The sequence below is a fragment of the Paracoccaceae bacterium genome (assembly GCA_033344815.1).
Classification (GTDB): domain Bacteria; phylum Pseudomonadota; class Alphaproteobacteria; order Rhodobacterales; family Rhodobacteraceae; genus Roseobacter.
The window spans coordinates 4,257,600-4,313,490 of the sequence record JAWPMR010000001.1; the positions used below are offsets into that span (position 1 = coordinate 4,257,600).

The 55,891-nt window shown below is 56.9% G+C and carries 61 protein-coding genes (2 of these 61 only partly in view); 31 read left to right on the forward strand and 30 right to left on the reverse strand.

What is annotated here, in order from left to right; translation table 11 throughout:
• Nucleotides 1-330 carry the 5' portion of a TlpA disulfide reductase family protein gene (locus tag R8G34_19740; protein ID MDW3225088.1) on the reverse strand. Its footprint begins 240 nt before the window's first position, so 330 of the gene's 570 nt are visible here — the first part of the coding sequence; it begins with the start codon at nt 328-330; the stop codon falls past the left edge of the window.
• Between the two features lie 24 nt (nt 331-354).
• Here R8G34_19740 and argH point away from each other — a divergent pair, with 24 nt between their 5' ends.
• From argH to R8G34_19770, 6 genes are all read left to right on the forward strand, one after another.
• The gene (argH, locus tag R8G34_19745; GenBank protein ID MDW3225089.1) at nt 355-1,767 is read left to right on the forward strand and encodes an argininosuccinate lyase; all 1,413 of its coding nucleotides are present in this window, start codon (nt 355-357) and stop codon (nt 1,765-1,767) included.
• Entirely contained in the window at nt 1,764-1,937 is a 174-nt protein-coding gene (locus tag R8G34_19750) for a hypothetical protein (protein MDW3225090.1), read from the forward strand. Before argH ends, R8G34_19750 begins: the two co-directional genes overlap by 4 nt.
• A 162-nt stretch (nt 1,938-2,099) precedes the next feature.
• Complete coding sequence (locus R8G34_19755) at nt 2,100-2,414, forward strand: DUF2834 domain-containing protein (protein MDW3225091.1); 315 nt, start codon at nt 2,100-2,102, stop codon at nt 2,412-2,414.
• 166 nt (nt 2,415-2,580) lie between these two features.
• Complete coding sequence (locus R8G34_19760) at nt 2,581-3,273, forward strand: VPLPA-CTERM sorting domain-containing protein (protein MDW3225092.1); 693 nt, start codon at nt 2,581-2,583, stop codon at nt 3,271-3,273.
• Nucleotides 3,274-3,417: 144 nt separating this feature from the next.
• Entirely contained in the window at nt 3,418-4,683 is a 1,266-nt protein-coding gene (gene lysA, locus R8G34_19765) for a diaminopimelate decarboxylase (GenBank protein MDW3225093.1), read from the forward strand.
• 39 nt (nt 4,684-4,722) lie between these two features.
• A complete protein-coding gene (locus tag R8G34_19770; GenBank protein ID MDW3225094.1) occupies nt 4,723-7,329 on the forward strand; it encodes a TIGR02302 family protein in 2,607 nt (868 codons plus the stop codon).
• On the opposite strand, the gene R8G34_19775 is transcribed toward R8G34_19770, so the two are convergent.
• Entirely contained in the window at nt 7,330-8,199 is an 870-nt protein-coding gene (locus R8G34_19775) for a zinc-ribbon domain-containing protein (GenBank protein ID MDW3225095.1), read from the reverse strand.
• Nucleotides 8,200-8,367: 168 nt separating this feature from the next.
• Here R8G34_19775 and R8G34_19780 point away from each other — a divergent pair, with 168 nt between their 5' ends.
• Genes R8G34_19780 through R8G34_19795 form a run of 4 tightly spaced genes read left to right on the forward strand, consistent with a single transcriptional unit; the run spans nt 8,368 to nt 11,279 of the window.
• Nucleotides 8,368-9,045, forward strand: a complete 678-nt coding sequence (locus R8G34_19780) for an ATP-binding cassette domain-containing protein (protein MDW3225096.1) — start codon at nt 8,368-8,370, stop codon at nt 9,043-9,045.
• Nucleotides 9,042-9,947 carry an FtsX-like permease family protein gene (locus R8G34_19785; protein ID MDW3225097.1) on the forward strand — a complete coding sequence of 302 codons (906 nt, stop codon included), beginning with the start codon at nt 9,042-9,044 and terminating at the stop codon, nt 9,945-9,947. The genes R8G34_19780 and R8G34_19785 overlap by 4 nt, the downstream gene beginning before the upstream one ends.
• The gene (locus tag R8G34_19790) at nt 9,947-10,678 is read left to right on the forward strand and encodes a lysophospholipid acyltransferase family protein (GenBank protein MDW3225098.1); all 732 of its coding nucleotides are present in this window, start codon (nt 9,947-9,949) and stop codon (nt 10,676-10,678) included. The genes R8G34_19785 and R8G34_19790 overlap by 1 nt, the downstream gene beginning before the upstream one ends.
• On the forward strand, nt 10,671-11,279 hold the full coding sequence (locus tag R8G34_19795; GenBank protein MDW3225099.1) for a pyridoxamine 5'-phosphate oxidase family protein: 609 nt from the start codon (nt 10,671-10,673) through the stop codon (nt 11,277-11,279). The genes R8G34_19790 and R8G34_19795 overlap by 8 nt, the downstream gene beginning before the upstream one ends.
• Nucleotides 11,280-11,344: 65 nt before the next feature.
• Here the strand turns inward: R8G34_19795 and lpdA are convergent, their stop codons facing one another.
• The 18 genes from lpdA to mdh form a co-directional block, all read right to left on the reverse strand.
• Entirely contained in the window at nt 11,345-12,733 is a 1,389-nt protein-coding gene (gene lpdA / locus R8G34_19800; protein MDW3225100.1) for a dihydrolipoyl dehydrogenase, read from the reverse strand.
• Between the two features lie 120 nt (nt 12,734-12,853).
• Nucleotides 12,854-13,264 (reverse strand): MAPEG family protein, encoded by a 411-nt coding sequence (locus R8G34_19805; GenBank protein MDW3225101.1) that lies wholly within the window; start codon nt 13,262-13,264, stop codon nt 12,854-12,856.
• A 277-nt stretch (nt 13,265-13,541) separates the two neighbouring features.
• Nucleotides 13,542-13,925, reverse strand: coding sequence for an MAPEG family protein (locus tag R8G34_19810; protein MDW3225102.1), 384 nt, complete (start codon nt 13,923-13,925; stop codon nt 13,542-13,544).
• A 24-nt stretch (nt 13,926-13,949) separates the two neighbouring features.
• Entirely contained in the window at nt 13,950-14,525 is a 576-nt protein-coding gene (locus R8G34_19815; protein ID MDW3225103.1) for a hypothetical protein, read from the reverse strand.
• Nucleotides 14,526-14,749: 224 nt separating this feature from the next.
• Entirely contained in the window at nt 14,750-15,184 is a 435-nt protein-coding gene (locus R8G34_19820; GenBank protein MDW3225104.1) for a trypco2 family protein, read from the reverse strand.
• A 125-nt stretch (nt 15,185-15,309) separates the two neighbouring features.
• Complete coding sequence (odhB, locus tag R8G34_19825) at nt 15,310-16,812, reverse strand: 2-oxoglutarate dehydrogenase complex dihydrolipoyllysine-residue succinyltransferase (GenBank protein ID MDW3225105.1); 1,503 nt, start codon at nt 16,810-16,812, stop codon at nt 15,310-15,312.
• A gap of 19 nt (nt 16,813-16,831) precedes the next feature.
• Nucleotides 16,832-19,789 (reverse strand): 2-oxoglutarate dehydrogenase E1 component, encoded by a 2,958-nt coding sequence (locus tag R8G34_19830; GenBank protein ID MDW3225106.1) that lies wholly within the window; start codon nt 19,787-19,789, stop codon nt 16,832-16,834.
• Nucleotides 19,786-20,307, reverse strand: a complete 522-nt coding sequence (locus R8G34_19835; GenBank protein ID MDW3225107.1) for a hypothetical protein — start codon at nt 20,305-20,307, stop codon at nt 19,786-19,788. The genes R8G34_19830 and R8G34_19835 overlap by 4 nt, the downstream gene beginning before the upstream one ends.
• 20 nt (nt 20,308-20,327) lie before the next feature.
• Nucleotides 20,328-20,690: a hypothetical protein gene (locus tag R8G34_19840; GenBank protein MDW3225108.1), complete on the reverse strand. Its 363-nt coding sequence runs from the start codon at nt 20,688-20,690 to the stop codon at nt 20,328-20,330.
• A complete protein-coding gene (locus R8G34_19845) occupies nt 20,687-21,412 on the reverse strand; it encodes a hypothetical protein (protein ID MDW3225109.1) in 726 nt (241 codons plus the stop codon). Before R8G34_19845 ends, R8G34_19840 begins: the two co-directional genes overlap by 4 nt.
• Nucleotides 21,413-21,447: 35 nt before the next feature.
• Complete coding sequence (gene sucD / locus R8G34_19850; protein MDW3225110.1) at nt 21,448-22,335, reverse strand: succinate--CoA ligase subunit alpha; 888 nt, start codon at nt 22,333-22,335, stop codon at nt 21,448-21,450.
• Between the two features lie 16 nt (nt 22,336-22,351).
• Nucleotides 22,352-22,897, reverse strand: a complete 546-nt coding sequence (locus R8G34_19855; GenBank protein ID MDW3225111.1) for a hypothetical protein — start codon at nt 22,895-22,897, stop codon at nt 22,352-22,354.
• Nucleotides 22,897-23,691 (reverse strand): class I SAM-dependent methyltransferase, encoded by a 795-nt coding sequence (locus tag R8G34_19860; GenBank protein ID MDW3225112.1) that lies wholly within the window; start codon nt 23,689-23,691, stop codon nt 22,897-22,899. Before R8G34_19860 ends, R8G34_19855 begins: the two co-directional genes overlap by 1 nt.
• A gap of 1 nt (nt 23,692) precedes the next feature.
• Nucleotides 23,693-24,175, reverse strand: coding sequence for a hypothetical protein (locus R8G34_19865; GenBank protein MDW3225113.1), 483 nt, complete (start codon nt 24,173-24,175; stop codon nt 23,693-23,695).
• Complete coding sequence (locus R8G34_19870) at nt 24,172-24,711, reverse strand: hypothetical protein (protein MDW3225114.1); 540 nt, start codon at nt 24,709-24,711, stop codon at nt 24,172-24,174. Before R8G34_19870 ends, R8G34_19865 begins: the two co-directional genes overlap by 4 nt.
• Entirely contained in the window at nt 24,708-25,295 is a 588-nt protein-coding gene (locus tag R8G34_19875; GenBank protein MDW3225115.1) for a hypothetical protein, read from the reverse strand. The genes R8G34_19870 and R8G34_19875 overlap by 4 nt, the downstream gene beginning before the upstream one ends.
• A 217-nt stretch (nt 25,296-25,512) precedes the next feature.
• Nucleotides 25,513-26,706, reverse strand: a complete 1,194-nt coding sequence (sucC, locus tag R8G34_19880; protein ID MDW3225116.1) for an ADP-forming succinate--CoA ligase subunit beta — start codon at nt 26,704-26,706, stop codon at nt 25,513-25,515.
• A 1,002-nt stretch (nt 26,707-27,708) separates the two neighbouring features.
• Nucleotides 27,709-28,671: a malate dehydrogenase gene (gene mdh, locus R8G34_19885; GenBank protein ID MDW3225117.1), complete on the reverse strand. Its 963-nt coding sequence runs from the start codon at nt 28,669-28,671 to the stop codon at nt 27,709-27,711.
• 183 nt (nt 28,672-28,854) lie between these two features.
• On the opposite strand from mdh, the gene R8G34_19890 reads away from it, so the two are divergent.
• On the forward strand, nt 28,855-29,610 hold the full coding sequence (locus R8G34_19890; GenBank protein ID MDW3225118.1) for a sulfite exporter TauE/SafE family protein: 756 nt from the start codon (nt 28,855-28,857) through the stop codon (nt 29,608-29,610).
• Nucleotides 29,611-29,696: 86 nt separating this feature from the next.
• Here the strand turns inward: R8G34_19890 and R8G34_19895 are convergent, their stop codons facing one another.
• Together R8G34_19895 and R8G34_19900 are read right to left on the reverse strand one after the other, a co-directional pair.
• Nucleotides 29,697-30,029 (reverse strand): hypothetical protein, encoded by a 333-nt coding sequence (locus tag R8G34_19895; GenBank protein ID MDW3225119.1) that lies wholly within the window; start codon nt 30,027-30,029, stop codon nt 29,697-29,699.
• Nucleotides 30,030-30,066: 37 nt separating this feature from the next.
• Nucleotides 30,067-30,402, reverse strand: coding sequence for a hypothetical protein (locus R8G34_19900; GenBank protein MDW3225120.1), 336 nt, complete (start codon nt 30,400-30,402; stop codon nt 30,067-30,069).
• Here R8G34_19900 and R8G34_19905 point away from each other — a divergent pair.
• The 13 genes from R8G34_19905 to R8G34_19965 all read left to right on the forward strand — a co-directional run bounded on the left by R8G34_19905 (nt 30,362) and on the right by R8G34_19965 (nt 40,074).
• Nucleotides 30,362-31,219, forward strand: coding sequence for a CoA ester lyase (locus R8G34_19905; GenBank protein MDW3225121.1), 858 nt, complete (start codon nt 30,362-30,364; stop codon nt 31,217-31,219). The two genes, R8G34_19900 and R8G34_19905, sit on opposite strands and share 41 nt — an antisense overlap.
• A 4-nt stretch (nt 31,220-31,223) precedes the next feature.
• Nucleotides 31,224-31,781 carry an NnrU family protein gene (locus R8G34_19910; GenBank protein MDW3225122.1) on the forward strand — a complete coding sequence of 186 codons (558 nt, stop codon included), beginning with the start codon at nt 31,224-31,226 and terminating at the stop codon, nt 31,779-31,781.
• 18 nt (nt 31,782-31,799) lie between these two features.
• Nucleotides 31,800-32,003, forward strand: a complete 204-nt coding sequence (locus R8G34_19915; GenBank protein ID MDW3225123.1) for a DUF1737 domain-containing protein — start codon at nt 31,800-31,802, stop codon at nt 32,001-32,003.
• Nucleotides 32,000-33,037: a MaoC family dehydratase gene (locus R8G34_19920; GenBank protein MDW3225124.1), complete on the forward strand. Its 1,038-nt coding sequence runs from the start codon at nt 32,000-32,002 to the stop codon at nt 33,035-33,037. Before R8G34_19915 ends, R8G34_19920 begins: the two co-directional genes overlap by 4 nt.
• A complete protein-coding gene (locus R8G34_19925) occupies nt 33,034-33,615 on the forward strand; it encodes a histidine phosphatase family protein (GenBank protein ID MDW3225125.1) in 582 nt (193 codons plus the stop codon). The genes R8G34_19920 and R8G34_19925 overlap by 4 nt, the downstream gene beginning before the upstream one ends.
• A gap of 62 nt (nt 33,616-33,677) precedes the next feature.
• Nucleotides 33,678-34,319: a DUF1194 domain-containing protein gene (locus R8G34_19930; GenBank protein ID MDW3225126.1), complete on the forward strand. Its 642-nt coding sequence runs from the start codon at nt 33,678-33,680 to the stop codon at nt 34,317-34,319.
• A 155-nt stretch (nt 34,320-34,474) separates the two neighbouring features.
• A complete protein-coding gene (gene sdhC / locus R8G34_19935; protein MDW3225127.1) occupies nt 34,475-34,858 on the forward strand; it encodes a succinate dehydrogenase, cytochrome b556 subunit in 384 nt (127 codons plus the stop codon).
• An 11-nt stretch (nt 34,859-34,869) separates the two neighbouring features.
• Nucleotides 34,870-35,241 carry a succinate dehydrogenase, hydrophobic membrane anchor protein gene (gene sdhD, locus R8G34_19940; GenBank protein ID MDW3225128.1) on the forward strand — a complete coding sequence of 124 codons (372 nt, stop codon included), beginning with the start codon at nt 34,870-34,872 and terminating at the stop codon, nt 35,239-35,241.
• Between the two features lie 56 nt (nt 35,242-35,297).
• Nucleotides 35,298-37,103, forward strand: coding sequence for a succinate dehydrogenase flavoprotein subunit (gene sdhA / locus R8G34_19945; GenBank protein MDW3225129.1), 1,806 nt, complete (start codon nt 35,298-35,300; stop codon nt 37,101-37,103).
• Nucleotides 37,104-37,263: 160 nt separating this feature from the next.
• A complete protein-coding gene (locus R8G34_19950) occupies nt 37,264-37,593 on the forward strand; it encodes a hypothetical protein (protein MDW3225130.1) in 330 nt (109 codons plus the stop codon).
• A gap of 19 nt (nt 37,594-37,612) precedes the next feature.
• Nucleotides 37,613-38,392: a succinate dehydrogenase iron-sulfur subunit gene (locus tag R8G34_19955; protein ID MDW3225131.1), complete on the forward strand. Its 780-nt coding sequence runs from the start codon at nt 37,613-37,615 to the stop codon at nt 38,390-38,392.
• 23 nt (nt 38,393-38,415) lie between these two features.
• Entirely contained in the window at nt 38,416-38,973 is a 558-nt protein-coding gene (locus R8G34_19960; GenBank protein ID MDW3225132.1) for a hypothetical protein, read from the forward strand.
• 255 nt (nt 38,974-39,228) lie between these two features.
• Entirely contained in the window at nt 39,229-40,074 is an 846-nt protein-coding gene (locus R8G34_19965) for a DUF1989 domain-containing protein (protein ID MDW3225133.1), read from the forward strand.
• 3 nt (nt 40,075-40,077) lie between these two features.
• Here the strand turns inward: R8G34_19965 and deoD are convergent, their stop codons facing one another.
• The 3 genes from deoD to R8G34_19980 form a co-directional block, all read right to left on the reverse strand.
• Nucleotides 40,078-40,782 (reverse strand): purine-nucleoside phosphorylase, encoded by a 705-nt coding sequence (deoD, locus tag R8G34_19970; protein ID MDW3225134.1) that lies wholly within the window; start codon nt 40,780-40,782, stop codon nt 40,078-40,080.
• Nucleotides 40,783-40,868: 86 nt separating this feature from the next.
• Nucleotides 40,869-42,836 (reverse strand): protein meaA, encoded by a 1,968-nt coding sequence (locus tag R8G34_19975; GenBank protein MDW3225135.1) that lies wholly within the window; start codon nt 42,834-42,836, stop codon nt 40,869-40,871.
• A gap of 98 nt (nt 42,837-42,934) precedes the next feature.
• The gene (locus R8G34_19980; protein ID MDW3225136.1) at nt 42,935-43,528 is read right to left on the reverse strand and encodes a GNAT family N-acetyltransferase; all 594 of its coding nucleotides are present in this window, start codon (nt 43,526-43,528) and stop codon (nt 42,935-42,937) included.
• 45 nt (nt 43,529-43,573) lie between these two features.
• Here R8G34_19980 and R8G34_19985 point away from each other — a divergent pair, with 45 nt between their 5' ends.
• The 7 genes from R8G34_19985 (at nt 43,574) to R8G34_20015 (ending at nt 50,588) form a co-directional block, all read left to right on the forward strand.
• Nucleotides 43,574-44,941, forward strand: coding sequence for a 1-acyl-sn-glycerol-3-phosphate acyltransferase (locus R8G34_19985; GenBank protein MDW3225137.1), 1,368 nt, complete (start codon nt 43,574-43,576; stop codon nt 44,939-44,941).
• A 149-nt stretch (nt 44,942-45,090) separates the two neighbouring features.
• The gene (gene ccrA, locus R8G34_19990) at nt 45,091-46,371 is read left to right on the forward strand and encodes a crotonyl-CoA carboxylase/reductase (GenBank protein ID MDW3225138.1); all 1,281 of its coding nucleotides are present in this window, start codon (nt 45,091-45,093) and stop codon (nt 46,369-46,371) included.
• Between the two features lie 217 nt (nt 46,372-46,588).
• Nucleotides 46,589-46,804 carry a hypothetical protein gene (locus tag R8G34_19995; GenBank protein ID MDW3225139.1) on the forward strand — a complete coding sequence of 72 codons (216 nt, stop codon included), beginning with the start codon at nt 46,589-46,591 and terminating at the stop codon, nt 46,802-46,804.
• A complete protein-coding gene (locus tag R8G34_20000; protein MDW3225140.1) occupies nt 46,743-47,462 on the forward strand; it encodes an autoinducer binding domain-containing protein in 720 nt (239 codons plus the stop codon). Before R8G34_19995 ends, R8G34_20000 begins: the two co-directional genes overlap by 62 nt.
• Nucleotides 47,463-47,590: 128 nt before the next feature.
• The gene (locus R8G34_20005; protein MDW3225141.1) at nt 47,591-48,256 is read left to right on the forward strand and encodes an acyl-homoserine-lactone synthase; all 666 of its coding nucleotides are present in this window, start codon (nt 47,591-47,593) and stop codon (nt 48,254-48,256) included.
• Nucleotides 48,257-48,345: 89 nt separating this feature from the next.
• On the forward strand, nt 48,346-49,890 hold the full coding sequence (locus R8G34_20010) for an AAA family ATPase (protein ID MDW3225142.1): 1,545 nt from the start codon (nt 48,346-48,348) through the stop codon (nt 49,888-49,890).
• Nucleotides 49,887-50,588 (forward strand): SDR family oxidoreductase, encoded by a 702-nt coding sequence (locus R8G34_20015; GenBank protein MDW3225143.1) that lies wholly within the window; start codon nt 49,887-49,889, stop codon nt 50,586-50,588. The genes R8G34_20010 and R8G34_20015 overlap by 4 nt, the downstream gene beginning before the upstream one ends.
• 39 nt (nt 50,589-50,627) lie before the next feature.
• On the opposite strand, the gene R8G34_20020 is transcribed toward R8G34_20015, so the two are convergent.
• The 5 genes from R8G34_20020 to R8G34_20040 all read right to left on the reverse strand — a co-directional run.
• Nucleotides 50,628-51,398 carry a TIGR02186 family protein gene (locus R8G34_20020; protein MDW3225144.1) on the reverse strand — a complete coding sequence of 257 codons (771 nt, stop codon included), beginning with the start codon at nt 51,396-51,398 and terminating at the stop codon, nt 50,628-50,630.
• A 2-nt stretch (nt 51,399-51,400) separates the two neighbouring features.
• Nucleotides 51,401-52,315: a sulfite exporter TauE/SafE family protein gene (locus tag R8G34_20025; GenBank protein ID MDW3225145.1), complete on the reverse strand. Its 915-nt coding sequence runs from the start codon at nt 52,313-52,315 to the stop codon at nt 51,401-51,403.
• Between the two features lie 97 nt (nt 52,316-52,412).
• Nucleotides 52,413-53,381: an ABC transporter permease gene (locus R8G34_20030; GenBank protein ID MDW3225146.1), complete on the reverse strand. Its 969-nt coding sequence runs from the start codon at nt 53,379-53,381 to the stop codon at nt 52,413-52,415.
• Nucleotides 53,381-54,475, reverse strand: a complete 1,095-nt coding sequence (locus R8G34_20035; GenBank protein MDW3225147.1) for an ABC transporter permease — start codon at nt 54,473-54,475, stop codon at nt 53,381-53,383. Before R8G34_20035 ends, R8G34_20030 begins: the two co-directional genes overlap by 1 nt.
• 3 nt (nt 54,476-54,478) lie before the next feature.
• Nucleotides 54,479-55,891, reverse strand: the 3' portion of a protein-coding gene (locus R8G34_20040; GenBank protein MDW3225148.1) for an ABC transporter ATP-binding protein. 153 nt of this gene lie beyond the right edge of the window; only the last 1,413 of its 1,566 coding nucleotides appear in the window; its start codon lies off the right edge, out of view; it ends in the stop codon at nt 54,479-54,481.

Consider the following 55,891-nt stretch of genomic DNA (forward strand, 5'->3'; position numbering starts at 1 on the left):
CGTAACCACCTCAAAATTGTCGCCGCCAAATTCAGCCTGCAATTCGGAGAGTTGAGGCATTTCTTTGCGGCAGGGCGCGCACCATGTGGCCCAGAAATTCAAGAGGATGTATTTTCCTTCATAAGCCTTGAGAGATTGCTTGCCGGCACCATCCGCCAGGTCAAAATTTGCTGCTGAAACCGCTTCAGGGACGTCGTGAAAAACCAGTTTTTTCATATCGCCTTCGCGCAACAAGGCCGCTTGGGTCAAATCGGCTTCAGCCCCCGTCGGAGCCAAGATTGCGCCCGCGCCAAGGGCCGTATAAACGAGCGCTGCAAGTATTCTTTTCATTTCCCCTCCGAAGGGTTCAAGACCATGACCGACACGCCCGACCCCAAATCCAACAATGCCTCCAACCAGATGTGGGGCGGCCGCTTTGCTGCCGGTCCTGATGCGATCATGGAGGCGATCAACGCCTCCATCGGCTTCGACAAAAGGATGGCAGCGCAGGATATTGCAGGGTCGCGCGCGCACGCCGCGATGCTGAGAGCAACCGGCATTTTGGAAGCTAGCGATGTTGATGCCATTCGGGAAGGCCTCCTCACAGTCTTGTCAGAAATAGAGGACGGCACATTCGTATTCTCCGCAGCGCTCGAAGACATCCACATGAACGTCGAAGCGCGCCTGAAAGAAATCATCGGGGAACCGGCAGGGCGTTTGCATACTGGGCGCAGTCGAAACGATCAGGTCGCGACGGATTTCAAACTTTGGGTGCGTGATCAACTGGATGCCGCTGAGAGCGGCTTGCTGGCTTTGATCCGGGCGCTGCTGGCGCAGGCTGAGGCCGGGTCGGATTGGGTGATGCCGGGCTTTACCCATCTGCAAACGGCTCAGCCGGTGACATGGGGCCACCACATGATGGCCTATGTGGAGATGTTTGGCCGTGATCTGAGCCGCGTGCGCGATGCCCGCGCGCGTATGAATACCTCACCATTGGGGGCTGCGGCACTGGCGGGCACGTCCTTTCCAATTGACCGGGATATGACAGCACAGGAGCTGGGTTTTGATGGCCCGGCCGCGAATTCCTTGGATGCGGTAAGTGACAGGGATTTCGCGTTGGAATTTCTGGGTGCGGCCAGCATTTGTGCGATGCATCTGAGCCGTTTCGCCGAGGAATTGGTGATCTGGTCCTCCGCGCAATTCCGCTTTGTAAGCTTGAGTGACCGGTTTTCGACCGGGTCGTCCATTATGCCGCAGAAGAAAAACCCGGACGCTGCGGAATTGATCCGCGCGAAGGTGGGTCGGATTTTCGGAGCCAATACGGCCCTGATGATGGTGATGAAAGGATTGCCGCTGACCTATTCCAAAGACATGCAGGAGGACAAGGAACAAGTCTTTGATGCGGCCGATAACCTGATGCTGGCCTTGGCGGCGATGTCAGGCATGGTCGCGGATATGACTGCAAATCGCGACAGTCTTGCAGCGGCCGCCGGTTCCGGGTTTTCCACAGCCACGGATTTGGCGGATTGGCTGGTGCGCAAGTTGAACCTGCCGTTTCGCGATGCTCATCACATCACCGGCAGTCTAGTCGCGCTCGCCGAAAGCCGTGGTTGTGATCTGCCGGATCTGACACTGGAAGATATGAAATCAGCACATCAAGACATCACGTCCGACGTATTTCATGTGCTTGGGGTGGAAAATTCGGTAAACAGTCGTACGTCTTATGGTGGAACTGCACCGGCTCAAGTCCGGATCCAGATTGCGCGATGGAAGGAGACTGTTGGATGAAACGGCTCATGGCTCTGGCATTATGTACTGGTCTTGGCGCTTGTGGCGCGGACGGCGAACCTGTCACACCCAGCATAAACGGCGGCGTGACGATCAATAAGAACGGCATATACCCAAGCGCCTCTGTGGGGGTTGGTCGCGGGCCGTTGTCCGTTTGGTTAGGACTTTGATGCGTTTAGCGCTTTTTGGCATATTCGTTGTGATGCTGGCCAACTGCACGGGCCCATCACCGCAAAGGTCTGAAAACCCGCCGGCATCTGAGCGTGCGAGTGAGGCTGGCGGCGTGAGTGTTTCAGGATATGCAACCGTCGGTTACCAAAAGGGCACTTAAGATGAAACATCTGCGCTTTTTATGGCTGGGGCTTGCGATTTGGGGCGCGATCCATCCGATGAGCTATTTCCTTCAGTGGTTTAATGAAAACGGCTACGATTTGATGGCCATGGTGGATGCGTGGCATGTAAACGCAGCAACCAGCGGTCTGGTCTGGGACCTTACGATTGCAGCGGTAACACTGACGCTTTGGGTGATTTACGACGCGTATACGCAGCGAAAGTGGCACTACCTGATCGTGATTCCCGCAACTTTCATGATTGGTGTCAGCTGTGGGTTACCCCTCTTTGTCTACTTGAGATGGAAACATTCGTAACAAGTCGGGCAATCACCCGCTGATGCGATAACGCGTGATCAAAACAGCGTTATTTTTGGAGCGTCTGTTAAGCTTTAACTGTTTTTTCTATGTCTCGCCCATCGCGTGGATGGTATCAGATCGCCCGTACTTGCCGGCATTCCGGCACAGCTGATGGGAAATTGTAATGAATAGACTTGTTAAACTGGTAGGCACGGTGCTTGCTCTGGCTACGGCCCCGTTGGGGGCATCGGCATTGACGATTGATTTCGATGCGCTGCAGTCTGGCAGCCTTCAACCCGTGCCCCTGACCACATTTACCGAAGATGGCTATGAGTTTCTGGTGAGTTTTTCACGTACGTCCGGCAGGCGCATCGCCGGGGCTGCGATTTTTGACTCAGCAAACCCGGTAAATGGTGACACCGACCTGTCGCCAGTTGCGCAGGGAGACAATGGCGTTTTTGGAAACATCCTGATTTTGCAGGAATTCGGCTCAGCCGTCCCCGATGACGCGGCGGCAGCGGGCACAATCACTTTGACGCTGCTGAGCGGCCCTGCATTTCGCTTCCTTGGAGCTTCGGCAATTGATGATACCGACTTCAAGTTTTCCTCGATCATTGACGGGACGACGCAAGCCCTTGGAACCATTGATATTGGTGACGTCGAAGGCAACCTGCCCGGTGGTACACGGATGCTCACTTTCGGCACACCTTCGCAACGTATTGGTGTAAACGATTCCATCTTCATTGAAATCGGGGGCTCTGGTGGCGTGGACTCCTTGCAAATCGCTCCGGTTCCAGTGCCTGCTGCTTTGCCAATGCTGGTGGCGGGTCTGGGTGCCCTCACCCTGGTCGCGCGGCGCCGCAAACAACACGTCTGATCAAAACCTGCATGTCGTTTTGGAAGGGCGGCTCAGGCCGCCCATTCTTTTTTCGAAGCGTCACTATAGCAGCTAAATCCAAATTGAACCTGCTGCAGGTTCCCGGTACACACGCCAGGAGCAGACAGACAGGCAAGAGTTCTCATGGATCATTTTCTATATCGCGATGGCGAACTCTTTGCTGAGGACGTTTCCGTTTCCGCGATCGCACAGGCTGTCGGTACTCCCTGTTACATCTATTCGACGGCGACGCTTTTGCGGCATTTTCGTCTTTTTGACGAAGCGCTCGAGGGGCTGGATCACCTCGTGTGTTACGCGATGAAAGCGGCCAGCAATCAAGCGATCCTAAAGACGTTGGCGCAGGCCGGGGCGGGCATGGATGTGGTCTCGGGAGGCGAATACATGCGCGCCAAAGCCGCTGGTGTTCCGGGCGAGCGCATTGTTTTTTCCGGTGTCGGTAAAACAGCCGCGGAAATTCGTTTGGCGCTGGAGGGCGGCATCCGCCAGTTCAACGTCGAATCTGAACCCGAGATGGAAGTTCTGAACGCCACAGCGCGTGCCATGGGGGAAACGGCACCTATCACCATCCGCGTGAACCCGGATGTGGATGCAAAGACCCATGCCAAAATTGCCACCGGCAAGTCGGAAAATAAGTTTGGCATTCCCATTTCGCGGGCCCGCGACGTTTATGCGTTGGCCGCGACGATGGAAGGTTTGGATGTGATTGGAATTGACGTCCACATCGGCAGCCAGCTGACCGAACTTGCGCCTTATGAACTGGCCTATCAGAAAGTTGCCGAGCTGACCGAACAACTGCGCGCGGATGGGCATGTAATTCGGCGGCTGGATCTGGGTGGCGGTTTGGGCATTCCTTATGCGCGCGACAATCAAGCCCCGCCGTTGCCGTCCGACTATGGCGCCTTGATCAAACGTACGTTGGGGCATCTTGGTTGCGAAATCGAGATTGAGCCGGGGCGCTTGATCGCCGGTAATGCGGGCATCATGGTCAGCGAAGTTATTTATGTGAAATCCGGTGAAGACCGCGATTTTCTGATCATTGACGGCGCAATGAACGATCTGATCCGTCCTGCGATGTATGATGCCTATCATGACATCATCCCCGTGCAGGAACCTGAACCGGGGATTGAGCAGGCCAAATTTGATATTGTGGGGCCAGTTTGCGAATCTGGTGACACATTCGCAAAACAGCGCGTGATGCCTCCAGTGGCCGCCGGGGCGTTGGTCGCCTTCCGCTCAGCGGGCGCATATGGCGCGGTAATGAGCAGCGAATACAACTCGCGTCCGCTTATTCCCGAGGTTTTGGTGCATAAAGATCAATTTGCGGTTATTCGCCGACGTCCGACCTTTGACGAAATGATAAATCGCGATACCATACCGGAATGGCTTTGAACGCGTATTCCCGCACCTCAAAGCGAGCGGAGAAAAACGATGGCGTCATTTTCCGAGGCTGATGTGAAACGGACACTGCACGATGTGCGCTGGCCGTTGCGACTGACATACATTGGTATGACCGCAGAAGCGTTTGTGCAAAGCCTCTGGCCCCTTCTGAGCGTCTGCCTGTTTGTGCTCGCGGCGCTGATGTTGGGCGTTCAGGACATGGTCGCCGTTGAGGCGGTGTGGGCCATCGCCGTCGTTGCAGCGTTGGGCGGGATAGCGACGCTGGGATATGCATTCCTGAAATTCAGATTACCCACATGGTCACAGGCGATTGCGCGGCTGGATGCAAGCTTGCCGGGCAGACCGCTGCAGGCGATGACGGATACGCAAACCATTGGTGCGACCGATGACGCATCTTCGGCGGTTTGGCGCGCGCATCAGGCACGTATGGCGGAGCGCGCCGCCACAGCCCAGCCGGTCCCGGCAGATTTGCGCGTTTCAAAGCGTGATCCTTATGCTTTGCGGTATCTCGCCGTACTGGTGTTCGGGATTGCTCTGCTTTTCGGGTCCATTTGGCGCGTGGGGTCAGTTTCCGATATGACCCCCGGTGCTGGTGGGCTGGCCTCTGGACCTGTATGGGAAGGTTGGGCGGAAAGCCCGCGGTATACCGGCAGGCCGACGATTTATCTCAACGATATCCCCGAAGGCGTGCTCAAAGTGCCAGTGGGCAGCCTGATCACCTTACGTCTTTACGGCGAAGTGGGTGCGTTGACCCTGTCGGAAACGGTTTCCGGCCGCACTGAGGTGCCGCCCGCCTCTGATCCAGCGCAGGATTTCACAGTTGTGCAAAATGGCACGGTCGAAATCAGCGGGCCGGGTGGGCGCGTCTGGCAGATCGAAATCATTCCGGATGCCCCGCCGCAAATTGCCGTATTGGATGACCCATCTGCCTCGGCAATGGGGGAGATGACCCTGCCGTTTGAAGCCAGCGATGATTACGGTGTTGAAGCGGGCGAGGCACGTTTCACACTTGACCTTGCTTCTGTCGAGCGGCGCCATGGTTTGAGTATTGATCCCGAAAATCGGCCCGATCTGATTGTGCCACTGCCGACGCCGATTGCGGGCGACCGACATGCGTTTGAGGAAAATCTGATTGAGGATTTCTCTGAACACCCCTGGGCAAACCTGCCGGTGATGGTGCGCCTCTCTGCGCTCGATGGGGCGGAACAGGAGTTTGAGACCGAACCGCGCGAGATGGTTTTGCCGGGACGGCGGTTCTTTGATCCGGTGGCTGCCGCGGTGATCGAACAGCGCCGCGATCTGCTCTGGTCACGTGAAAACAACGGCCGGATCAGCCAGATTTTGCGCGCAACATCTTACATTCCGGAAGATTTGTTCCGCAAGCAGGTGGATGCGTTGCGCCTGCGCAAAGTGATCCGACAGTTGGAAACATTTGCCAAATATGGCTTGAGCGATCAGATGCAAGAAGATCTGAGCGCAGAGATGTGGGACCTCGCGATTATCCTCGAAGAGGGTGATCTGGCGGATGCCGCCGAACGGATGCGCCGCGCGCAGGAACGTTTGAACGAAGCGATCAAGAACGGTGCATCAGACGAAGAAATTGCTGAACTAATGCAGGAACTGCGCCGCGCAACGGAAGATTATTTGCAACAATTGTCCCGTCAAGCGCAGCGTCAGCAGCAAGAGAACGATGAAAACCAGTCCGGCGGCAATGAAAACGGAATGCAGATGACGCAGGACGATCTGCAACGCATGATGGACCGCATTCAGGAGTTGATGGAGCAAGGGCGCATGGCCGAAGCGCAGCAAGCGCTTCAAGAACTTCAGGAAATGATGGAGAATATGCGCGTCACCCAAGGCCAGCAGGGTCAGGGCGGGCAGAGCCCGGGCGAGCAGGCCATGGAAGGGCTTTCCGAGACCTTGCGCGAACAGCAGGGTCTTTCGGATCAAGCCTTTCGGGACCTGCAGGAGCAGTTCAATCCCAACGCACAAGCCGGCGAAAACGAAGGGAATGAAGGTCGCAACGGCGGACAGGGCCGCGGACAGAGCCACGAGGGCCAACAGGGTCAAGGCCAGGGCGGCGGTGAACAACAAGGCGCACAGTCAGGTGATCCATCACAAGGTGAGCAGGGCGGTGATACGCAGGGCTCCATCGCGGATCGTCAACAAGCATTGCGGGATGAATTGCAACGCCAACAAGGCAATTTACCCGGAGCAGGAACGCCTGAAGGTGATGCCGCGCGCGACGCGCTGGACCGGGCAGGACGGGCGATGGATGGCGCCGAGGACGCGCTGCGGGAAAATGATCTGGCCGAAGCCATCGACAATCAGGGGCAAGCCATGGAGGCGCTGCGCGAGGGCATGCGGGCTCTGGGCGAGATGATGGCGGAACAGCAACGCAACCAGCAACCCGGGCAGGGCACGCAACCCTCTGACCAACGTGCGGAGAACCGCGACCCACTGGGGCGCGAGTCGGGTAACTCCGGTGTGGACGGGGATAACAGCCCGCTGGCCCTGAACGATGACGCCTATGGACGCGCGCGCGAACTGCTTGATGAAATCCGTCGCCGTTCGGGTGAAGTCGCGCGCCCCGAGGTGGAACGCGACTACCTGAAACGCCTGCTAGATCGCTTTTAATCAAGAACCACTTGGTGCGATGACCGTGTCAAGCCAGGTGAGGATCGCTTCGATCTGACCGTTGAGCCATGCACGCCCCTGATCGACTGTTGCAACATAAGCGTTGATCCCTGCTTCCGCTTGCGGCAGGGCTTTCGCCACTTGTGGCGACATCACATAGAGCAGTGTCAACACAGCCGCCAGAACGACCATCAGTGTAAAACCGCGGGCAAAACCACGTCGTTCGCGCGCTTCTATTTGTGCAGTTTGTCCCGGATCCTCGTTTGGTGAACGGTCGTTGTTGGACCGCATGGTCGAGTTGATCTCCTGAATATCAGGCAAAAGTGCGCGGCGCGTGCTTGCTACGGCGACGGCCGTTTCATCTGCCGAAGCCCCGGTATTTTCCGGAGCCGGACGGATCATTCTTGCCCGGGCTTTGTCTGCGCGCTTTTTTGTCTCGTCGTCTCTGCTTGTCTCATTCAAGCCAAGGTCAGGTTGCGTCTCCACCGGGCCGGCATTTTCGCTCCTGCGTGCCCGTGCTTCAAGCTGAGCCTCCTCCTGCAAAACACTGGCCACACTGGGATCAAGTGGTTTCCGGCTGGGTATTGGCGGCGTCAAAGCGCTCTCAGAAGTTTGTGAGACTGTCTGTGTCGTCCCTTCAGATGGGTCGACCTTGATGCGACTTGCGTCAGATTCCGACGGTTGCGGGATTTTATCCTGACGTGGCACGGCCAATTCAGGCGGCGATCCCTCACTATCCGCATTGTCTTCCGGAAAGTCCTGATACCAGGTGTGTTCGCAATTCGAACACTGGACGTCCCGTCCGCCCGGCAACATGGCATTGTCAGGTACATCGTATTGCGCATTACAGTTGGGACAAATCAAACGCATATTACGTGGTGCTCCATCGCCAAATCCTCATCCATGGCCCGCTTTGTGGACCATATTGGCACGAAGGTCCTGCGAAAAGCGTTAACTGCGCACAAAGCTGCTAAGTGATGCATTGAAACCAGACGGGCACTCAGGCACAACTGCGCGACGATCAAATCGGGGGCTTTTGTGATTGAGCTGGAAAATGTCGCTTACAGCTATGGCGGCGGCGCGCTTCTGTCTGAAATTTCTTTAAAACTGGCTCCCGGTTCGTTCCATTTTTTGACCGGGCCGTCCGGTGCAGGCAAGACGACCCTGCTCAAGCTGTGTTACGGCGCGCTCTTGCCAACATCGGGTGAGGTCGTGCTTTTTGGCGATGACCTGCGCAGCCTGGAACGCGACGGTATCGCTATGCTCAGGCGGCGGATCGGTGTGGTGCATCAGGACTGTCGTTTTCTGGACCACTTGTCCGTCTCTGAAAACATCGCCTTGCCGCTGAACGTGTCAGGGCGTCAGGATGAGGCCGAAGGCGGTGATCTGAGCGAGCTGATGGCGTGGGTCGGATTGACACATCGCGCGAATGCCTTACCACCCGAGTTGTCCGGGGGGGAGCGCCAGCGCGCCGCTCTGGCGCGTGCCGTGATCATGTCACCAGACGCTGTTTTGGCGGATGAACCGACCGGTAACGTGGATTGGGAAATGTCGCAGCGCCTGCTACGCTTGCTGGTTGAACTGAACAAAATGGGCAAGACCGTTTTGATTGCGACCCATGATCTGAGCCTGATCCGCGCCGCGAAAACCCAAGTGCAGGCACGCGTGCTCAGAATAGCCAATCAGCGGGTTCAACTGGCGGGTGCGGATCTATGAAAATCCAACTCCTCGATTTCAGGCAATTGATGTTTGGTAACCCCCAGAATGACCGCGTTGTGCCGCCATCCGGGTTTACCGCGCAGTTGACCCTATTTACGGCCGGTGCCATGGCTTTTCTGGCGGTGTTTGCCATGGCCTTGTCGCTCGCTTCCGGCAGGTTGGCGGCGCGCTGGGGCGATGAATTGGCGCTCTCCTCAACGATCCGCATTGTCGCGCCGCAAGACCAAAGAGCAGCGCAGACAACCGCGACGCTTCAGATATTGGAGAGCACAGCGGGCGTGGCATTCGCGCGGGCGTTGGACAATGAGGAACAACAGGCCCTGTTGGCACCGTGGTTTGGATCAGAACTGGATCTGAATGCTTTGCCGATCCCGCAATTGATTGAGGTCATCGAAGAAGACCGGGGATTCGACGCGGCCGGATTGCGCCTGCGCCTGGCAGCTGAAGTTCCCGGTGCGGTGCTTGATGATCATACGAGATGGCGCGAACCGTTGATAAATGCGGCCACCAGATTGCGCTTGTTGGGCTGGGTTTCTGCGGTTCTTTTGGCATTGACCACGGCGGCTTTGGTAACGCTGGCGGCCCATGCTGCCTTGGCGGCAAATGCACAGGTCATTGCTGTGCTACGACTTGTCGGGGCAACAGATCACCTCATCGCACAGGCTTTTATCCGCCGGTTCACATTGCGCGCTTTGGGCGGTGCCGCCGTGGGAACAATCCTTGGGTTGGGGGCGGTGCTCTTGATGCCTGCTGCATCCGATCAGGGCGGCTTCCTGACAGGCCTTGGCTTTCAGGGGTGGCACTGGATCTTGCCGATGTTCATTCCCTTGCTCGCCGGCGTCGTTGCATTTCTGGCAACGGGCGCTGCCGCAAACCGCGCACTTAAAAGGCTCGCCTGATGCTTCAATATATTCGTTCTTTTGTCTTCATCGTTCAGATGTATATCGCGATGCCGATCATCGGTCTTGGCTTTGCACCTTGGGCCATGTTCAGCCGCAAAGGCGCTTATGCCGCCTGTAAGACCTATTCACGTTATGTCTTTTGGACGGCACGCTGGATGGTTGGCATAAGGTGCGAAGTGCGCGGCACAATTCCTTCTGGTGATGCGCTGATCGCTGCGAAACACCAATCCTTTCTGGACATCATGATGATTTTTACGGCGCTGCCCGCTGCGAAGTTCATCATGAAGAAAGAGATATTGATGACACCGATCATTGGTCAATACGCCAAACGCCTAGGCTGTGTCGCGGTGGATCGCGGAAAGCGAGGCGCGGCCATTGACAAGATGGTGTCTGATGTGGACGCCGGGCGCGCAGAACCGGGGCAATTGATCATCTATTCCCAAGGCACTCGCGTGGCGCCGGGCGTTAAAATGCCCTATAAGGTGGGAACGGGCGTGCTTTATGAACAACTCGGCCAGCCTTGCATTCCCGTGGCCACGAATGTGGGCGTGTTGTGGCCCAAGCGGGGCATGCTGCGAAAACCGGGCGTGGCCGTAGTGGAATTTTTGCCGACCATGGAACCCGGTATGGGACGCAACGACTTTATGAAAACTCTCGAGGCGTCGGTGGAAGACCGATCGGACGCATTGATGCGCGAGGCTGGTTTTAGAGGTGTGCCGGATGAATGATCGAGTTGAAACGATTGACGCGCTGTTGGAACTCTATGGCACGCCGGGCGCGCCCGCATTGCGCAAAGTTGTCCCGCGTCTGACGCCGCTTTACCGGCAGTGGATTTTGGCGTCTAAATTCTGTGTCCTGAGTACGGTTGGCCCCGCGGGGACAGATGCCAGCCCACGCGGCGATGATGGACCGGTTGTGCAGGAAATGAATCCGGAAACGCTTTTGATGCCTGATTGGCGTGGGAATAACCGATTGGATTCCTTGCGTAATATTGTTGAGGATGGTCGCGTTTCCGTGTTGTTCATGGTGCCAGGCTCGAACACTGTGGTCCGCGTGAACGGAAAAGCATGGCTTTCTGCAAGCGCCGATATGCGCCAACACTTTGGTGATAAAGGCAGGTTGCCTGCCACGGTCATTGTGATTGAGATTGCTGAGATTTACACGCAATGCGCCCGCGCTCTGATACGCTCAGGGATGTGGCGGGACGGAGATCAGTCGGCTCAATTGCCCACCGCCGGTGAGATATTGGCTGAGGCCAGTAACGGCGAAGAAGGCGGCGCTTCTTACGATGCGGGATGGTACGCACGCGCAGAAAAAACCATGTGGTAAGTAGCCGGTGGCCTGAAGCCCACCCTACGGCGCGCACCGTAGGGTGGGCTTCAGGCCACCATGTGTCACATGTGAATTGCGCCGTCGCCACAGGCAAGTGCCGCTTCGCGCACGGCTTCGGAATATGTCGGATGGGCATGACAGGTCATGGCCAGATCCTCAGCGGATGCGCCAAATTCCATTGCCACACATATCTCGTGGATCAGATCGCCTGCCGCCGGGCCGATGATATGTGCGCCCAAAATGCGGTCCGTTGCTTTGTCCGCGAGTATTTTCACAAAACCGTCGCCTGCGAAGTTGGCTTTCGCGCGACCGTTCCCCATGAAGCTGAACTTGCCAACTTTATATGCGCGTCCTTCGTCTTTCAGGGTCTCTTCCGTTGCACCGACGTTGGCAACTTCGGGATGCGTGTAGATGACACCTGGGATGACGCCATAATTGACGTGGCCATGCTTGCCCGCAACCTGTTCGGCGGCTGCCATGCCTTCGTCTTCTGCTTTATGCGCCAGCATCGGGCCTTCGATCACGTCGCCAATGGCATATATGCCTGGCACGTTGGTTTCCCACTTCGCGTTCACCGCAATCTGACCCCGCTGCGTCATGGACACACCCAATGCTTCCAGACCCAGCCCGTCCACATAGGGTTTACGCCCCGTCGCCAGCAAAACCACATCCGCATCAATGGTGTGTTCGCTGTCATCTTTACGCAGCTTATAGGTCACTTTTGCCTTGGTTTTGGTCGCTTCGCTTTTCTGTACAGCCGCCCCCATGACAAATGTAAGGCCCTGTTTTTTCAAAGTTCTCTGGAATGTCTTTTGAATTTCCGCATCCATTCCAGGTGTGATCGCATCAAGGAATTCAACCACAGTGACCTCTGATCCTAAACGCGCATAGACCGACCCCAGTTCCAACCCGATCACGCCTGCGCCGATGACCACCATTTTCTTGGGCACTTTGCCCAATTCCAAAGCGCCAGTGGACGTCACAACGACCTTTTCATCAACCTCAACACCGGGCAAGGAAGACGGCTCCGAGCCAGAAGCAATGATGATGTTCTTGGCGCCGTGCACCTCATCACCAACCTTGACCTTACCCGCCTCAGGAATGGAACCCCACCCTTTCAGCCAGTCCACCTTGTTCTTTTTGAACAGAAATTCGATGCCCTTGGTGTTTTGCTCGATGGTCGTCTGCTTATAAGTAAGCATCTGTTTCCAATCGACGGTTGGGGTTTTACCCTTCAGACCCATGGCCGCAAAATTGTGCTCCGCTTCATGCAGCATGTGGCTGGCATGCAGCAGCGCCTTGGAGGGGATGCAGCCCACATTCAGGCAGGTCCCGCCCAGTGTTTCGCGCCCCTCGACACAGGCGACCTTCAGCCCCAGTTGCGCGCAACGAATGGCGCAGACATAGCCGCCGGGGCCGGAGCCGATGATGATCACGTCATAGTTTGCCATGGGGTTCTCCTTGGTCGTCATTGGGTCGTTTTGTGGTGTACACAAGCTGTGCACCATGCGTACACAGCCTGTACACCGGAAATGTGCATCTTCTCTGAATGTTTTCCCATTCTCACCCCCTCAGACCAGCGCCGCAAGCAACTTTGCGAAGGTCGCGCCAAAGCCGGTGGCCCAGATCAGGGAACGCCACGGCGTCCACCCAAATGCATAGGCCGGGATATAGGCCACGCGCGCAGCCAAATAGACCCAGGCACAGGTCGACGTAAACCGGGTGGATTGATCCGATAGCGTCACCACGAGCACGGCAATGGTAAACAGGATCAGCGCCTCGAAATGGTTGTTCAAGGCTCGGATCAACCGTCCGGTGCGGGATGAGACGAGGTCTTGCAAGTTGCCGCCCAAACGCTCGGGATCGCGCGGGCTGAGTGTTTTGGCGGTGCCGAGTTCCAGATTGGCAGGGATCGCCATCAGCGCAAACTGCACGCCCTGCAACAAGGCTGCCAGCGTCAGGACGATGAGTTCAGGTGTCATCGCGAAAGCTCTTCTGTTTGATCCATGCAGTCGTCCGTAAGCGCCACCCCGGAGTGGTACGCAGGAACAACCGATGTTGTCGCACCGGTTTCTCGGCCATACGAATCCGGCGTGCGAAACACTCCAGAACGGCGATCAAGACAGAAAACCCTGACAGGCGTCGCCCGCCGGTGTCTGAGCGTTGATCGTGACATCATCTGATGGCGTGACTTGCACCGGAAACCGTAAGGATGGTGCATCAGACGACGGGGCAGCGGTGCAAGACATCAGATCAGGATCAAAGTGCGAGCAGATACAGCGTGATCGTGGCGACGATGCCGATCGTCCACGCCAGGCTGCGGACGCCGGTAATGCCAAAGGCATAGGCAGGCAGGTAGATGATCCGCGCGATAAGAAAGGCCTGCGCAGCCAGCAGGGTCTGATTGCTGGTGGTACCCGCGATGATGTGCAGCAGAACAGCAGGCGCAAAAAGCACCATCGCCGTGACAGAATTGTTCAGCGCGCGTTCCAGACGCGAGGCGATGCCGGACACGGTGCGCCCCTCGTCGCGGCTGCCCAGCAAATAGCCCATGCCCAATTGCGTGAGCGCGCCGGTGGCTTGCAAAATGAGGGTCGCGATGACGAGGAGGCCATAAAGGGCCAGGATTTGGATTTCGGTCATGCGCTGCTCCTATTGGGGGTTGGTCTAGGGGGTCGTTGTTTCCTGGGGTGGTTTCTGTGCGGCAATGAGCAACCGGATGTCGCGCACAGCCATCTCCCTTGAATAGTGAAAGAATACCAGACTGAGCGCAATGCCGGGCAGTTGATAAAGCGCGCCGCCATAGGCCCCCAACCACGTCAGCACGATCATTTTGGCGATCCAGGACAGCATTGTGATGGTGAAAAGACCGCAGAAAAATTCGACCTTGTTATCCGTCTTGCGCAGGACCTCGCGCACAAACCCCGTGTCATCATCGCGTGCGGCCAACAGCATTTGCAAACGGCGGGCTTTTTGCGCTTTGGTGACATAGATCGGCGCAATGGTGGTGATCAATTCGCCCATCGCATAGGCGGCAAAGACCGACAGAAACAGGATGATGCCTGCGGCCACATTGGGCAGCGGGTCAACGACATCCTGCGCCCAGCCAGTGATTGAAAAACTGTCGCGGTTGTTGAGATCACCCGCGACCTCGATGCCCGCATAAATCCCGATGAACCCGATGGAAATGACCGAGAAAACTCGGGGCCATTCCTTTGGGATTGAATCGAGAAGCTGGGACATCTGAGTGGGTCCGGTTGGAGAGACGGAAGGGTTAAAGGGGAGTTTGCACGACCTGCGGCGCTGTGGCTAGGGAACAATTATGCGGCGTTCGGTACGTGACTCAAATGATGCGGATTCTCGGGAGTTGCAAAGATATGGCCAGAAGAGTTAGGAGACGATTGCGGGCGAGGGTTTCGAATTCGGTTACTGTTGGCCTCTTTGGGTTTCTTTTCAGCGTTGTGAGGTCAAGCGATGCTGCTCCGGGAGCTTTTGCGGTTCACTAAAGCGTCTGTATTCTGGATTAGTCTTTCTCTTGCCTCTCTACTGCGCCCCTCTGCCGAACTCGGAGCTAGAGCGATTGGAATCGAAAATTTGACCCTGCTTATTTCTTCGTTTGATCGTAGATGATCTCCGCGGGCGCCGGCTTCCATAGATAGTATTTTTAGGCCCGCTTTACCTCCGCCCGAGGTCTCATTTGTCGCAGTGACCGCTACATCGAATTCTACCGATTCAACACGGCGATATGTGTGGTCAATACTGCCTTCTTCGAACAAATCGCGTTCACTGTTGGAAACGGGGGGATTAATCAGGATACCCATTTCGTCGTATTCTGATTGTAATTCCGCAGTGGCGTCGACAATGCCGCTAATCGTTTCTTTTATAAACTCTTTTAGGTCCATGCAGTGCTCACAATTCGATAGTTTTGACTCGGCAGCACCGGGCAGCAACCGGCTCTCTTCGCGGGAGTGCACTTTGTACCGACCCAGGGTCGGGCGCTGCCCTATGTTGTTTTCGTGACAACGGACTACAAATCCATCAGCAACCGGCGCGGATCCTCCAGGGCTTCCTTGATGCGCACGAGGAACGTCACCGCCCCTTTGCCGTCCACAATCCGGTGGTCATAGGAGAGTGCCAGATACATCATCGGGCGGATCACGACCTGACCCTTGATCGCCATCGGGCGGTCCTGAATTTTATGCATGCCCAGAATGCCCGATTGCGGGGGGTTCAGGATGGGTGAGGACATCAGCGAGCCATAAACCCCGCCATTGGAAATCGTAAACGTCCCGCCCTGCATTTCGGCCATCGACAGCTTGCCATCCCGCGCGCGCGCGCCTTTTTCGGCAATCGCCTTTTCGATATCGGCAAACCCCATCGCATCCGCATCCCGGATGACCGGCACCACGAGGCCCGTGGGGGTGCCGGCGGCAATGCCCATATGCACGAAGTTTTTATAGACGATATCGGTGCCGTCGATCTCCGCGTTCACCTCTGGCACCTCACGCAGCGCATGTACGCAGGCCTTGGTGAAGAAGGACATAAAGCCCAGTTTCACGCCGTGTTTTTTCAGGAACAGGTCTTTGTATTCATTCCGCAGGGCCATCACCTCGGTCATGTCGACCTCATTGTAGGTGGTGAGCATGGCGGCGGTGTTCTGGCTGTCCTTGAGGCGCTTGGCGATGGTCTGGCGCAGACGGGTCATCTTGACCCGCTCCTCACGGCTGGCATCATCCGCAGCCACAGGCGCGCGCGGCGCGGCAGCGGGGGCCGCCGGGGTCGCGGCAGCCGCAGCAATAGCGCTGGCGACATCCTCTTTCATGGCGCGCCCGTCGCGACCGGTGCCGGTGACCTGATCGCGGCTGATCCCGGCCTCGGCCATGGCCTTTTTGGCTGACGGGGCGTCTTCAACGTCCGATCCACCGCTGGCGGCGGCAGGGGCGGGTGCCGGTACGGCCGGGGCCGTCGCAGCAGCAGCGCCCGCACCCGCGCTCAGGGTCGCAAGTTTGCCGCCCGCATCCACGGTGCTGCCTTCCGGTGCGAGGATTTCGGTGATCGTGCCCGCAGCCGGGGCGGGTACCTCGACGCTGACCTTATCCGTCTCCAATTCACACAGCATTTCGTCCTGTGCGACGCTGTCACCCACGGCTTTGAACCACGTGCTGACCGTCGCCTCGGTGACGCTTTCGCCCAGAGTTGGAACCATGACATCAACCGATCCGCCAGCAGCGGCCGGAGCCGGGGCTGCGTCTGCGGGTTCTGCCGCAGCAGGCGCTGGTTTTGCCCCGGCGCCCCCCTCGGCGATATTTGCCAAAAGCGCGTCAACGCCCACGGTGTCGCCTTCGCCTGCCACGATTTCATCCAAGGTACCTGCCACCGGGCTTGGAACCTCCACGGTCACCTTGTCGGTTTCCAATTCACACAGCATTTCATCAACGCTCACGGTATCGCCCGGTTTCTTGAACCAAGTGGCGACGGTCGCCTCTGTCACGGATTCGCCCAACGTGGGGACGCGCACTTCGGTGGTCATGTCTCTGTTCCTTCGCCGATTATTTCGAGATCGTCAGCGCGTCATTCACGAGCGCTGCTTGTTGTGCTTTGTGCTGAGAGGCCAACCCCGTTGCGGGGGAGGCGGAAGTGGGGCGGCCCACATAAAGGGGGCGCGGGTGTTTCGCACTGATCCGTCCCAGAACCCATTCGATATTGGGTTCAATGAAAGTCCAGGCCCCTTGGTTTTTGGGTTCTTCCTGACACCAGACGACTTCGGCCTGCTTGAAACGTTCCAATTCCTTGACGGCTGATTGCGCCGGGAAGGGATAGAATTGCTCCACCCGCAGCAGATAAACATCGTCGATGCCGCGCGCGTCACGTTCCTCAAGCAGGTCGTAATAGACCTTGCCCGAACACATGACCACGCGTTTGATTTTCTTGTCAGCGACCAGTTTCGTATCAGAATTGCCCTGTTGCGCATCATCCCACATCAGACGGTGGAAGGAGGAACCGGTGGTGAATTCCTCGGCCTTGCTGACCGCAAGCTTGTGGCGCAGTAGCGATTTCGGCGTCATCAGGATTAGCGGTTTGCGGAACGACCTATGGATCTGGCGGCGCAGGATGTGGAAGTAATTGGCCGGCGTCGTGCAATTGGCCACAATCCAGTTATCCTGGCCACACATCTGCAAGAACCGCTCCAACCGCGCAGAGGAGTGCTCCGGTCCCTGACCTTCAAACCCATGCGGCAACAGGCACACAAGTCCGGACATGCGCAGCCATTTGCTTTCACCCGAACTGATGAACTGGTCAAACATGATCTGCGCGCCATTGGCAAAATCACCAAACTGGGCCTCCCAAAGGGTCAGCGCATTGGGTTCGGCCAGCGAATAGCCATATTCAAACCCCAGAACCGCATATTCAGAAAGCATCGAGTCAATGACTTCATAATGCGCCTGACCCGGTTTGATGTTGTTGAGCGGGTAATAGCGTTCTTCGGTTTCCTGATTGACCAGCCCGGAGTGGCGCTGGCTGAAGGTCCCGCGTGTTGAATCCTGCCCGGCCAGTCGCACCGGAAACCCTTCGGTCAGCAACGAACCAAAAGCCATGGCCTCGGCAGTGGCCCAGTCAATGCCATCACCTGCATCAAACATCGCCTTCTTGGTTTCCAGCAACCGACCCACGGTCTTATGCAGGGGGAAGCCCTCAGGCAAGGTCGACAAAGCCTTGCCGACTTCCTTGAACGTCCCCTTGGCAATCGCCGTCTTGCCGCGTTGATACTTGGCCTCTTGTTTGTCCAGATGGGACCACTTGCCATCCAGCCAATCCGCTTTGTTGGGACGGTATTCCTTGCCGGCTTCAAATTCCTCGCTCAGATGCGCCTGAAACGCGGCTTTCATGTCCTCGATCTCGCCCTCGGGGATCAAACCATCGCGCACGAGGCGTTCGGTATAAAGGCTGAGAGTTGTTTTCTGGCCCTTGATCTTTTTGTACATCACAGGGTTGGTGAACATCGGCTCGTCGCCTTCGTTGTGACCAAACCGGCGATAGCAGAAGATATCAATCACCACGTCCTTGTTGAACTTCTGGCGGAACTCGGTGGCGACCTTGGCCGCATGCACAACCGCCTCCGGATCATCCCCGTTCACGTGGAAAATCGGTGCCTCAACGACCAGAGCGTTGTCCGTCGGGTAGGGCGAGGAGCGCGAAAAATGCGGCGCGGTGGTGAAACCGATCTGGTTATTGACCACGATATGCATCGTGCCGCCCGCCTTGTGGCCGCGCAATCCCGAGAGCGCAAAACACTCCGCCACGACACCCTGTCCGGCAAAGGCCGCATCGCCGTGCAGCAGGATCGGCATGGCGCTGGTGCGCGCATCATCGTTGTTTTGATCCTGCTTGGCACGGACCTTGCCGATCACGACGGGGTTTACCGCCTCAAGGTGGCTGGGGTTGGCGGTGAGGCTGAGGTGCACGGAATTGCCGTCAAATTCGCGGTCACTGGAAGCCCCGAGGTGGTATTTCACATCGCCCGATCCATCCACATCCTCGGGTTTGAACGAACCGCCCTGGAATTCGTTGAAGATCGCCTTGTAGGGTTTCATCATGACATTTGCCAGCACCGACAGACGCCCGCGGTGGGGCATGCCGATCACGATGTCGCGCACCCCCAAGGCACCGCCGCGCTTGATGATCTGCTCCATCGCCGGGACGAGGCTTTCGCCACCATCCAGGCCAAAGCGTTTGGTGCCCATGTATTTCACATGCAGGAATTTCTCAAAGCCCTCGGCTTCGACCAGCTTGCTCAGGATCGCCTTGCGGCCCTCGCGGCTGAACTGGATTTCCTTGCCAAAGCCCTCAATGCGTTCCTTGAGCCACCCGGCCTCTTCGGGGTTGGAAATATGCATGTATTGTAGCGCAAAGGTGCCGCAATAGGTGCGTTTCACAATGGAGAGGATCTCGCGCATTGAGGCGGTTTCCAGCCCAAGCACCTTGTCGATGAAAATGGGGCGGTCCATGTCGGCCTCGGTAAACCCGTAGGATTTCGGGTCCAGTTCCGGGTGCGGCGTCATCTCGCGCATGCCCAGCGGATCCAGATCCGCCACCAGATGGCCCCGGATGCGGTAGGCGCGGATGATCATCAACGCGCGGATAGAATCCAGCACGGCGCGTTTGATCTGATCATCGGATACCTCGACGCCCTGTTCGGCGGCCTTGGCTTTGATCTTTTGGCCCGCGCCTTTGACTTCGGCCTCGGGCGCCCATTCCCCTGTCAGGGCCTGCGTCATTTCATCGGCGGGCTGGGGGGGCCAATCATTGCGCGCCCAGCTGGGTCCTTCAGCCTCGCGTTTGACCGAGACCTCATCATCGCCCATGGCTTTGAAAAACGCTTGCCATGCCTCGTCAACTGCATGGGGATCACTGGCATAGCGCGCATACATCTGTTCGAGGTATTCCGCATTGTGCCCCTGCATGAAGGAAGAGGCGTGGAACTGGTCGTTTTGGGGATGGTCGGTCATTGAGGTACCTCATGTGGGTTGGGACCGTATTGATTGGTGCGGGGATATGATGGGGCCACCCAGAGAAATCGTGTGGCAAGAGTGGCGACGCTGCCGAAAATGAAACAGACGGCGCAGCCTTGCAGGGCAACTTTGCCGAGTTCAAAATGGAGCAGCATAAATGGTGAAAATGACATAAAAACGAAGCCGACGCCGCACAAACTACCCGGCGTACTTTGGTCGGCGTACGGATTGGACGGTAAAATGCGGAAAGGATTTTTCGGCGCAATGTGTAACGGAAGAGTATCACGGTGCCTTTTTGTCGCGACATTGTAGACAGAAAAAAAGGTCAAGCCCATGCATAAAAAGTACAGGTTGGATGAGATCAATGGTGGAACAAGGAATGGTAGCGCACTGGCTACGACAAGAATGGCCACATTGGCAAAATAAGCCGTCCTGAATCTTTCTGCGGACATCCGCCCGCGTCTTGAAAACAGGTCTGCCAGCAAGGCATTCGCTCTACTCATAATGAAATTCATTTTGGAATAGCTTGTAAGGGTCATTTGCAAAGACCCCCCGTCCGTCTGCGAGGCAGGGCAGCGCCCGAACCGCTTCGTTTTGCCAAAGGCGAACCTACCGATTGAAGGGGTGAGCGCATTGCTTTCCTCCCCTCGGGGTGGGCCTGCGTCATCTCATCGCCCGGTTGGGACGGCCAATCCGCGCGCGCCCAGTTGCGTCCGTCAGCCTCGCGTTTGACCGAGATCTCATCCTCCCCCATGGCTCTGAAAAACACCTGCCACGCGACATCCACCGCATAGGGGGCATTCGCAGAGCGCGCAAACATCTGATCGAGGTTTTCCGCGTTGTGCCCTTGCACGCAAGAGGAGGCGTGGAACCGGTCAATTTGGGGATGGTCGGTCATTGGGGCACCACATTTTTCATCGACTGCCCCGTACTTACGTGGGCGATGTAGGGGAAGTCGGTTTCGGTCAATTGCGAGATTTCATCATTCTTAAGAAGGCTCATATTGAGCTGACGCTTGATTCCGGCCGTATCGAATTGTTGTGGTTTCAAAAATACGACTGGTGGCATGCTGTCATTCAGGAGGTTTTGGTGCAGCGGTTGGAGCGACTTCTCAGCAAGTACTGGAAGAACAACAAACTCACAGGAAAGATGCGCGCCTGCCGGGTAAGTTTGCACGCCCGCTTCTAGAAAGCCGTTCATTTCGGCATGCTCGAAGAAAAACTGCAATGATTGGGAGTCTTCGATGGGTACCAGACGTCGCACTCCGCCTGCACCCTTTAATGCAAGTTCCCAAGCCGCTTGCCATCTGACTGCCGAAGCTTTTCCAAACGCCATGCTTTGGATCAGACGGATAGCGGCCCAGTTGTGCAAATGTTCTTCAGTGAGATCGGCGTTCGCAACACGCTGCCATCCGAGTAAAGATAGGCTACTTGAAAGAGAGTCGGCGCTGAACTCGCTTGTCAGACAGGTTTGGATTGTCTGCTCGGCCTTATCCGGCGTGCTTTGAGCCTGAACAATAGAGCCAAACGCGATCAATGCCGCCGCCATGCTAAATTTCTTGGCTACGTTGCGAAAATGGACACCCCGTGGCTCCGCCCGTTCGCCGTTCGAAAGCGCCATTGGCGCTTTCGCCTCGCTTATGCTCGGGTCGCGGCTCACCCCTTCTCAATCGCCTCTTTTACGGCTTCGCCCAGGGTCGCGGGGCTGTCAGCGACCACGATGCCAGCGGCGCGCATGGCGTCGATCTTATCCTCGGCACCACCTTTGCCGCCCGCAACAATCGCGCCCGCGTGGCCCATGCGGCGGCCCGGAGGGGCCGTGCGACCGGCGATAAAACCAGCGGTCGGCTTCCAGCGCCCCTTTTTCTTTTCATCTGCCAAGAACTGTGCCGCGTCTTCCTCGGCGGAGCCGCCGATTTCACCAATCATGATAATGCTTTGCGTCTCATCATCGGCCAAAAACATTTCCAACACGTCAATGTGTTCGGTGCCCTTGATCGGATCCCCGCCAATGCCCACAGCCGTCGATTGGCCATAGCCCAGATCGGTCGTCTGTTTCACCGCCTCATAGGTCAGCGTGCCGGAGCGCGAGACCACACCGCAGGAGCCGCGTTTGTGAATGTGACCGGGCATGATGCCGATTTTACACGCATCGGGCGTGATCACACCGGGGCAGTTCGGCCCGACCAGACGGGATTTGGACCCTTCAAGCGCGCGCTGCACCTTCATCATGTCCAGCACCGGGATGCCTTCGGTGATGCAGACGATCAGTTCCATTTCCGCGTCAATCGCCTCCAGGATCGAATCCGCCGCAAAAGGGGGCGGCACATAGATCACGGAGGCATTGGCCTCTGTCACGTGCTTGGCTTCATGCACAGAGTTGAACACCGGCAGGTCCAGATGGGTTTGCCCGCCCTTGCCGGGGGTCACGCCGCCAACCATTTTGGTGCCATAGGCAATCGCCTGCTCGGTGTGGAAGGTTCCCTGCGAGCCGGTGAGCCCCTGACAGATGACTTTGGTGTTTTCGTCGATGAGGACGGCCATGATAGATCCTTTTTATTTATACGCGGTATGAACTGTAGAGAGAGCTGGTGCCATTATCGACACAGCCTGTTTGGTTGGGCGTGGGGTCGAGCGTTGCCGCCCCGACCACATGCCCGATAGGGTTTGCAGGGTCTTCGTAACGCACGCAGAGCGCCGGTTGACCGGTTGCAGGATCAACTGCACCCTGATCTGCGATGCGCACATAGGAGGGGAAAAGACGCGGGATGATCGCATCCAGCATCTGTGACATACCCGTGACGCCAAGATGCCGGGTTTCAACAAAACAATGCTGCGGCATTTCACCATAGTAAAGTTCCGCGGTGACAGTTTGGGCGGGGGCCGTGAAGACATGGGTCGTGTCAGCATTGGTTGTGCTGCGCTCGACGGTTTCAGCAAAACCGGAGGCGCGAAAGGCACCCGCCCGCGCGGCGCCGCTCGGATGCTCCTGCAGGCAGAGCTGCACGGCAATGCTGGTGTTGGTCCAGACGGCCTCGTCAAAGCTTTGCGCGGTGAGAGGCGCGGGGATCAGACATGCGGCCATGAGCGCGGGTCGGACGTTCATCATACGGCCTCCTTGCGCAGAAGCACGGTGATGTTGTCATCCACGGGAAGCGCGATCTTGTTGACCAGTTCGGATGTGAACCCAGCGCGGCGACAGATATCTTTGAGTGTGTTCAGCGTGAAATAATTGACGTGATCGGGATAGCGAAAGCCGCACCATTTGGGCCCGATGAAGCGGCGATTAAGCGAGCCGAAATTGGGCACGCGGATGTAGACAGCACCACTGTCCTTGAGCGCCCGATGCGCGCCTTTCAGCACGGTCATGGCGTCGGTTTCATGCTCCAGATAGGAGTTCATGACGATGCCGTCGAAGTGCTGTTCCGGGAATTCCCAGATCGCTTCGGCCCCCGCGCCATGTTGGCAATACCCCCCCTGCGCGCGCATGAAGCTATCCGCCTGTGCATGCAATTGCGTTGAAAGTTCAATACCATAGGGCGTCATTGGTGGCTGGATCCGGTGGCCCAGACCGCAGCCCACATCCAGCACATGACCGTCGTTGAACCACTGACGGTATTTGTCATGCTTGCTGCGATGGGTCAGGCCCAGTTTCTTGCGTAACGACCTAATGGCAGGGCTGAGCGAGGTCGATCCTTTGGTGGTCGTTTTCTTGACCTCATAGGTTTTTTCCCAAGCGAAATCTTCTTCCAGCGCTTCGTAAGCAACGGGATTTTGCAGATAGGTCATGTCACATGCGGTGCAGCGCACCACGTCCCAGTTTGCCGGCGAATACTGCGGCCAAGGTGCGGTTCCCGTGGCGGTGCAGCAAGGGCAGGCGCGCAGCGTTGTATCCAACATTTCAGCGCTCCTCCCAACCCACAGGCAGTCGGTCAACCGCCATAAAAGTCTGTTCGTCCCGGATGCCAACATGCACCACAGCGACACGCTTGCGCAGCAGTTCACGCCCCTCGATCAAGGCCGTGCCTATTTCAGGCACATGAGTTGCGGGCAGATCAATGGCCTGTCCAAAAACCGGCGGCGTGGCCATTTGTTTGCGCAGCGCGGTGATGGCGTCGCGCGTGTGATCACCTTTGAACGCAACCTCGCAGCGGCGTTCGATTGTGGCGGGCGCGCTGGGCGCAGGTTCCAATGTGAAATCCCAAAAGGTCAGATCAAAGGGCAGCGGTGATCCGGCTTGCGCCTCCATACGCGTCCGCGCTTGCGCCGCGGTTTGACCAGCTTTGAAACAGACTGAATTGAACGCGGTGATGGCGGCATCCGACGCGGTCTGGGCCAGCGCAGGCCATGCCATGACACACCATATGAATGCCGCGCGGATCATGTATTTGGCCGATAGAGAATGATGGCATAGCGATACCAGCCAAAGCTTTCGGTGCGTTCGGTGGCAATCAGGGCAGGGGGATCAGAAGGGACCGACCAGGCCTGTTCGATGTCATCGCCCAGAGCTTTGGGGTCAATGGCGCGGGCCGTTGGATAGGTTTTGGCCACGTAGTTCTGAAACCGCGTGGTCTGGCCTGTGCGCGAGTCCGCCTGCACCAGACACATTTTGGAGGATATGGCCACCGCCGGTCTTTCGTTATCGATCACATAGGCCTTGATGCCGGGCACTTCCTGCGGCAGCGGCACATAACCCGCCGCGCGTATCTTGGCCTCAGAGGCTTTGGCATCACGCGGCCCGTTTGTGCAATAGCGATCAAAGGCTTGCGTCATCTGGTATGGCTCGCTCTTGGGCACCAGATTGACCCGCCACATGTTGCGCAGTTCTGCTGTGTCAGGGGAGACGTTTTGGGAGGAGCAGGCGGTGAGGGTGAGCGCTGCAAGTAATGAAAAGGTCTGATAAATTGCGGCCGGGCTCACAAGGAAACCTCCGCTGGCTGCTCGCTACGATACTCGGTCCAATATCGCGTCATCAGTTCGATCAATGATGTGCCGCGAATTTCCAATTGGCTTGCGGACACAAGAACAAAGCGGTTTCCGTTGATACGGGATGGTTTATTCCATTTCCATCGGGGCCACGGTTGCCTTAGAGATGTTTCGCCTTGCGCGGAGACATGTACACGCGCAAAGATCAATCTTGTTGTCCAAAACCCACTGATATAGCTTGTACTGGTCTCTTCGATCTTGCAGACCGCATCCCAACGTACTTTCAGCGGACCCAAGTAACTGTTCATGGTGAAGCCTGTTTCGTCAAGCTCCAATGGGTACTTTGGAACTGCGCAGTAGAGCAGGTAGGGGACGGCGAACATAAGGGTCCACACGACGGGAAAACCAAACAATGAGCGCATATCCGTCGTGCTCTCAATATCATAAGCAAAAATTGCGGCGATCCCAAAAAGCGTCATGACCAAACCCATGACCATACCGCCGAACATCAAGGTTGGGGCTTTAATGGCCTTGTGGATGCGCATGTGTTGTTCGGTTGGTATTGGATCGTGGATCATCATTGTAAGTTCGGAACTTGCCTATAGCCGGGCATAGGGTTCTTTCCGACGGATCGGCGGATCAGATGATTGCCCTCAACACCCTGCCAGGCCTCCGCCGGTGATTGAGCTAAAAGGTCCCCCGGACCTTTTCTAATAAGCCCGCCCCCGGGCTCCGCCCGTTCGCGGCTCGAACGCTCCACTGGAGCGTTCGCCGGGCTTATGCCCGGACCGCCGCTCACCCCTTAACAGCCTTAACGATCTTCTGTGCGCCGTCTTTCAGGTCATCTGCTGCGATCACATCCACGTCGGAGTTGTTGATGATGTCCTTGCCTTCCTGCACGTTGGTCCCCTCAAGACGCACCACCAGTGGTACTTTGAGACCGACCTCTTTCACGGCAGCAACTACGCCCTCGGCAATCACATCACAGCGCATGATACCGCCGAAGATGTTCACCAGAATGCCTTTGACCTGCGGGTCGGAGGTGATGATCTTGAAGGCCTCGGTGACCTTTTCCTTGGTCGCCCCACCGCCTACATCAAGAAAGTTCGCAGGCTCAGCACCGTAGAGCTTGATAATGTCCATGGTCGCCATCGCCAGACCCGCACCATTGACCATACAGCCAATTTCACCGTCCAGCGCAATGTAGTTGAGGTCGTATTTGGAGGCTTCCAGCTCCTTGCTGTCCTCTTCAGTGGTATCGCGCAGCTCAGCAATGTCGGGGTGGCGATACATCGCGTTGCCGTCAAAGCTGACCTTGGCATCCAGCACCTTGAGATCGCCCGCATCGGTGGTGATCAGCGGGTTGATCTCCAGCATCTCCATGTCTTTTTCCATGAAGGCGTTATAAAGTAGCCCCATCAAGCCAACGCATTGTTTGACCTGCTTACCCTCCAGACCGAGCGCAAAAGCGACGCGACGCCCATGAAACGCCTGATAGCCAGAGGCCGGATCAACGGAGAAAGACAGGATCTTTTCGGGGGTGGCCGCGGCGACCTCTTCAATGTCCATGCCGCCCTCGGTGGAGCATACAAAACTGACGCGGCTCGTCTGGCGATCCACGAGAAGGGCGAGATACATCTCCGTTGTGATGCCCGAACCATCCTCGATGTAAATGCGGTTGACCTGTTTGCCAGCCGGGCCGGTCTGGTGCGTGACCAAGGTGCGGCCGAGCATCTTTTTGGCTTCCTCAGAAGCCTCTTCGACAGACTTGGTGATGCGCACACCACCCTTGTCCCCGGCGTCGGCTTCCTTGAACGTCCCTTTGCCGCGACCGCCCGCATGGATTTGCGCCTTGATCACCCACATGGGACCATCAAGCGCCCCTGCGGCTGTCTTGGCCTCTTCGGCCCGAAGGACAACACGCCCGTCAGAAACCGGAGCGCCGTAGCTGCGCAGCAATGCTTTCGCTTGATATTCGTGGATATTCATGGAGTGGGTCCCGTGCTTTGATGGATCGGATCTTTTGTTGTTATAAAACGCAAATTTTCTACAATGGAACCGGTTTATCCCCATCAACGCGGTTCGACGGCCAATTCTCGAGTTTTGTGATCACAGTTTTTCGAGCTGTGATCACAAAAAGCCAAGCAAAGACTATTTTCATAGAGTGCGTGGGATTCGCACCGGTTTTTTGCGTTGTCAGGGGATGGCGGAAACTGTGGGCTTTGCAGTCATTTCTTGGTGGATCACAAAGCCGGTTCCCGTCAAATAGAAGCAAGATTGTCTCAGATGTCTGAACATCCTTGAGAGCGTCATGGCAAAGCTCATGAACACTGCTTGTGTCTTATTTGGGGATCGCGACGCTGATCCTTCAAAGCTCTACCGATTGTGCCCCGGACGGATCTTTATTTTTTGGCATTGCTGGTCCGAAAACAGTTGAACGCTTCGTTACAGCAAATGCATCACCGGGCGTTGGAAGGATTGATCGGAACGGACCCAGTTCTGAGAAAAGGAAAACAAGCGAGGAAACCGTATGCGACAGATTGACGGCGTTTGCGGCGGTGCGAACGCGACATGTGCTCGGCAAACGGTCGCACTTTGCCAAGCGATCAGTTTTGCAAAAACTGTTCAAAAGAAGATAGTGCAAGTCATCTTGGCGCTTAAACCTTCGAGAGCACGGTGGGATCGCACAACGGTGAGTGTGCCCCGCTTTGAATGCATGAATAGATGGGTTTCAGGGCCAAAAGGGCCGAGGGCGTCACATTTCCCGAAATGGCTAGGTCAGCAACGTCCGGTCTCATGGATAAACAGGATGCTGTTCGTGACATGCGTGGCGCATCAAGAGCGCGGATAGACGGATTCCTACTCTTGTTTGTTCTCCGACATCAAAGGATCACTACGCGTTCTGCCGTACAGCACGGGTTCAAAAAGTTGTTCAAGGAATCAAAAGCACCCCGGCGACGGGGTGCTTTGATGGCGCACAACTCGTCGAGATCAAGCGAGTGTGTTGTCGATGTCCTTGCAGGCCTTGACCAAACCTTTGACGGCGTTGACAGAACCGTCAAACATCGCCTGTTCATCTTTATCCATGGAGATTTCCACAACCCGCTCGATGCCACCAGCTCCGATAACGGTAGGAACGCCCACATAAAAGCCCTTCAAGCCATAGGCCCCGTCAACGTATGCGGCGCAGGGCAAAACCCGCTTTTGGTCTTTCAAATAGCTCTCGGCCATTTCGATGGCGGAGGTTGCAGGCGCATAAAAAGCAGAGCCTGTTTTCAGCAAACCAACGATTTCCGCACCGCCGTCACGTGTGCGCTGTACGATTGCGTCGAGCTTGTCTTGCGTGGTCCAGCCCATTTTCACCAGGTCCGGCAAAGGGATGCCTGCGACCGTGGAATAGCGAACCAACGGCACCATTGTGTCGCCGTGCCCGCCAAGGACAAAGGCAGTAACGTCCTTCATGGACACGTTGAATTCGTCGGCAAGGAAGTGACGGAAGCGCGCCGAGTCCAGAACGCCCGCCATGCCGCAGACTTTCTCATGCGGCAGACCGGAGAATTCGCGCAAAGCCCAGACCATCGCATCCAGCGGGTTGGTGATACAGATGACGAATGCATCCGGTGCATGCGCGGCGATCCCCTCGCCAACGGATTTCATGACCTTCAGGTTGATGCCCAGCAAATCATCCCGGCTCATGCCCGGCTTGCGTGCAACGCCAGCGGTCACGATGCAGACATCTGCACCCGCAATGTCTTCGTATGACTGCGTGCCCGACATCGTTGCGTCGAATTTGGCCGAGGGGCCGCTTTCCGCGATGTCGAGCGCTTTGCCCTCGGGTATGCCTTCGGCAATGTCAAACAGGACGACATCGCCGAGTTCTTTCAATGCTGCCAAATGAGCAAGCGTGCCGCCGATCTGACCTGCGCCGATGAGCGCAATTTTGGGTCTGGCCATGGATTTTTCTCCGCGTTCGGTTGAGATTGCGCCTGTGCTAACCAATAGCGCGTGGTTGCGCAAGTTCGGTTGCAGTCTTGTGTTTATCAGCGCGCTATCGTGATGTATCGACGGTGGTTTAAGCTGGTCTCGCGGGGTGCGCGTGCCGGTTCGCCGTATTTTCGCGCAATTAGGGGGTCGCGGTTGCTCACGCTGGATTGGATGTTTTTTGCCATCGCAGGCCCGGCGGTGATCTTTGCGGGAATTTCCAAAGGAGGATTCGGATCGGGTGCGGCCTTTGCCGCAGCGAGTATTCTGGCGCTCGTGGTCGAACCGGGATTGGCGCTGGGCGTAATGCTGCCACTTTTGATGCTGATTGATGCCGCAACACTGAGACCCTACTGGCGCAAGTGGGACAACAAGGCCGCAGTGCTGCTGATTTTAGGAGGTATTCCCGGTGTGGCTCTCGGGGCCGCGCTTTATAAAATTGCGCAGCCTGACGTCTTTCGGGTTCTGATCGGTTCTATTTCACTTGGGTTTGTGCTGTGGCAATTGCTCAAAGCCCGCATCTTACAGCCGCACCCGGATCGGAAAATGCCGCACTGGGCGGGGGCTTTGGCAGGCGCCGTGGCAGGTTTCACCAGCTTTGTCAGCCACGCCGGGGGGCCGCCAGCGGCTGTTTATCTGCTGTCTGAGGAACGCACGAAAACGGAGTATCAGGCGACCACCGTGCTCGTGTTTTGGGTCATCAACATCGCCAAGGCCATACCATATGCCGCATTGGGCATGTTCACCACGCAGACAGGTCTTGCAAATCTGGTGCTGGCGCCCTTTGCGCTTTTGGGCGCCTGGGTGGGTGTGCGGGCGCATCGCGCCGTGCCAGAACGCTTGTTCTTCGGGCTGACATACCTGCTGTTGAGCATCACAGGCGTCAAGCTGATCTGGGACGGTCTGACATAAATATTGGTGGCCCGCAGCCCGAGAATACGGGCGATCAGGCAAAGGTCATAAGGACGATGCGGATGTCCTGCGCAATGCGCAGGAAATCAGGCGTCGTTGCCTTTGGCAGGCAATGCTTCGGCTAATGTCTCAAAGGACTGACCGGAGGCCACAAGGCACGTCAGGCCATTTGGCGTCGTCACCGTGATTGTCCAGGAGCCCGTTTCATCTGAAGCAAACACTTCGATCACGGCATTGTTTGCCCCCAGACCCATGGATTGACGGGTTTCTCCGTACCCATCGGCAAGCCGGTCAACGACAGCCTCGCGTGGGGCACAATTGCGTGCGTTTTGAGCGGCGGCGTCCGTGGTGGAAGCGATGTAAAGCGCGGCTGCAGCGCTAAGCGCGCCCAAATGCAGCATTTTGGAAAAGCGTGTCATAGTGTTTCTGCCTTCATGTCAAAGGCGGCACCCGCTGTCATCTGGCCGGGCCGGTTTCCCGGCGATGACCGGGCGGCCCCGGTTCAATATAAGCGTCCGCAACATCCAGGCTTATTCCACTTTCAACGGCCTTGCTGAAGCAACCTGATACCAAGATATTCGACGGGATCAGCATCCATAACAGGGTTGAAATATTGGTTAATGCTGCGGGCGGATATAGATTGCATTTGATATTTGCTGCGTTGCGGCATAAAAATGCTTGAATTTTGTGCAAAAAAATGCCCCATTCCGCGCAACTTTGTAACCCGTTCAAATTTCGTGGAAAATAACAGATGAGATCGATATCCCGCCCATTGCGTTCGGTTCTGTACATACCGGGATCCAAAGCGCGCGCTTTGGAAAAAGCACGTCACCTCCCCACAGATGCGATAATTTTTGACCTTGAAGATGCGGTTGCACCGGATGAAAAATCCGCTGCACGTGCCTTGCTGGCGCAGGAATTGCAGGTCGGAGGATACGGCGCGCGCCTACGGATTGTGCGCATCAACGGGCTGTCCACCCCTTGGGGCACGCAGGACGCCGAGGCCGTCGTGCAGATGGATGCGGATGCGGTGTTGCTGCCCAAGGTGGACGCGGCGGAGGATCTTGATGCACTGGCCAGAATCACCGGCGATCTGCCGATCTGGGTCATGATGGAATCACCGTCAGGCATGCTGGCGGCAGCGGAAATTGCCGCACATCCCTTGTGTCAGGGTATGGTCATGGGCACAAATGACCTGGCCAAAGACATGGGCACACGGTTTCGCGCAGACAGGATGCCACTGATGGCCGGGCTGGGCCTCTGCGTTCTGGCCGCAAAATCCGAGGGGATCGCGATTGTCGATGGGGTTTACAATGCGTTTCGCGACCAGGAGGGGCTGGCGCGCGAATGCGAGCAGGGGTGCGACATGGGATTTGATGGCAAAACGCTGATTCATCCCGCCCAGCTCGACGTGGCAAATGCGGCTTTCTCACCCTCCGGCGAAGATGTGGAGTTGGCGCGTCGCCAGATCGCGGCGTATAACGAAGCCCTTGCCAAAGGTCAGGCGGTGGCCGTGGTCGATGGTCGGATCGTGGAGAACCTTCATGTTGCCATGGCCCACAAAACGCTGGCAAAGATGGATGCAATCGAAAACCTAGGTACGGAGTAACCCCATGGCCCTGTTGATCATCGGACTGATCCTGTGGATCGCCGCGCATTATTTCAAACGCCTGGCTCCGGAACAACGGGCCAATATGGGCAATATGGGCCGGGGCGTTGCCGCCATTGGCATTGTCGCGGGGCTGATCCTGATGATCATTGGGTATCGCGCGGCGGATTTCATCCCGGTGTGGAACCCGCCATCTTTTATGATGCACGTGAACAATACGCTGATGCTTGTCGCGCTTTGGGTTTATGGATCGAGTGCGGCAAAGGGCGCCAAAGCCTGGCCGGCCTACAAAACCCGCCACCCCCAATTGCTGGGGTTCAAGATCTGGGCCGTGGCGCATTTGCTGGTAAACGGCGATCTGGCTTCGATCATTCTGTTTGGCGGGCTGCTGGGATGGGCTGTGGGGTCAGTGATCCTGATCAACCGCGCGGAGCCCGATTGGACACCGCCAGAACCGGCCGGCAAGGCCACATACATCAAGTTGGCGGTCATCACGCTTGTGCTCTTTGTGGCTATTGCGAGTGTGCATGTCTGGCTGGGTGTCTGGCCCTTCCCGAGCTGAACTTTTGCGGAGCATGCCATGAAACTCTATCGTTTTCTGTCCGAAGAGGACACGTCGGCGTTTTGTCACAAGGTGACGGAAGCCTTGAACAGCGGCTGGGAGCTTCATGGCAGCCCAACCCAGACCTTTGATCAGGCGGCGGGCATCATGCGTTGCGGTCAGGCGGTGATCAAAGAGGTCGACGGCACCTATACGCCCGACACTAAACTGAGCGCGCAATGATGAGCACAAAAACCAACGCTGGCCGATTTTTCGAAGACTACGCGGTGGGCCAGGTGATCCACCACGCCGTTCCCCGCACGATCAAGATGGGGGAACGGGCGCTTTACCACATGCTTTATCCGGCACGTCATGCGCTTTATTCCTCAGACCAGTTCGCACAAGGCTGTGGCCTGCCATTCAGCCCGCTGGATGATATGATCGCGTTCCACGTCGTGTTTGGCAAAACCGTTCCGGATGTGTCGCTGAACGCCGTGGCCAATCTGGGGTACGCGCAGGGGCGTTGGATCACGCCGGTCTGGCCCGGGGATACCTTGCGATCCGTGTCCGAAGTGATTGGGTTGAAACAGAATTCCAACGGCAAAACGGGCGTGGTCTGGGTCCGTACAACCGGTCTGAACCAACATAATGAAACGGTTCTGGAGTATGTACGCTGGGTGATGGTGCGCAAACGCGATGTGAATGCGGCGGCCCCTGAAACGATTGTCCCGGCCTTGCCAGACGCCGTGGCCGCGCAGGAGCTGGTGGTTCCCAAGGGTCTCGATTTCAGCACTTATGATTTCACGCTGGCCGGGGAGCCACACCGGTGGGGCGACTACGATGTGGGCGAACAGATCGACCATGTGGACGGTGTGACCGTTGAAGAAGCCGAACACATGATGGCCACGCGCTTGTGGCAAAACACATCCAAGGTGCATTTTGACACCGCTGCGCGGCCCGATGGTACGCGGTTGATCTATGGCGGGCACGTGATTTCGATGGCGCGGGCGCTTTCGTTCAACGGTCTGGCCAATGCACAGATGGTTGTCGGGCTGAATGGCGGCGCGCATGCCAATCCCTGCCTTGCGGGCGATACCATTCGAGCCTGGTCGCAAGTGCTGGACAAGGCGGAAACCGCGGCACCCGGTGTGGGCGCATTGCGCTTGCGGCTGGCCGCGACCAAGGGAGGCGCGCCTTTTGACTTACGCGGTGAGAACGGTAAATACCTGCCCGATGTTCTGCTGGACCTGGATTACTGGGCGTTGGTACCGATGTGACGGTGCAGGCAATCTATCTGTCCCACCCGGAAGTTGAGATTGATCCAGATGTGCCGGTCCCGCGATGGGGCCTCTCAGAACTTGGCGCGGCACGCACGGCGGCCTTGGCGGCGCGGTTGGGCGATTTGTCCGGCTGGCGTGTGGTGTCGAGCGATGAACAAAAAGCCATCGAGACGGGTACGCCGCTCGCAAAACTCACCCATGCGCCCCTGATCATCCGGCCCGACATGCATGAAAACGACCGAAGTGCGACCGGTTATCAGCCGCGTGAGGCCTTCGAGGCTTTGGCGGATGCGTTTTTCGCAGCACCGGACGTGTCGGTGCAAGGGTGGGAAACAGCACGCGCGGCACAGACCCGGATCGTTTCCGAGGTGCGTACGGTCATCGGCCAATACCCCGGCACACCATTGATTTTCACAGGTCACGGCGGTGTGGGCACCTTGCTGTTTTGCCATTTGGCAGTTCATGAGATTTCGCGACAGTGGGATCAGAACGGCGGCGGGCACTGGTTCCGCTTCTCCACCGAGATGGACAGCGTTGAACGCGGCTGGAGTGCTATGGAAACGCTGTGCAAATAGGGGTCGGCAACTGAGATCCGTTTCGCTAGTGTCAGCGCATGAAATGCTTCTGTGTAATCTTGATGACGGGGCTGTTTTTTGTTCGAACGGCGGCCGCCTGCCAACTGGCACTGGTACTGGCCGTGGATGTGTCGGGGTCCGTGGATTCGCGCGAATATGATATTCAGATGCAGGGGCTGGCCGCGGCGCTGCGCGATGGCACGGTGATTGATGCGTTGATTGAACAGGAAGCACAGATCACATTGATCCAGTGGACGGGATCGTCGCGCCAACGCCAGACGATCCCATGGCGCGGCATGATCACGGCGGAGGATGTCTATGCGATGGCGGATGAGATCGCAGCCAATCGCCGGGTCTGGCGCAACTATTCCACAGCCATTGGCGAGGCATTGATCGCAGCAGAGGACGCATTGGGTGAGGTGTTACATTGCAAGCGCAAGATCATTGATGTTTCAGGCGACGGCATTTCAAACGAAGGTGTTTTGCCCGTCGAGCGGCACGCGGCACTGGCGGCCTTGGGGGTCACGGTCAACGCGCTGGCCATTGAGACTGATGACGAGGATTTGACGGGGTGGTTTTATGAAAACCTGATTCACGGCGACGGCGCTTTTGTCATCACGGCAAATGGCTTTCAGGACTACCCGGCTCAGATCCGGCGCAAACTGCAGCGTGAGACAACGCGTCAATTGAGCCGTCTGCCATAATGTGATCACACGTCCGATTAGCGTGATCACAAAATTCGAAATTCGGGAAAATTTGCGCGACCCGCGCCAATTAACCGCGCTTCAACCCGGTTCCAGTACGTGACAAGGCCACAATAAGGTTTAAAAGAAACAACAGGGAACAAAAGGAATCTACCATGGCCGATGTCAATCGGGGCAATCGCCCCTTGTCGCCGCATATTTCGATTTATCGCCCACAACTGACCTCAATGACCTCCATCCTGACGCGGATCACGGGCAACGCCTTGCTGGTCTCGTCATTGCTGGTGGTGTGGTGGTTTCTGGCGGCGGCGACCTCGCCGGAATATTTCGCCTTTGCCGACGCGGTTCTGACCAGTTGGTTCGGGGACCTGGTGATGACCCTGTCGCTTTGGGGTCTGTGGTATCACGCACTTGCTGGCGTGCGGCATCTGATATGGGATCAGGGGATCGGCCTTGATCTGGAAACAGCCTACAAACTTGGCTACGCGGTCATTGGCGGCTCTGTTGTGCTGACGCTGATTACCATCGTGATCGTTTAGAGGAGGCCGAGATGAGCTATTTAACCGACCGCAAAAGGGCCACCGGGATGGGGTCGGCCAAGACCGGCACCGAACATCACTGGTCCATGACCGTTAGTTCCGGCGCTTTGCTGGTTCTGATCCCACTGTTTGTTTTTACCTTCGGCCCGATGCTTGGCGCGTCCTATGAAGAGGTGACCACCTATTTCAACCGTCCGTTCCCGGCGGTTGTGGCAGGTTTGACCATCATCGTGACCTTCAAGCATTTCGCCAGCGGTGTGCAGGCGCTGATTGAAGATTACGTGCATGGGCTACCCCAGAAAGTTGCGATCGTGGCAATGACCTGTGTGTCCTATGCGGCGATGGCGGTTGGCCTTTACGCGATTGTGCGCCTTGCGCTTTGAGAAATGCAGCGGAGGTTCGACCTGCGCCCCCAAAATAGAGACCAGGAGAAAGTTCCATGGCAGCATATGAATATGAAACACATGAATACGACGTGGTTGTTGTTGGTGCCGGTGGCGCGGGCTTGCGTGCCACACTCGGCATGGCAGAGCAGGGTCTGCGCACGGCCTGTGTAACCAAGGTTTTCCCGACACGCTCCCATACGGTTGCGGCCCAGGGCGGGATTGCCGCGTCGCTTGCAAATATGGGCCCGGACACCTGGCAATGGCATATGTATGACACGGTCAAAGGGTCGGATTGGCTGGGCGATACGGATGCGATGGAATACCTCGCGCGCGAAGCCCCCAAAGCGGTCTATGAACTGGAACACTACGGCGTGCCTTTTTCGCGCACCGAAGAGGGCAAGATTTACCAGCGCCCCTTTGGCGGTCACACAACCGAATTCGGCGAAGGCCCCGCCGTGCAGCGCACCTGCGCCGCCGCAGACCGGACCGGTCACGCGATCCTGCACACGCTTTACGGCCAATCGCTGAAGAACAACGCAGAATTCTACATCGAGTATTTCGCCATTGATCTGATCATGTCCGAGGATGGCGTGTGTCAGGGTGTGCTCTGCTGGAAACTGGATGACGGCACGCTGCATATGTTTGCTTCCAAAATGGTGGTGCTGGCGACGGGCGGCTATGGCCGCGCGTATTTCTCAGCGACCTCCGCGCATACTTGCACGGGCGACGGTGGCGGCATGACCGCACGCGCGGGTCTTCCCCTGCAGGACATGGAGTTTGTGCAATTCCACCCCACCGGCATTTATGGTGCTGGATGTCTGATTACGGAGGGTGCGCGCGGCGAAGGCGGGTATCTGACCAATTCTGAGGGCGAACGTTTCATGGAACGTTATGCGCCGCAGTATAAGGACCTCGCGCCGCGTGATTACGTATCGCGCTGCATGACGATGGAGATCCGCGAAGGGCGTGGCGTCGGCAAGGACGGCGATCACATTCACCTCAATCTCAACCACCTGCCGCCGGAGACCCTAAAACTGCGCCTGCCGGGCATTTCTGAATCCGCGCGTATTTTCGCTGGCGTGAACCTCAACAAGGAACCGATCCCTGTTTTGCCGACGGTGCATTACAACATGGGCGGGATCCCAACGAATTACTGGGGCGAAGTGCTGGCACCAACTGCGAAAGACCCTGATCGGGTCTCACCCGGCCTGATGGCTGTGGGCGAGGCGGGCTGTGCTTCGGTACATGGCGCAAACCGGCTTGGGTCCAACTCACTGATCGATCTGGTGGTCTTTGGCCGCGCCGCTGCGATCCGGGCAGGCAAGATCGTCGATCCGGATAGCGCCGTGCCAACACCGAATGCAGCCTCCGTTCAAGCAGCGCTCGATCGTTTTGACAACACGCGCTACGCCAAAGGTCACATGCCCACAGCGGACTTGCGGATGGAAATGCAGCAAACCATGCAGAAAGATGCAGCCGTTTTCCGCGCCAATGAAACTTTGGCCGAAGGCAAGACCGCCATGGAAGAGGTCGCGGGCAAATGGTCAGATGTTGGCGTGACAGATCGCAGCATGGTGTGGAACTCCGACCTGATGGAAACGCTGGAACTGGCGAACCTGATCCCCAATGCGGTGGCCACAATCACCGGCGCGGAGGCGCGCAAGGAAAGCCGTGGCGCGCATGCACATGAGGATCATCCCGAACGTGATGACAAGGACTGGCGCAAACACTCGCTGATCTGGTTCAAAGGCAGCAAAGCCACGCTTGGGTATCGCGGCGTGCACGAACAGCCCCTGACCAGCCACAACGACGGCGGCATTGATCCGAAAAAGATCGCACCGAAAAAGCGGACGTTTTGATCGCGATGTTGCAGGAACCGCGCATTACCGTCTCGTCCATGCCGCAGGTATGCCCGATCGGGTGTACTGCATTGGGAGCAACTCTTCATGTTTCAACGTCGCATGCACCAGCACTAGAAAATCACAATATCTCAGACGAGCTTATTAACAGGTGGGCATCATGATCCGTTTCATTCTTCCCGTGGCATTGGTTGTGTCCGGCTGTGCCGCGATCCAGCAAACCACCGATCAGGCTGGCCGGGATGCGGCAAAAACCGTGCTGCCGGAGGCCTTGGCAGTTTATTTCCCGCAGGTGCCGAAACAGCTGTTCCAACCCTTCACCAATTGCGTTGTGGACAACGCACAAGCCAGCGAAGTTCAGTCACTGGCCGCAGATGCGGTTACCGGTGCAGATGAAAACACCGCTGACACGATCAGGTCGGTCTTGACCCGCCCTGAAACCCAGAATTGTTTGCGTGCAGCAGCGCCTGACGCGTTAACCAGTTTTTAGATCAGACAGGAGACCCGACATGGTTCAACTGACGCTTCCCAAGAATTCCCGCATGACAAAGGGCAAGACCTGGCCCAAGCCGGAAGGGGCGAATAACCTCAAGAAGTTCTCGATCTATCGCTGGAACCCGGATGACGGTGAAAACCCGCGTGTGGATACCTATTTCGTGGATCTGGATTCATGTGGCCCCATGATGTTGGATGCTCTGATCAAGATCAAAAACGAGATCGATCCGACGCTGACCTTCCGACGCTCTTGCCGCGAAGGGATTTGCGGATCCTGTGCGATGAACATTGACGGGATCAACACGCTAGCCTGTATTTATGGCATGGATGAGGTGAAGGGTGATGTGAAGATATACCCGCTGCCGCACATGCCGGTGATCAAGGATCTCATCCCGGATTTGACGCATTTCTACGCGCAGCATGCCTCAATCATGCCGTGGCTGGAAACGAAAACCAACCGTCCGGCCAAGGAATGGAAACAGTCCATTGAAGATCGCAAAAAACTCGACGGGCTTTATGAATGCGTGATGTGCGCGTCCTGTTCCACGTCTTGCCCCAGTTACTGGTGGAATGGCGATCGCTATCTTGGACCAGCCGCTTTGTTGCACGCCTATCGCTGGATCATCGATTCGCGCGATGAGGCAACAGGTGAGCGGTTGGATGATCTGGAAGACCCGTTCAAATTGTACCGCTGCCACACGATCATGAACTGCGCCAAGACTTGCCCCAAGGGGTTGAACCCTGCAGAAGCCATCGCAAACATTAAGAAAATGATGGTTGAGCGCCGCGTGTGATGCGGGCGGCTCTTGCAGTCGTAATGCTGTGCGCCGGCCTGATGGGTCCGGCGGCGCAGGCGGAGGATATGGACCTGCAACGCTGCATCTGGCGGTGTCTTGCTGCAAATGGCCCGGCCACTAATCCCGCATATCATCAATGCGTTGATCGGGTATGTGTGGCCCCTCAAAACACACCAGCCGCCGCGCCGCCGCAAACCACGCCTTGGTCTTTCATCAATGGAGTCCTGAACCAATCGCTTGACGTGCGTCCGGGCGAGGGGCCAGCCCAGCTGTTTCCCGATCACGGCGACCCGACAATTGCACAAGTCGCGCTTGGGTTTCACAGTTTCCGCAATCGCAGTGGCGGTACCATGATCCAACAGAACATCGGACTTTTTGAACATATTCCGGAAGGCTGGCGATACGCCGGTCCCGTGACTGGCCTTTTTGGAGTCGATCCGCGAGATGCCAGCTTCGCGCCGGGTCGTATTGAGCTGACGACAACCGTGCATGGGCTGAACGAACCGCAATGCTGTCCAACCCAACCCGCAAGATGGTTGATAGATACGGGCACCCGCAGCGCCGCGCGCCTGCGCTGAGCAATCTACCATGCACATCATTCTTGGGCTCATTATTGCGTTTGTGATTGTCGCTCTTTATGCGCGCCGCAACAAAAACACGCGCCGATGCCGCTGGCGCGAGGACCGCACGGGGGATCGTGGTAGTCTTCGCAAATATAAGTGTGCGGCCTGCGGTGCCGAAGCCTTCACGGCACAAAAAGGGCCGCCGCGTGACTGCAAATCGGACTTGCCGCCTGTTTGATGGCGCGGGTTTAAACACGATAGGATGTGGACATGACCCTACCCTCAGATGCAGAGGCACGACGCGCGATCAAGCCGGTGATCTGTTACCCTGTCGAGACATTGCCCGAGCCGGATATGGCGCTCTATACCGCTGCGCGTGCCGACCTTGTCAAAAAGGATGAAGTCCTGATCCCTGCGCGGGATGCGCGTTGTTTTTCGGTGCCTGCGGGACATTTTTTCCGCATAACAAGTGTTGAAGGACCGCAGGTGGGTGATTTGAATCTGTTCAACGCGGATGATCTGAACGAGCGTTTCTATTCCGGAAAAACCCGCGCGCTGCACGGCACGCATATCACGACAGGGCAGCGGATGTGGTCCAGTTTCCCACAACTGAGGCCAATGGCGACGATTACCCATGACACGCTGGGATGGTATGGCATCGATGAATTTGGCGGATCGGTGCATGATGTGATCGGGACGCGGTGCGATCCTTATACCCACGCGCTGTTATCGAACGGCGGGCAATATCATCATTGCTGCCATTCAAATCTGACGCGCTCGCTGGCCGATCATCTGGGTGTGCCCTGCGCGAAGGTTGAAGCGCATGTGCATGACGTGCTGAACGTTTTCATGTGTACGGGGTTTACGCGTGACACAGGGCAATACTTCATGAAGGCCTCACCTGTCCGGCCGGGGGATTATCTGGAGTTTTTCGCTGAGATCGATTTGCTGGGTAACTTGAGCGCCTGTCCGGGTGGCGACTGTTCATCCGAACACTCCAGCGACAGCGCGGCTTGCTACCCGTTACTGGTCGAAATATTTGCACCCAAGGCGGGCGCATTGGACGGGTGGGTGTCACCACGCGCAAACCTTTATGACCGAACCCATGGGGCGTGAAGGTCAGGCAAAAGCCGCGTCGAGTGCGATTTCAACCATATCGCCAAATGTCTTTTCGCGGTCTTCGGCTGGTAAGGCTTCACCGGTTTGCAAATGGTCGCTGACGGTGAGCACGGCAAGGGCACGACGCCCGTGACGCGCGGCCAGCGTATAAAGTTCGGCCGCTTCCATTTCGACGCCAAGGATGCCGTGACGCACCATTTGTTCGTCCAGATCCGGACGCTCGGCGTAAAAAACATCTGAGGAATAGATGCCGCCAACATGGGTTGTGGTCCCTTTAGTCTTGGCGGCTGCGACCGCCGCCGCAAGCAGATTGTAATCCGCCGTGGGCGCGAAGTTAACTTCCTTGAAGATGCCGGAAGAGGGATATGTGATCGTCGTTGCCGACATGGCGATGACCACATCGCGCACAGCCACATGAGGCTGCATCCCACCACAGGATCCAATGCGGATGAGGGTCTGCGCATTGTACTGCGATATCAATTCATTGGCGTAGATTGACAGTGAAGGCATGCCCATACCCGAGCCTTGGATTGTGACGCGATTGCCCTTGTAAGTGCCAGTAAAGCCCAGCATGCCGCGCACTTCATTGACCAGTTTGGCATCTTTCAGAAAGGTTTCAGCGGCCCAGCGTGCACGGTAGGGATCACCCGGCATCAAAACAGTTTCAGCAATATCACCGGGCGCGGCGCCAATGTGGATGGTCATTTCTGGGATCCCTTTTTGGTCGCGCGCAACTTGCACGTGCAAATGTCTGGAAACAAGGGAAAAGATCTGTGTTCTGGTCCGCGTGACTATTCCGCCGCAACTGCCTGTGGATCGGCGAGGGTCACAATGTCCATCATGATGGTGTTCAGCTCGAAATCTTTTGGTGTGTAGACCCGTGCGACGCCCATTGCGCGCAAGCGCTCGGCGTCCTCATCCGGAATAATGCCACCCACGATTACCGGTATATTGCCCAACCCCGCTGCGCGCATTTGATCCATCAGGTCCTCAACAAGGGGGATGTGGCTGCCGGACAGGATAGACAAGCCCACGACATGTGCAGCGTCCTCTTGTGCAGCGGCAACGATTTCGGCGGGCGTCAAGCGGATGCCCTCATAGGCGATGTCCATGCCGCAATCCCGCGCGCGCACGGCAATCTGTTCCGCGCCGTTGGAATGGCCATCAAGTCCGGGTTTTCCGACAAGAAACTTCAAGCGACGTCCAAGTTTGTCACTTACTACATCCACCGCATCGCGCAGATCATCCAGACCTTCTGTTTTGTTGGACCGGGACCCGGACACACCGGTTGGTCCGCGATATTCACCATGTACGGCGCGCATTTGCGCCGCCCATTCGCCGGTCGTAACTCCGGCCCTTGCGGCGGCAATTGATGGCGCCATCACGTTGCGCCCCTCGGCCGCCGCAGCGCGCAGATCGGCCAGCGCTTTTTTCACAGCCTCCGCGTCGCGCGCATCACGCCAGGTGTCCAGACGCGAGATTTGTTCCGCCTCGACCGCGGGATCAACGACCATGATGCCACCGTCGCCCGTCATCAGCGGGGAGGGTTCGCCCTGTGTCCATTTGTTGACGCCGACCACAACGGTTTCACCCGCCTCGATGCGGCCTAGCCGGTCGGCATTGCTGTCCACCAGTCGCGCTTTCATATAGTCGATGGCTTCGATCGCGCCGCCCATTCCATCGAGATTGGCCAATTCTGCACGTGCGCCTTCCTTAAGGGCTTCCACCTTGGCATCCACGGCCGGGTTGCCGTCAAAGAGGTCATCAAATTCCAAAAGATCGGTTTCATACGCCATGATTTGCTGCATCCGCATGGACCACTGTTGATCCCAGGGGCGGGGCAGGCCAAGGGCCTCGTTCCATGCCGGGAGTTGCACGGCGCGTGCACGGGCCTTTTTGGACAGGGTCACGGCTAGCATTTCGATTAGAATGCGATAGACGTTGTTTTCGGGCTGTTGTTCGGTGAGGCCCAGTGAATTGACCTGCACGCCATAGCGGAAGCGGCGAAATTTGGGGTCTTCCACACCGTACCGTTCCAGACAAATCTCATCCCAAAGGTCGACAAAGGCGCGCATCTTGCACATCTCGGTGACAAATCGGATGCCTGCGTTCACGAAAAACGAAATGCGGCCCACCAATGCGGGGAAATCTTCTGCCGGCACCCGGGGTTTCAGCGCATCTAACACAGCCGTCGCCGTGGCCAGTGCGAAGGCCAATTCCTGTTCCGGCGTCGCACCTGCCTCTTGCAGGTGGTAGGAACAGACGTTCATCGGGTTCCATTTGGGCACGTTGGTATAACAATACTCCGCCACATCCGCGATCATCTTGAGACTGGGCGCGGGCGGGCAGATATAAGTGCCCCGGCTTAGGTATTCCTTGATCAGATCGTTTTGCACAGTGCCTTGCAGGGCCGCTACATCGGCGCCCTGTTCTTCGGCCACCGCAATGTAAAGTGCTAACAACCAAGGCGCTGTGGCATTGATCGTCATTGAGGTGTTCATTTGATCTAGCGGAATATCCTCAAACAGCGTCCGCATGTCGCCCAGATGGCTGACGGGGACACCCACCTTGCCAACTTCGCCGCGCGCCAGGATATGATCGCTGTCATAACCGGTTTGGGTCGGCAGATCGAAGGCCACGGACAGGCCCGTTTGCCCCTTTGCAAGGTTCGACCGATAAAGCGCGTTGGAAGCTTGCGCTGTTGAGTGCCCGGCATAGGTGCGGATCAACCAGGGGCGATCTTTAGTGGCATCAGTCATAGGGGCCTCGCGACTCAATTGGGTAATTTAATTACGTTGAAGCTTTGATACTTGAAATATTGTGGCGCTGTCAATTCGCTGCGTTGCGGCATTATGCGTTACTTCTCAGGAACACGCCACAGCATTTGGGTCGCTGCGTTAAAACGAAAGATAAAGCGAAGCGGACCCATTGCCTCGGTTCTTTGCGCTGAAAAGCCTCGCCGCAGATAGAGTGACTTCGCGCGCGGGTTAGAATCGATGACATCCAATCGCACGCTCCGTTTGCCAAGGCCGCAGGCATGGGCTTTCACCGCCTCAAGGAGTGCCGTGCCAAGCCCCATGCCGCGCGCTTGTTGCGCCACGCAAATCCCGTCCATCAAAAGAACGCCTTCCTCAAGGTCACGCTCAATCACGGACAGGATCATCCCGCGCCACAGGCCACCCCATGCACCATAAATCTTCTTCAGGTCTTCATAGTCCCCTCCAACAAGGGCGCCTTGTGCCGTTTTAAAACCAGCTATGCCGAGGATTTCGCCACGCTCGCCCCGTGCGACCAGCGCAAAATCGGGGTCCAGAACATGGCGCAGAAACGCCGTGGCCCGCGCATCCGGGCCCAGAACACGGCCCAATTTGAATCCAAAAGCCTGCCAATAAAGCGAGGCAACTCGGTCACATTCATCGGGGCGAAACCCAGGTGTAATCGTGTATTCCATGTATTTGATATTGTCCTTGCTGCGTTGGCCTGCAAGGGTCTGAGTATGACGCAGGTCGTAGAAATTCCCATTTGGCTCTTTGTGCTGATCCTGCTCTTTGCGGCGGTTACTTTTGCGTCGCATTTCCTGTTTCCTTCTGTACGCTGGTTTTTCCGCCGACGCCTTGAGCGTGCTGTAACCCGCCTGAACCAACGCCTTACCCGACCGATTGAACCGTTCAAGCTGGCGCGGCGCTATGATATGATTCAGCGTTTGATCTATGACCCGGACGTGACACGCGAGATCGTGAATTACGCGGATGACAATGGCGTTCCAGAGAACGTGGGGTTTGAGCGCGCCCGTGCCTATGCGCGTGAGATTGTCCCAAGCTTCAGTGCGTTCACTTATTTCGGGTTTGGGATCCGTTTGGCGCGAATATTGGTCAATTCGATCTATTCTGTCTGGACCGGGCCGCGCAATGACGCCGTGATCCAAAGCATCCCCAAGGACGCCACGGTGGTCTTCATCATGAATCACCGCTCAAACATGGATTATGTTCTGGTCACCTATCTCGCGGCGCAGACCTCTGCACTTTCCTACGCTGTGGGCGAATGGGCGCGTGTCTGGCCATTGAGCCGCCTGATCCGGATGATGGGCGCATACTTTATCAGGCGCAGATCCCGAGGGGGGCTGTATCGCGCCGTGCTTGGGCGTTATGTGCAGATGGCGACGGCAGGCGGGGTGGCGCAGGCGATCTTTCCCGAAGGCGGGTTGAGCCTGAACGGCCGCCTGATGCCCCCCCGCATGGGGTTGTTGAGCTATGTGCTGGAAGGGTATGACCCTGAGGGACGCGATGTCGTGTTTGTTCCGGTGGCAATCAATTACGATCGTGTGCTGGAGGATCGTGTCCTGATCGCTGCTGGCGCGCGCGGAGATCGTCGATTTGGCGCGCGTATTTCGGTGGTCGTGCGGTTTATTCTCAGCAAGTTCTGGCAAGGTTTGCGGGGACGGATCACACGATTTGGCACCGCCGCCGTGGTATTCGGCGAACCCTTGTCGCTGCGCAGTCTCGGCTCGGATAAAACGGTTGAGACTTTGGCTGAAAGCCTGATGGCGCGCATTGAAGACGCCATGCCAGTGTTGGCGGTACCCCTTGTAGCACAGGTCATGAGCAGGCAGGGTGGTGCCATATTACAGGATGATCTGATTGTTCAGGTGGACCTCGCGATGGAAAAGGCGCGGGATCTTGTGCCAGACGAGACGGCGCGCAATGTGTCGCAAGCCGTGCTTCAGGCGTTGGCCCAACTCAAGAAACACAACGTGATCGAAGAAACGCCAGACGGATGGCAGGTCATAGCCGATCAATTGCCCGTGCTCTTGTTTTACGCAAATTCCGTTGCCCATCGGTTTCCGGAGGATGCGACCGCAGCATAATTTCTGCACTCGCTCGGTCATAAAATTACAAAAATGATACCTGAGATGTTGCAATATTGCGCAGCAACCCCTATCCAAACCAGATAGTGCTGCTGTTCTGCATCGCGGCATAGTGGATTTTGGAACGATTTTAAGAGCTGGAGGCTGGTATGGCACTGGATACGACCATCGCGCATTATGAGGCGCCTCAAAAGGACCTCTATGAAATGGGGGAAATGCCGCCAATGGGTCATGTGCCCAAACAGATGTACGCCTGGGCGATTCGTCGTGAGCGGCATGGCGAACCGGACACCGCCATGTTGCAGGAAGTCGTTGATGTGCCCCAACTGGACAGCCACGACGTACTTGTGCTGGTGATGGCGGCGGGCGTGAATTACAATGGCGTGTGGGCGGCATTGGGTCAGCCCATCAGCCCGTTTGACGGGCACGGCGAACCATATCAGATTTGTGGATCGGATGCTTCGGGTATTGTTTGGGCCGTCGGGGACCGTGTGACGCGCTGGAAGGTCGGGGATGAGGTCGTGGTGCATTGCAATCAGGATGATGGCGATGACGAGCACTGCAATGGTGGCGATCCGATGTATTCCCCGACCCAGCGGATCTGGGGTTATGAAACGCCGGATGGGTCGTTTGCGCAATTCACCCGCGTGCAGAGCCAGCAATTGATGCCACGGCCAAAACACCTGACATGGGAAGAAAGTGCGTGCTACACGCTCACGCTCGCGACCGCCTATCGGATGTTGTTTGGCCATGAACCGCATGACCTCAAGCCCGGTCAGAACGTTTTGGTCTGGGGTGCATCCGGAGGATTGGGATCCTATGCCATCCAATTGATAAACACGGCCGGGGCCAATGCGATCGGGGTGATTTCGGATGAAAGCAAACGAGAGTTTGTGATGGAACTGGGCGCAAAGGGTGTTTTGAACCGGAAGGATTTCGATTGCTGGGGGCAAATGCCAACTGTGAACACGCCTGAATATGCAACCTGGTTCAAGGAGGCGCGCAAGTTCGGCAAGGCGATCTGGGACATTACCGGTAAGGGTGTGAACGTTGATATGGTGTTTGAGCACCCGGGCGAGGCAACCTTCCCGGTCTCCACCTTTGTGGTGAAGAAGGGGGGCATGGTCGTTATTTGCGCCGGCACAACCGGATTCAATCTGACCTTTGATGTGCGTTATATGTGGATGCACCAGAAGCGTCTGCAGGGGAGCCATTTCGCACATCTCAAGCAAGCTTCGGCCGCAAACAACCTGATGTTGGAGCGACGTCTCGATCCGTGCATGTCAGAAGTGTTCACATGGGCAGATCTGCCGTTGGCGCATATGAAAATGCTGCGCAACGAGCACAAACCGGGCAATATGTCCGTTCTGGTACAAGCGCCGACAACGGGATTGCGGACGCTGGAGGACGCTTTGGAGGCCCGGCGTTAACAGCCAGTTTACGAAGTTTACCGTGACGATCGGCCACGATTCATGTATGTGAATCGTGGCCGATTCTCGTAATACGTGTGTAATTGCGCCTTTTCAGTGACTTATCGTTTTTTGCCTCACTATTTCTGGGGAGTATAGAAAAGCGAATTTTCAACGTCAGTTAGCACATGTTAGAGTTGTGTTAGTTCGAAATTAACCTATAAAAGGCGAGTCTGACATGAGAAGTGACTGGATACTGGACGTTCTGACGGACTTGAAAACATTTGCGACTGCGAATGACTTGCCGGTTCTGGCCGAGCAGTTGGATGACACAGCAATTGTTGCTCTTGCCGAGATCGCCGCCCTTCACGATAGAACGCAGGGCAACTTAAATGGTGACGACCAATCGAGCCGAAACGATTTTGGAGGAGTTGGATCAAGCGGACACGCTTGATAAGCTCTACCGGGTGACATTTCGCATGCGTGACGTTTATGACGTCAGGCATGTGGTTTATTACTGGGTCAACAGCGTCGGTGAGAATTATGGAGCAGGCACCTATAGTGCGGAATGGGCCGAAAGATACGTAGAGAAAGACTACAACAAGATTGATCCGGTGGTTTTGGGTTGTTTCCAGCGATTTGACCCGGTGAACTGGAAAGATCTGGATTGGACGTCTAAACCCGTAAAAGGATTTCTGAAAGACGCATTGGATCACGGAGTAGGGGCACAGGGTCTCGCGATCCCAATCCGTGGGCCCAGTGGTCAGTACGCGGTTCTGAGCATCAATGACACCAGAGACGACGCAGAATGGGATGGTTTCATACGCGAGTACAAACGCGACTTCATGATCATCGCCTATGAGTTCAATAAGAAAGGTCTCGAATTCGAAGAGCGCGGCAGCGACAAGATGCTGGGCAAATTATCACCGCGTGAATTGAGCGCTCTGACCTACCTCGCACGAGGCCTCAGCCGGGTGCAGGCCGCACACCACATGAAAATATCAGAGCATACTTTGCGAGTGTACATTGAATCCGCGCGCCACAAACTGGGTGCTCTGAACACCACGCACGCCGTCGCGCGCGCCATCAACAGCGGCATCATCGTCGCCTGAGGTGTTAACAAAACATGGCGATCCTTGCACGGTGACGTAAGAGATCTGAAAGCCAACCGAACGCCCAGACAAGCCAGCATTAACAATAATGCCCCAGATTGTGTTCATCACAACGCTGGAGACCCAACATGCTGCATTACGTTTACGGAACCGATCTCGATAACTTTCCTAAACTGCGCGATACAATGTTCCGCGATCGCGCTGAGCAATTTGCCAATCGTTTGGGATGGGACGCGGTCACCGTGGATGAGAACGGGCATGAGATGGATCATTATGACTCGCTGAACCCGCTCTACATCATCTGGGAAATGCCAGATGGATCGCACGGCGGGTCCATGCGAATGATGCCGACTGTGGGTGAAACCATGGTGAACGATCACTTCGCACATTTGACAGGCGGCGTCAGAATTCAAAGCCCGCTGATCTGGGAATGCACGCGGTTCTGTATCTCTCCGCGCGCAGATCGCCGTGCGACTGCGGCGCTTGTTGTGGCGGCGGGTGAGTTGATGGACGAATTTGCGCTGGAGCATTTTGTCGGCGTCTTTTTCGAGAAAATGGAACGCGTATTTGCGTTGAGCTACATCAACGCTGATGTTTTGGGTGTTGATCCGCAAATGGATGCTGCGGGTGATCGCATCGCAGTGGGCACCTGGGAAATCACGCCCAAAACGATTGAACGCAATCTGGCGCGCATCGGTATTACTCGGGAAACTTCCAAAGACTGGTTCCGTGCGTCGTTCAACCGCAACTACGTTCCAATCTCGACGCCGGTCGAACTGAAAATGTGCGCCTGAAGCACCTGTATCAAAGCCCTGCGCTGCGCGCGCGGGGTTTGATTGCAATAGATCTGGTTCCCGGCGTAAACCCCGAGTAGGGTCGCGCCATGACCCTTCCCGCGCTCACGTTTTCAGATGATCAGGCCGCCGCTTTTGATAGCGTAACAGATGTCCTGCGTAGTGCCGGAATTGATTTGGATGATCAGCTTCTGACGCCGCCCAAGGGATCAGCAACATCCGTCATGGCAGTCACAGGCAAGGCTGGCTCTGGCAAGACCTTGCTGCTTGCAGAGCTTTACAAGGCCCTCGAGGGCGCTGGGGTTGAGGTCGTTTCGGGCGATTATGAATCCCGCAAACGGCGCGACAAACGCACGCTTGCGATTTTGGCTCCGACCAACAAGGCGGCAAGTGTTTTGCGCCTGCGCGGCGTGCCCGCGACAACGATCCACCGTATTCTCTATACGCCAGTTTATGACCCGGAATATGAACGTCTTGCAGAATGGCTTGCAACCGGAGGAGATGAACGGCCCGAAATCGAAGGGTTGACCGATCTGGCTCTGGACCGTGCGGCAGCCTTTTATGCCAGCAACAAATCGATTCCGGGCGCTTTGGCTGCGGCGGGGTTGCGCGGATCAGATTTCATCACGGGATGGAAACGACGCGAAGAACCCTTGGATATTGGATTTGTTGATGAATCCTCGATGCTGGATGACAAGCAATTTGAGGATCTCAAGGAGATTTTCCCGACGCTTTTGCTGTTTGGTGATCCCGCGCAGCTCGCACCGGTCAATCAATCAGGCACCATGGTGTTCGAAAAATTGCCGGAAAACCGGGTGCTGACGCTGAACCGAATTCACAGGCAAGAGGCGGACAACCCGATCCTCGATCTGGCTCATGCGTTGGGCGATCCTGACCTGAGCTTTGAGCAGTTTGAACGCATGGTTGAAGAAGCCGCTACACGAGATGAGCGTGTGGTTTGGGGCCAGCGCGTCGAGGTTGATTTGATGGCGCGCAGTCCGGTTCTGGTTTGGCGCAATGCCACGCGCATCCGGCTGATCAATGCGTTTCGTCAAGTTCATGGCGCCCCGGAGGATGCCTTGCTGGAGGGCGAACCCCTGATCTGTGATGGATTGGAATTGCCCTTGAAGCATCGCAAGAAGCGTCTCGATCTGGAAGCCCGCGGGTTGATCAAGGGCGCGCAGGTGATTTTTCTGGGCGAAGGTCGCAAGCCCGGTTTCAGCCGCTTGCATGTAATGGGCGCAGAAGATCCGCAAGTCTCCGCCGCTTCGATTGTCAAAATCGAAAAGCCTGATGAAGAAGAGCCGTTCATTCCGTTTGCTGCGCGCATGGGGGCAACATTTTTGCATGGTGCGGCCGTTACCATCCATAAAGCACAGGGCAGCCAATGGGATACGGTGCAGGTTTTCGCCCCTGATTTATATGGCGCAGCACGCATGGGACGTTCAGAGGCGGGGCAACCGCTTTGGAAACGTCTGGCTTATGTGGCGATCACCCGGGCGCAGGAACGACTTGTCTGGGTCGTTCGCAATCGTTTGTCGATGCCCACTGGCCCGCTGTCAGTTGATGATTTGCGCAGCATTCCTGCTGCACCTCTGTCATTGGCAGAGCCCCCATCAGAGGAGTTACTATGAAGTCCATTATCATCACCGGCGCAAGTTCCGGCATTGGACACGCAACAGCAAAAGTGTTTTTGGAGGCCGGGTGGCGCGTCGGGGTGATTGCCCGGCGTGCGGACAGGTTGGAGGCGCTGGCCGATCAATACGAAACGGCAATACCGCTGCCCGCTGATGTCACCGACGCCACTGGCATGCAGGCGGCGTTTGATGCCTTCGGTCATATCGATGTTTTATTCAACAATGCGGGGCTTTTTGGACCCGCAGCCACAATTGATGAGATTGATCTGGAGGAGTGGGCGCAGGTCTTGCAGGTCAATGTCGGGGGTATGTTCATCGCCGCGCGTTTGGCCTTTGCGAAGATGCGCGCGCAGGACCCACAGGGCGGTCGGATCATCAACAACGGGTCACTGTCAGCCTATGTGCCGCGTCCAAATTCAGTGTGTTATACGACGACAAAACATGCGGTGACCGGGTTGACGAAAACGCTGTCGCTGGATGGGCGACCGTTCGGCATTGCTTGTGGACAGATTGACATTGGCAATGCGGAAACCGCGCTCCTGGCGCAGTTAAAAAAATCGCAACCGGGTACCGACACGATGGATGTGAGCAATGCGGCGCGCTCAGTATTGCACATGGCCGAAATGCCCGCCGAAGCGAATGTTCAATTCATGACCGTCATGGCGACGCGCATGCCCTATATTGGACGCGGATAACAAGATGGCCTGAAAGCCCGCCTTACGGGCGTGCAAAGATCAGGCCTGGAAGATGCGGAAAACAGCGGACGCGGCCCAGCCTGCGGCAATGGCTATGGTGATCGACATGATGCCATAGAGCAGGGGTTGCCCCCGTGAAAGCTCAAAGAGCCAACGCTCCATACCGACTTTCTGAACATCGATTGTGGTCTCATAGCTGGAAACCACATTGCCGTCGCGGGTGAGGAAAATACGGGTGGCGTAGTCGCCTTCGGTCAGGGCTGCAGGCAGACGAACAGCAGTGCGAAACAGGGTCTGCTCGTTGACGGTGACACCCCCCTCGCGCAGTTGATAAAGGTCGGATCCGGTGCGAATCCGGATCAGAGCTTCGGTAAAGCTTTCAGAGTCCTGAATATTCGACGGCGCACCCACGGAACGGATTGCCCGCGGAACTGAAATCTTGTGCCGCAGATCTTCGACATCCTTGAGAACCTCCCGCAAAGGACCACTGGTCTGCACAGCATAAAAACTTGGCGCGCGATCAACCTCTACGGCATCCGCGTTGACCCAGATGCCAAGGCGTTTTTCCTTGCGCCGTACCGTCAAAGGGGCTGACGGCCCGGCCACAGTAACGATGACCTGAAGCGGTGCGCCTTCGGGTATCGCCTCTTCGCGCTTCACCGCACCAAAGATCAGAATGTCCGAGCCATCAAAATTGGTACTGATCGAGATTTTATCTTTGCTCAGACCCAACACAACTTCTTCGGCGAAGGCAGGCGCAGATAAAAAAAGCACAAGACTGAAGAGGACGTATGCCAATCTCCATACCATGCTCAATGCCCCGACGCGGCGCCGATGGAGTAAAGCTCCGACGGCATTAGCAAGAGATCAAGGGCGAGTTTTCCGCAGACTGCCAGAACCATGATGGCCAGCCAGATACGCAGCTGTTCGGCTTTCATTTTCACGCCGATTCGGGTGCCGATCTGCGCGCCAACAACCCCGCCAACCAGCAGCAAAACGGCCAGAACGATGTCCACGGTGAAGTTGGTTGTCGCGTGCAACAGGGTCGTGAACGCCGTAACAAAGATGATCTGAAACAGCGAGGTGCCAACCACCACCTTGGTGGGCATGCCCAGAAGATAGATCATCGCAGGCACCATGATAAAGCCGCCACCGACACCCATGATTGCCGCCAGAATGCCGACCGCGACACCGACGATCAATGGGGGGATCACAGAGATATAGAGACCCGAGACGCGGAAACGCATCTTGAACGGTAACCCATGGATCCAATTGTGTTTCTTGCGCACGGGGGCCTTGCCCGCTTTGGTGTTGCGGATGGCGTTCAGGCTTTCGATGAACATCAGCCCACCAATCACGCCGAGGAAGACCACGTAGCAAAGCTTGACCAGCAGATCGACCTGACCCTGCGCCTTGAGGTAGTTGAATACCACGACACCCAATGCGGCCCCGATCAACCCCCCGATGAGCAGCACAGTGCCCATCTTGAGATCCACGGTTTTGCGTTTGAGGTGCGCGAGTACACCGGAAAAAGAGGAGGCCACAATCTGGTTGGCTTCAGTTGCAACCGCGACGGCGGGCGGAATGCCGATCATGAACAGCAGGGGGGTCATCAGGAAGCCGCCGCCAACACCAAACATGCCAGACAAAACGCCCACGATCCCACCCAAGCCCAGCAAAAGGAAGGCGTTGACCGACAATTCGGCGATTGGGAGGTAGATTTGCATGATCTCTGTTAGAGCACAGGCAGGCATAAAATCAATGCTTCTTGCTGCTTTGCAGCAATCAGGACCGATATATAACGCAATTCTGGCCTTATCGGGGTCAGCGTTCTTTGACGTAGGGTTCCCCGCCCGCGCGAGGCGGGATGGCTTTGCCGACAAATCCCGCCAGAATAATGACGGTCATCACATAGGGGAGCGCGCCCAGCAAAGCCCCCTGAACCTTGATGCCCAACACCGCCTGAATAACGTCCGGCCGGGTTTCCAGAGCGCCGAAGAGGCCGAAGAGCAAGGTTGCATAGAGCGCATACCATGGGCGCCATTTGGCGAAAATCAAAGCGGCCAATGCGATGAAACCACGTCCGGCGGACATGTCCTTGACGAAACCGGCCTGCAGCGCGGTGGATAGATACGCCCCGGCAATACCGCATAAAACACCGCAAATCATCACAGCGGCGTAGCGCAGGCCGACCACAGAGACGCCAGCGGTATCCACGGCAGCCGGATTTTCACCCACTGCCCGAAGGCGCAGGCCAAATCGTGTGCGGAACAGGATCCACCAAGTGAGTGGTACCATGGCAAATGCGACATAGACGAGGATTGAATGGCCGGAGATAAGTTCTTCGTAGATCGGTCCAAGGAATGGGATGGTTCCCAGGCTTTCCGCAAAGGGCAGGGTGATTGGCTCAAACCGCGCGCCGCCCATCAAGGAAGGCGTGCGTCCGCCTTGGCTGAACCAGTCTTGAGCGATCAGCACGGTGAGACCGGCGGCGAGGAAGTTAATCGCAACCCCGGAGATCAGTTGATTGCCGCGAAATGTGATGGAGGCCAAACCGTGCAACAGGCTGAAAGCCATGGAGGCGGCGATGCCCGCCAGAAGGCCAATCCAAACAGATCCCGTGATTGCAGCAATAGCTGCTGAAAAGAACGCGGCCGCCAGCATTTTTCCTTCAAGGCCAATATCAAAAATGCCCGCGCGTTCAGAAAACAGCCCTGCCAAACAAGCCAAGAGCAAGGGTGTCGCCAGGCGCACTGTGCTGTCCAACAATTGGATGAGCGTCAGGAAATCCATCAGCTATTCCCCCGGCGCATCATCAGAAAGACCCGTTCGAGAGGCATCCGCACCATGTTGTCCAACGCCCCGGTGAAGAGAATGACCAGCGCCTGGATGACCACAATGAGTTCACGCGGGATTGAGGTCCAGAGCGCCAGCTCGGCGCCCCCCTGATAGAGAAATCCGAACAAGATCGCCGCAAGGAAAACGCCAAAGGGATGGCTGCGCCCCATCAGAGCCACGGCAATGCCGATGAAACCGGCCCCTTCCACGGCGTTCAGGACGAGGCGTTCGGCTTCACCCATGACGTTGTTGATCGCCATCATGCCCGCCAAGGCACCGGAAATCAGCATCGCGATCATGGTTATGGCCGTGGGGGAAATGCCACCGTATTTGGCCGCAGGCTCGGATTTCCCATAGCTGCGGATTTCATACCCCAACCAAGTGCGCCACAGCAGGAACCACACTAGTACGCAGGCCAGCAACGCGATTAGGAAAGTGACATTTGCGGGGGCTGCTTTGGAGAAATTGATGCCGATTGGAGCCAATATATCGTGCAGGGTCGGCAGGTGCACAGTTTCGGGAAAACGCGCTGTTGCCGGGTCCATACTGCCTGCAGGGCGCATGAGATTCACCAGCACGTAATTCAGCACTGCCGCGCCGATGAAGTTGAACATAATGGTGGTGATAACGATGTGACTGCCGCGTTTGGCTTGTAAAAACGCGGGGATTGCAGCCCAGGCTGCTCCGAACAACGCCGCCGCCAACGTCGCCCCCAAAAGGGCCAGCGTCCAATGCGGCCAAGGGATCAGCAGGCAGGCCAGCGCGACGCCAAGCCCACCCAGCATGGCCTGACCTTCGCCGCCGATGTTGAATAATCCGGCATGAAAGGCGACGGAAACAGCCAGCCCGGTGAACAAGAAATTCGTTGCGTAATAAAGTGTGTATCCCCAACCATAGGTGCTGCCCAAGGCGCCAGTGACCATCAGGTTCACCGCCGCGACGGGATCTTCGCCGATGGCAAGGATCACAATGGCAGAAAGAATCGCGGCCAGTACCAGCGAGATGAGCGGCACAAGGATCACCTCAGCCCATTTTGGCATCACTTCCATCGCTTAGGTCTCCACACCGGCCATCAACAGCCCCAGTTCTTTCTCGTCCGTCTCAGAGGACAGGCGTTCGCCCATGATGTGCCCGTCAAACATCACCGCAACGCGGTCCGAAAGCGCAAGGATTTCTTCGAGCTCCACGGACACAAGCAAAATAGCTTTACCCTTGTCGCGCAGGGCAACGATCTGTTGATGGATGAACTCAATCGCGCCGATGTCCACGCCGCGCGTTGGTTGCCCCACCAGCAAAAGGTCCGGATTGCGTTCGATTTCACGGGCCAGCACGATCTTCTGCTGGTTCCCTCCGGAAAAGTTCTTGGCTGCCAGTGCCGGGTTGGGCGGCCGCACGTCAAAGCGCCCCATTTTGGCCTCGGTGTCCTCTCGGATCGCCGCGTTATTCAGTAACAGCCCCGACTGATAGTCCGGGTCGCGATGATAGCCAAAAGCGGTGTTTTCCCAGGCCGAAAAGTCCATGATCAGACCTTCGCGCTGCCGATCTTCGGGCACGTGAGCGATGCTGCGCGCCCGGCGCGCGCGCCCGTCCGACAGCTTCCCGCTCAGGTCCAGCGGCTGGCCGTTGACCTCGATCACACCCGTGCCGTCAGCATAGCCTCCCAGCACTTCGAGCAATTCAGATTGCCCGTTGCCTGCGACCCCGGCAATGCCGAGGATTTCACCAGCGCGCACTTGCAGGTCGATGCCTTTGAGGCGTTCGACGCCCTTTTCATCCACCACGCGCAGACCTTTGATGTCGAGTACGGTTTTACCCGGCGTGGCGGGCGTTTTATCCACCCGTAACAGGACCTTACGACCGACCATGAGCTCAGCCAGTTCAGCGGGAGAGGTATCTGAGGTCTTGACCGTGGCGGTCATTTCGCCGCGCCGCATGACGCTGACCGTGTCCGTGGCTTCCATGATTTCGCGCAGTTTATGCGTAATCAGAATGATGGTTTTCCCCTCGGCACGCAGCCGATCGAGGATGCGGAATAATTGATCGGCTTCCGCAGGGGTCAATACGCCCGTGGGCTCATCAAGGATCAGAATATCAGCTTGCCGGTACAGCGCCTTGAGGATTTCCACGCGCTGTTGCATGCCGACACCCAGATCTTCGATCACCGCGTCGGGGTCCACATTCAGCCCGTATTCATGCTCAAGCTCCAGCAGGGTTTTACGCGCCTTGGCGAGGGAGGGGCGCAGCAAGCCGCCATCTTCAGCACCCAGAATGATGTTTTCGAGCACCGTGAAATTTTCAACCAGTTTGAAGTGCTGGAACACCATCCCGATGCCCGCAGCGATGGCCGCCTGACTGTCGGGAATTTCGGTTTTTTGGCCGCTGATGAAAATCTCGCCTCGGTCGGCCTTGTAAAACCCATAGAGGATCGACATCAGCGTCGATTTGCCCGCGCCATTTTCACCAAT

What these genes read in the sequence shown, in the direction of transcription:
- R8G34_19865 (MDW3225113.1), bottom strand. Translation starts at nt 24,175, where the DNA reads ATGATCCGCGCGGCATTCATATGGTGTGTCATGGCATGGCCTGCGCTG.
- R8G34_19915 (MDW3225123.1), top strand. Translation starts at nt 31,800, where the DNA reads ATGAAACTCTATCGTTTTCTGTCCGAAGAGGACACGTCGGCGTTTTGT.
- R8G34_19785 (MDW3225097.1), top strand. Translation starts at nt 9,042, where the DNA reads ATGAAAATCCAACTCCTCGATTTCAGGCAATTGATGTTTGGTAACCCC.
- R8G34_19775 (MDW3225095.1), bottom strand. Translation starts at nt 8,199, where the DNA reads ATGCGTTTGATTTGTCCCAACTGTAATGCGCAATACGATGTACCTGAC.
- R8G34_19835 (MDW3225107.1), bottom strand. Translation starts at nt 20,307, where the DNA reads ATGAATTTCATTATGAGTAGAGCGAATGCCTTGCTGGCAGACCTGTTT.
- R8G34_20015 (MDW3225143.1), top strand. Translation starts at nt 49,887, where the DNA reads ATGAAGTCCATTATCATCACCGGCGCAAGTTCCGGCATTGGACACGCA.
- R8G34_20020 (MDW3225144.1), bottom strand. Translation starts at nt 51,398, where the DNA reads ATGGTATGGAGATTGGCATACGTCCTCTTCAGTCTTGTGCTTTTTTTA.
- R8G34_19840 (MDW3225108.1), bottom strand. Translation starts at nt 20,690, where the DNA reads ATGACCGACCATCCCCAAATTGACCGGTTCCACGCCTCCTCTTGCGTG.
- R8G34_19895 (MDW3225119.1), bottom strand. Translation starts at nt 30,029, where the DNA reads ATGACACGCTTTTCCAAAATGCTGCATTTGGGCGCGCTTAGCGCTGCA.
- R8G34_19910 (MDW3225122.1), top strand. Translation starts at nt 31,224, where the DNA reads ATGGCCCTGTTGATCATCGGACTGATCCTGTGGATCGCCGCGCATTAT.
- R8G34_20025 (MDW3225145.1), bottom strand. Translation starts at nt 52,315, where the DNA reads ATGCAAATCTACCTCCCAATCGCCGAATTGTCGGTCAACGCCTTCCTT.
- R8G34_19795 (MDW3225099.1), top strand. Translation starts at nt 10,671, where the DNA reads ATGAATGATCGAGTTGAAACGATTGACGCGCTGTTGGAACTCTATGGC.
- R8G34_19790 (MDW3225098.1), top strand. Translation starts at nt 9,947, where the DNA reads ATGCTTCAATATATTCGTTCTTTTGTCTTCATCGTTCAGATGTATATC.
- R8G34_19875 (MDW3225115.1), bottom strand. Translation starts at nt 25,295, where the DNA reads ATGATCCACGATCCAATACCAACCGAACAACACATGCGCATCCACAAG.
- R8G34_20000 (MDW3225140.1), top strand. Translation starts at nt 46,743, where the DNA reads ATGGTGACGACCAATCGAGCCGAAACGATTTTGGAGGAGTTGGATCAA.
- R8G34_19920 (MDW3225124.1), top strand. Translation starts at nt 32,000, where the DNA reads ATGATGAGCACAAAAACCAACGCTGGCCGATTTTTCGAAGACTACGCG.
- R8G34_19810 (MDW3225102.1), bottom strand. Translation starts at nt 13,925, where the DNA reads ATGACCGAAATCCAAATCCTGGCCCTTTATGGCCTCCTCGTCATCGCG.
- sdhA (MDW3225129.1), top strand. Translation starts at nt 35,298, where the DNA reads ATGGCAGCATATGAATATGAAACACATGAATACGACGTGGTTGTTGTT.
- R8G34_19985 (MDW3225137.1), top strand. Translation starts at nt 43,574, where the DNA reads ATGACGCAGGTCGTAGAAATTCCCATTTGGCTCTTTGTGCTGATCCTG.
- R8G34_19845 (MDW3225109.1), bottom strand. Translation starts at nt 21,412, where the DNA reads ATGGCGCTTTCGAACGGCGAACGGGCGGAGCCACGGGGTGTCCATTTT.
- sdhC (MDW3225127.1), top strand. Translation starts at nt 34,475, where the DNA reads ATGGCCGATGTCAATCGGGGCAATCGCCCCTTGTCGCCGCATATTTCG.
- R8G34_19955 (MDW3225131.1), top strand. Translation starts at nt 37,613, where the DNA reads ATGGTTCAACTGACGCTTCCCAAGAATTCCCGCATGACAAAGGGCAAG.
- R8G34_19760 (MDW3225092.1), top strand. Translation starts at nt 2,581, where the DNA reads ATGAATAGACTTGTTAAACTGGTAGGCACGGTGCTTGCTCTGGCTACG.
- lysA (MDW3225093.1), top strand. Translation starts at nt 3,418, where the DNA reads ATGGATCATTTTCTATATCGCGATGGCGAACTCTTTGCTGAGGACGTT.
- R8G34_19830 (MDW3225106.1), bottom strand. Translation starts at nt 19,789, where the DNA reads ATGACCGACCATCCCCAAAACGACCAGTTCCACGCCTCTTCCTTCATG.
- R8G34_19980 (MDW3225136.1), bottom strand. Translation starts at nt 43,528, where the DNA reads ATGGAATACACGATTACACCTGGGTTTCGCCCCGATGAATGTGACCGA.
- R8G34_19930 (MDW3225126.1), top strand. Translation starts at nt 33,678, where the DNA reads ATGACGGGGCTGTTTTTTGTTCGAACGGCGGCCGCCTGCCAACTGGCA.
- ccrA (MDW3225138.1), top strand. Translation starts at nt 45,091, where the DNA reads ATGGCACTGGATACGACCATCGCGCATTATGAGGCGCCTCAAAAGGAC.
- R8G34_20030 (MDW3225146.1), bottom strand. Translation starts at nt 53,381, where the DNA reads ATGGATTTCCTGACGCTCATCCAATTGTTGGACAGCACAGTGCGCCTG.
- argH (MDW3225089.1), top strand. Translation starts at nt 355, where the DNA reads ATGACCGACACGCCCGACCCCAAATCCAACAATGCCTCCAACCAGATG.
- R8G34_19900 (MDW3225120.1), bottom strand. Translation starts at nt 30,402, where the DNA reads ATGTACAGAACCGAACGCAATGGGCGGGATATCGATCTCATCTGTTAT.
- R8G34_19815 (MDW3225103.1), bottom strand. Translation starts at nt 14,525, where the DNA reads ATGTCCCAGCTTCTCGATTCAATCCCAAAGGAATGGCCCCGAGTTTTC.
- R8G34_19855 (MDW3225111.1), bottom strand. Translation starts at nt 22,897, where the DNA reads ATGAACGTCCGACCCGCGCTCATGGCCGCATGTCTGATCCCCGCGCCT.
- R8G34_20005 (MDW3225141.1), top strand. Translation starts at nt 47,591, where the DNA reads ATGCTGCATTACGTTTACGGAACCGATCTCGATAACTTTCCTAAACTG.
- odhB (MDW3225105.1), bottom strand. Translation starts at nt 16,812, where the DNA reads ATGACCACCGAAGTGCGCGTCCCCACGTTGGGCGAATCCGTGACAGAG.
- sdhD (MDW3225128.1), top strand. Translation starts at nt 34,870, where the DNA reads ATGAGCTATTTAACCGACCGCAAAAGGGCCACCGGGATGGGGTCGGCC.
- R8G34_19820 (MDW3225104.1), bottom strand. Translation starts at nt 15,184, where the DNA reads ATGGACCTAAAAGAGTTTATAAAAGAAACGATTAGCGGCATTGTCGAC.
- R8G34_19755 (MDW3225091.1), top strand. Translation starts at nt 2,100, where the DNA reads ATGAAACATCTGCGCTTTTTATGGCTGGGGCTTGCGATTTGGGGCGCG.
- R8G34_19770 (MDW3225094.1), top strand. Translation starts at nt 4,723, where the DNA reads ATGGCGTCATTTTCCGAGGCTGATGTGAAACGGACACTGCACGATGTG.
- lpdA (MDW3225100.1), bottom strand. Translation starts at nt 12,733, where the DNA reads ATGGCAAACTATGACGTGATCATCATCGGCTCCGGCCCCGGCGGCTAT.
- sucC (MDW3225116.1), bottom strand. Translation starts at nt 26,706, where the DNA reads ATGAATATCCACGAATATCAAGCGAAAGCATTGCTGCGCAGCTACGGC.
- R8G34_19805 (MDW3225101.1), bottom strand. Translation starts at nt 13,264, where the DNA reads ATGACACCTGAACTCATCGTCCTGACGCTGGCAGCCTTGTTGCAGGGC.
- R8G34_19995 (MDW3225139.1), top strand. Translation starts at nt 46,589, where the DNA reads ATGAGAAGTGACTGGATACTGGACGTTCTGACGGACTTGAAAACATTT.
- R8G34_19860 (MDW3225112.1), bottom strand. Translation starts at nt 23,691, where the DNA reads ATGTTGGATACAACGCTGCGCGCCTGCCCTTGCTGCACCGCCACGGGA.
- R8G34_19960 (MDW3225132.1), top strand. Translation starts at nt 38,416, where the DNA reads ATGCTGTGCGCCGGCCTGATGGGTCCGGCGGCGCAGGCGGAGGATATG.
- sucD (MDW3225110.1), bottom strand. Translation starts at nt 22,335, where the DNA reads ATGGCCGTCCTCATCGACGAAAACACCAAAGTCATCTGTCAGGGGCTC.
- R8G34_19965 (MDW3225133.1), top strand. Translation starts at nt 39,229, where the DNA reads ATGACCCTACCCTCAGATGCAGAGGCACGACGCGCGATCAAGCCGGTG.
- R8G34_19975 (MDW3225135.1), bottom strand. Translation starts at nt 42,836, where the DNA reads ATGACTGATGCCACTAAAGATCGCCCCTGGTTGATCCGCACCTATGCC.
- deoD (MDW3225134.1), bottom strand. Translation starts at nt 40,782, where the DNA reads ATGACCATCCACATTGGCGCCGCGCCCGGTGATATTGCTGAAACTGTT.
- mdh (MDW3225117.1), bottom strand. Translation starts at nt 28,671, where the DNA reads ATGGCCAGACCCAAAATTGCGCTCATCGGCGCAGGTCAGATCGGCGGC.
- R8G34_20035 (MDW3225147.1), bottom strand. Translation starts at nt 54,475, where the DNA reads ATGGAAGTGATGCCAAAATGGGCTGAGGTGATCCTTGTGCCGCTCATC.
- R8G34_19905 (MDW3225121.1), top strand. Translation starts at nt 30,362, where the DNA reads ATGAGATCGATATCCCGCCCATTGCGTTCGGTTCTGTACATACCGGGA.
- R8G34_20010 (MDW3225142.1), top strand. Translation starts at nt 48,346, where the DNA reads ATGACCCTTCCCGCGCTCACGTTTTCAGATGATCAGGCCGCCGCTTTT.
- R8G34_19950 (MDW3225130.1), top strand. Translation starts at nt 37,264, where the DNA reads ATGATCCGTTTCATTCTTCCCGTGGCATTGGTTGTGTCCGGCTGTGCC.
- R8G34_19750 (MDW3225090.1), top strand. Translation starts at nt 1,764, where the DNA reads ATGAAACGGCTCATGGCTCTGGCATTATGTACTGGTCTTGGCGCTTGT.